The following is a 57,671-nucleotide window of genomic DNA, read 5'->3' on the forward strand; positions in this document are numbered from 1 at the left end:
GGCCCCTTAAGGGCCGAAGCGGGGTCTGGGGGCGCAGCCCCCAGCACTCACGCCCCCGCCCCCCCCCCCCCCCCCCCACCCACCCCCCCCCCCCCCCCCCCCCCCCCCCCCCCCCCCCCCCCAAAACCGAAGGGAGGGGTGGCCGCGGGGGGGCCCCCCCCCCGGCGGGGGCGCCCCGGCCCCCCCCGCCCCCCCGGGCGGGGGCGCCCCCTGAGGAAAAGGGGCCGCCCGCGCCCGTCCGTGCTCAGTAGCCGACGTAGAAGGTCGCGTCCTGCTGCTCGGTGCTGGTGGAGATCGGGTCGATGCGCAGGACGTAGTTCGAGTGGCGGATGTACCGCGTCGGATAGTTGTACGAGCGGAACGAAGCCCACGAGGAGTCCGCCAGGCCCGCGGTCCTGTAGAAGGTCGCGTCGCCGGCGAACGTCGACGTGCCGTCGTTCACGTCGAGCTGGAGCGCGTAGTTGTAGTGCCGCAGATACCGGGTCGGGTAGTTGACCGACTGGAAGGACACCCCGCCGCTGTCCGCGAGCCCCGGCACCAGCTTCCACAGCGAGTCGGTGTACGGGTCGAAGGCGTACTCGTCGATCCGGCCCACGAAGTTGCTGTGCCGGACGTAACGCGCCGGGTAGTTGTAGGACTTGAGCCGGTTCCAGGCGGGCGTGCCCCACTTGGCGACCAGGTTGTTGTACTCGGTGGACGTGATCGGCTGGATGCCGCAGTGCTTGGAGTTGAGCGGCTGGGTGTACGTCTTCTGGTCGAGGGCCGTCCAGGTGCCGGCCGCGAGGCTGCTGGTCTGCCAGGCGTAGAAGACGCCGTTCGGTGACCAGGTGTCGCCCCAGAGGTACCAGGTCGAGCTCGACGCAAGCGACTTGACCAGCGTCGGCGCCTCGGTGCCGTTGTGCGAGACGGCGGTGCTGAACTCGGTGAAGCTGCCCGGGTCCAGTGAGGTGGACTTGGCGCCGACCAGGGTCGAGTTCTTCTTGAAGTACAGGTAGTTGACCCCGTTCACGCCGACGGCGAGGTCGCCGTCGATGACGTCGTAGCCGGGGTCGAAGAAGACCTGCGGGTCGGAGGCGGTCACGAAGTCGCCGGTGTAGTTCACCATGATCACGTTGTGGCCGCTGGAGTTCACGGCCGAGTAGATCACGCCGTACTGCCCGCGGCCCGCGTCCCAGTACGCCTCGGGCGCCCAGGCATGGGTGTCCATGCTGTGCACCTTCATCCGCCGGTAGCCGGTGAAGCTGCGCAGGTCGGTGGAGTCCCAGACGTGGATGTACTGGCTGACGTACGTCCAGTCGGTGCCCTTGAGGTCGGTGGCGAGCACCACGAACGTGCCGTCCTGCTTGCGCAGGATGAAGGGGTCGCGCAGGCCCAGGGAGCCCTCGGTCGGGGTGGCGACCGGGTCGTTCTGGTTGAGCGGGGTCCACTGCAGACCGTCGGTGCTGACGGCCAGGTGCAGGCCGTAGTTGGCGGCGAGCATGTCCGGCGACTCGGTGAAGTAGCACATGACGTACGCCGAGTTGGTGGCGGCCCTGGCCGCTCCGGCGCCGAGCGCCAGCGCGCCGGTGGCGGCCAGCGGGACGGTCGCGGCCATGCCGAGGAAGGAGCGGCGGGAGGTGCGGGGGAGGGGGTGGTCCGATCTGGCGTTCATGTGCTCTCCAGGGGCGTGCGGGGGATGCCCGATGACCGATATTTCGAACGAAGTTCGGTAAGTCGATCAGAAGGTAGAGATGTGACGGGTGTGCGTCAATCACACGGTCGCGCTTGGCTGGTTCTCGTCGTTCACCTTGCCGTCACCTTTGGCGCCCCTGTGTGGATCAAGCTCCGCCCGCACCCGGGCCGCCGCTCCCACCGCCACCGCGTCCCCGCCGAGCCCGGCAGGCAGCACCCGCAACGGGCGTCCGCTCACCGGCGGTTCGGCGGCCAGCGCCCGCCGGATCGCCGGCTCGATCAGCGCCCAGGACCGGCTGACGCCCCCGCCGACCACGAACGTCGTGACGTCCAGCAGCCCCGCCGTGACCAGGATCGCCCGGGCCACTCCGGCGCCCGCCGCCTCGCACACGGCGACCGCGTCCGTATCCCCCCGGCCGGCCGCCTCGGCGACCTCCCGCGCGGTGACCGTCCGGCCGGTCCGCTCGCCGTAACGGGCGGCGAGCGCACGGCCGGAGGCCAGCGTCTCCAGATGCCCGCGCCCGCCGCAGGTGCACGGCAGCTCACCGAAGCCCGGCACATGCCCGATCTCGCCCGCAGCGCCGTGCGGCCCGTCGTAAAGGGCGCCTTTCAGCCACAGCGCCCCGCCGACCCCCGTGCCCAGCGTCATCCCGAACACATCCGGCTCGCCCGCCACCGCACCGGCCAACGCCTCACCGCGCACGAACGCGTTGACGTCGTTGTCCAGGAACGCCGGTACGCCCAGCGCCCGTTCCACCTCCGCCGTCACCTCGAATCCGGCCCACCCCCGGAACGAGTCGCTCGCCACCAGCACCCGCCCGGCCCCCGCGTCCACCACCCCGGCCGCCCCGACCCCGACCCCGAGCAGCCGCCCGGGCGTACGGTCCAGCAGCAGTCGTACGGCGTCCAGCGCGGCCCCGACCATCGCCGCCCCGCCCTCGGCCGCCGGGGTCGGCACCTCCAGCCGGTCGGTGACCGTCAAGTCGACCGCGCACAGCACCACTTGGGTGGTCGTGCCGCCGATGTCGACGCCCGCGACGAGGGCCGTCATACGGTGACCCCGGCACGCCGCCGCCGCTGCACCACCGGATCCGGCACCGGCACGGCCGCGATGAGCCGCCGGGTGTACTCGCTCTCCGGACGCAGCAGGGTGGACATGGTCGGGCCCTGCTCCTCGACGCGCCCGGCCCGCATGACGACGACCCGGTGCGCGAACTGCTGCACCACGGCCAGGTCGTGGGAGACGAACAGACAGCCGAAGCCCAGTTCGCGCTGCAACTCGGCGATCACCTCCAGGACCGTGCGCTGCACACTGACGTCCAGCGCGCTCGTCGGCTCGTCCGCGACCAGCAGCCGCGGTTCGAGGACCAGGGCGCGGGCGAGACTCACCCGCTGCCGCTGACCGCCGGACAGTTCACGAGGGCCGCGCCCCATCAACTCCTTGGGCAGCCGCACCAGTTCGAGCACCTCGGCGACCCTGGCCCGCCGCTCGGCGGCCGACATTCCGCGCCGGTGCATCCGCAGCGGCTCGGCGACACACTCGGCCACGCTCATGCGCGCGTCGAGCGAGGCGACCGGGTCCTGGAGCACCACACCCACACCCGACAGCAGGGCGCGCCGCTTCCGGCCCCGGGAACGCCCCAGGTCGGTGCCGAAGAGCGACACCGTTCCGGAGTCCGGCGGGATCAGGCCCAGGGCGACCCGGGCCGCCGTCGACTTGCCGGAACCGGACTCGCCCACGAGGCCCACGGTCTCGCCGGGGCGCACATCGAGACTCACCCCGTCGAGAGCCCGTACGGCCCGCGGCCCCCGCCCGAACCGCACGCGCACATCGCGGAGTTCCACCACCGGAGCGTCCTCCTTCGGGGCCGGATCCTCGCCCTGGAACACCAGCCGCGGCACCGCCGCCAGCAGCTTCCGCGTGTACTCGTGCCGGGGCCGCAGCAGCACCTCCTCGACCGGCCCGGTCTCCACGATCTCGCCGTTCAGCATCACGGCCACCCGGTCGGCGAAGTCGGCGACCACGCCCATGTTGTGGGTGACGAGCAGTACGCCGGTGCCCGAGTCGGAGGCCAACTCCCTTAGCAGATCCAGGATTTCGGCCTGGACGGTCACGTCGAGGGCGGTCGTCGGCTCGTCCGCGATCAGCAGCGCCGGCGAGTTGGCGATCGCCATCGCGATGACGACACGCTGCCGCTGCCCGCCGGAGAGCTGGAAGGGGAAGGCCCTGGCCCGCTGCTCGGGCTCGGGGATGCCGACGCGGCGCAGCAGCTCGACCGCCTCGCGGGCGGCCTCGGCCCGGCCGACCGGGCGGTGGTTGCGTATGACCTCGGCGATCTGTGCGCCGACCCGGGTGAGCGGGTCGAGCGCGGTGGCCGGTTCCTGGAACACCATCGAGGCGGTACGGCCGCGCAGGCGCGCGAGTTCGACCTCGCCGGCGCCGACGACCTGGGTGCCGTCGACGGTGACGCTGCCCGTCGCGCGGGCGTTGCCGGGGAGCAGACCCATGGCGGCCAGGGCGACGGTGGACTTGCCGGAGCCGGACTCGCCCACCAGGGCGAGGGTCTCACCTGGATGCACGTGCAGTGATATGTCACATACCGCAGGCACCTCCCCGGTGTCCGTCGCGAAGTCCACCCGCAGATTCCCGATCTCCAGCACACTCTCCGCGGAACTCACCCGCGCCCCCTCACATCAAAGGCGTCCCGCAACCCGTCCCCGATCGCGTTGAACGCGCACACCACCAGGATGATCGCCAGACCCGGCGGAACGATCAGCCACCACCGCCCGGAGTACGCAGCCGTCAGACCGGCCGACAGCATCCCGCCCCAGTCGGTCTTCGGCGGCTGCACGCCCAGGCCCAGATACGACACGTACGCCACGAGCAGGATCGCGTCGGCGACTTGGAACGTGGCCGCGACGACGATCGTGGACACCGAGTTGGGCAGGATGTGCCGGGTGACCGCCCGCGTGTGCGTGCCGCCGGTCGCGCGCAGGGTCAGCACGTAGTCGCGGCTCTTCAGCGTCAGCGTCTCGGCCCGCACCAGTCGTGACGGCACGAGCCACGACACGAGCCCGAGCACCAGGATCAGCCCGGCCGTGTCCGGGGTCGTGATCGCGGACACGACCAGCAGGATGAACAGCGCGGGGATGGCGATCCCGGCGTCCACGACCCGCATCATCACCGCGTCGACCCAGCCGCCCGCGTACCCGGCGGCCGCACCCCACAGCGTCCCGATGACCGTCGCGAGGATCCCGGCCGCGAGCCCGACGAGCAGCGAGACCTTCCCGCCGTACATGAGCCGCCCGAGCTCGTCGTGCCCCACGGCGTCGGTGCCGAGCCAATGGGAGCCGCCGGGGGCGAGGTTGACCTGGCCGAGGTCGGTGTGGGTCTGGTCGGTGGAGTGGAGAAGCGGCCCGACGAAGCAGAACAGAAGGAACAGGAGGACCACCGCGAGACCGGCGACCGCCAGCTTGTTGCGGGTGAACTTCCGCAGGGACACCCGGTAGTTGGGGACGGGCTCGACGGGCGCCGTCTGCAGTACGGCAGTCATGCGTGCCCCGCCTTCACCCGAGGATCGACGATCCGCTGGACGACGTCGGCGAGCAGCGTGCCCACGACCGTCGCGACGGAGATGACCAGCACGCAGCCCAGCAGCACCGGATAGTCGGACGACTGCGCGGCGCTCCAGAACAGCAGCCCCATCCCCGGGTAGTTGAAGAGCTGCTCGACGACCAGCGCGCCTCCGAACAGCACCGGCACGTAGTAGCCGAGCATCGCGATCACCGGCGTCAGCGAGTTCCGGAAGACGTGCCGGAAGAGGATCGCCCCCTGCCGCGAGCCGCCCGCCCGAGCGGTACGGACGTAGTCCTCGGAGAGGTTCTCCAGGGTCGCGGCCCGCATGTACCGGCTGAACACGGCGACCATGGAGGCCGCCCCCGTGACGACCGGCAGGACCAGCGCCACCGGATCCGCGAACACCTGGGCCAGCGTGTCCCCTTGGGGCGCCTGCGAGGGGAACCAGTTCAGCTTCTGCGTGAAGACCAGCACCAGGACCAGCCCCAGGAAGTACACCGGCGTCGAGTACGCGACGAAGCTCAGCGTGGTGATCACGTAGTCCGCGGGCTTGTTGCGCCGCACCGCCTGCCACATCCCCAGCGGAACGGCCAGCAGCAGCCCGACGACGGCGGACAGGACCGTCAGCACCAGGGTCTTCGGCAGCCGTTGCCCGATGAGCTGCGAGACCGCCTCGTTCAGGGTGTACGACGTCCCGAGGTCACCGTGGAGCAGGGTGCGCAGGTAGTAGACGTACTGGACGGGCAACGGCCGGTCCAGCCCCTGGTCGTGGTTGAAGGCGGCGATCTGCTGGGCCGTCGCCTGCGGGCCGAGGATCCCGCGCGCGGGACCCCCGGGCAGCGCGTGCAGCAGGCAGAAGACCACGACCGTGACGATGAGGATCACCACGAGCGCCTGGGCCGTCCGCCGGGCGAGGTAGGCGAGAGTCTCCATGCCTCAGCTGGTCCACTTCCACTGCGCGGGATGGAAGTTGGCGAGCGAGTCCTGGGAGAAGCCGCCCAGGCCCTTCTTCATCACGGAGATCTGGTAGTCGGGCTCCGGCAGCCAGATCACCGGCAGGTCCTTGGCGAGGGCCGCGCTGTACTCCTGGACCGCCTGGTTCGAACTCGACGTCGTGGACGCGGTGATGAGCTTGTCGACGGCCGTGTTCGAGTAGTTGCCGAAGTTGGAGCCGCCCTTGGTCTGGAAGAGCGAGTCGCCGGTCGGGAAGGCGTTGAAGTACCAGCTGCCCGCCGTGCCGAAGAAGGACAGCTGCCACTTGCAGATCGACTGGCCCGCCGTGCACTGCGGGGTCTGCGAGAGCACCGAGTTGACCGGTGCCGTCTTGATGGAGAACTTGATGCCCGTCTTCGCGAGCGAGGACTGGATCGCGCTCATCATGTTGTCGGTCACGGTCGAACCGGACTGCGACAGCACGGTCATCTCGAACTTCGTCCCCTTGGCGACACCCTCACCGCACTTCGCGGAGTCCGTGCACGTCATCACCCCGCCCTGCTCGGCCCAACCATGGCTCGTCAGCAGGGACTTGGCGGCCGAGGTCGAGAAGGGATACGGGTTGTCCTTCTGCGTCGGCGAGACGAAGTCGGAGGTCTGCGCCTGCGGGATCGGACCGTAGCCGGGCACCGCCGTCCCGTTGAAGACGGCCTTCGCGAGAGTCGTCTGGTCGATCGACCGCTGCACCGCCTGCCGGGCGTACAGCTGCTTGAACACCGCGCCCATCGCCGGGTTGTTGAAGTTGTACGGCATGTAGGTGATCGCCCAGCCCGACCACGGCTTCACCTCGTAGCCGCGTGCGGTGAAGCTGTCCTTCTGGTCGAGGTCGGTCGCCTCGATGTAGCCGTAGTCGACCGTGCCCGAACGCAGCGCGTTCTTCTCCGCGTCCGCCGTCGTGAAGGGGAGGAGGTTCACCGTGGGGATGCCCGGCTTCTCGCCGCCGTCGTACTTCTTGTTGGCGGTCAGGACGACCTTGCCGGCGGTGGAGAAGGACTTCACCTGGTACGGGCCGCTGATGGTCTTCCAGAGGGGGTTGGTGGCGTAACCCCCGATGTTCTTGGCCGCGTTGTTGAGGTACGTCCAGGTCGCCTTCGGGCTGCCCTTGTCCCAGACGTGCTGGGGGAGCGGGTTGATGGAGTTCAGTTCGTTGGCCAGCATCCACTGCGGGTTGTAGGCCTTGTCGAAGGTGATCGTGAAGTGGGTGTCGTCCTCGGCCTTGAAGGACGTCCAGTTGTCCGGCGCCTTGCCCGGGTTGTAGCCCGCCCACTGCGCCTTGTTCGCCTTGATGAGGTCGAACCAGAACTCGACGTCCTTCGAGGTGATCGGCTTCCCGTCGCTCCAGTGCCGGTCGCCGAGGGTGATCTTCACGCTCTTGTTGTCGGCGGCGAAGTCAGCGGCCGTCGCGATCGAACCGGCCTTGTTCCAGGCGATCTTGCCGGTCGAGCCGTCGTACGCGATGAGCGGCTCCCACAGCGTGTTCGCGATGGAGATGTTGTTGGTGTTCAGGTGCGCGGCCGTGCCGATCGGCAGGATCCAGTTCGGCGTGAAGTTCGCGGGCAGCGCGTAGTTGATCGAGTCCTTCGACGCGGACGACGTACCGCTCGACCCGGAGCAGCCGGCGAGCAGCAGCGTGCCCGCACAGACGACGGCGCCGGCGAGAAGTCTCGTGCGGGCAGGGGACATGGCTCACCTCGAAGAAAGGGGGAGTGGAAGCGGGGTGAGGACAGTCAACGACCCGATTGTTCGAAGAAACAGACGCGCTGCTGTAAAAAGCCTGTTTCTGCTGATCTGAAAAAAGCGCACAGGTGGCCTATGGGTCGTACGCTCATCGTCCCGAACGCCGCCGACGGAAGTTACTTCGTCCATGACTGAAAAAAGTCCGCCGCGCCGGAAGAACGGCGCGGCCGTCTCCTCGCTGGCCGAGCGTGTCCTCGAACTCCTCGCCTCCGGGCAGGCCACGACGCGCACGGAGATCGCCGGGCTGCTCGGTGCGGCGCCCTCGACGATCTCGTTCACCGTGAGCCAGCTGCTGGAGCACGGACTGGTCGCGGAGGAGGGCACGGTGTCCTCCGCGGGCGGACGCCCGCGGAAGGTGCTGCGCCTCGGTGGCAGCGACGGCTTCGCGGTCGCGGCGGAACTCGGCGGCCGGCACGCCCACGTCGGTGTCGTACTCCCCGGGGGCGGACTCACCGACGTCTCCACGGTCCCGTTCCCGACCGCCGACGGCCCCGAGGCGGCACTGCCCGGACTGGCCGAGACCCTCGCGGACCTGGCCGAACGGCACGGCCGACCGCTGCTGCGCGGAGTGGGCCTGTGCCTGCCGGGACCGGTCGACGTGGCCCCCGGCCTGGTGACGCTCCCCGCCCGCATGCCGGGCTGGAACAGATTCCCCGTACGGGCCTGGATGGAGGAGCGTTTCGCGGTCCCCGTGGCCATCGAGAACGACGCCAACTGCATGGCCGTCGGCGAGCACAGCGTCCGCCCCGCCGAGCAGCGCCAGTCCATCATGGTGAAGGCCGGCTCCGGCATCGGCGCCGGCGTCATCGCGGACGGCCGCCTCTACCGCGGCGGCACCGGAGCCGCCGGCGAGATCACCCACGTCCGGGTCGAGGCCGGCCACGACACGCCCTGCTCCTGCGGCAACACGGGCTGTCTGGAGACGGTCGCCTCGGGCGCGGCCCTGGTCCGCATCCTGCGCGAGCGCGGCCTGGAGGTGACGTCCACGGAGGACGTCGTACGCCTCGCCACGGACGCGGACCCCGAGGCCACCCGGGCCGTCCGCCAGGCGGGCCGCTACCTCGGCCAGGTCCTGGCAGCCAACGTCAACTTCTTCAACCCCGACGCCGTGTACCTGGGCGGCATCCTCTCCACCCTCGAACCCTTCGTAGCCGCGGTACGCAGCCAGCTGTACGAGGGCTGCCATCCCCTGGTCACCAAGCATTTGGTGATCGAGCGGGCGAGCCTGGGCGCCGACGCCGGCTTGGTCGGAGCAGGCCAGTTCGCACTGCAGCAGGCGCTCACACACGCACTGAAGAAGGTCACTGACCAATCGGCGACGCGATGACCCACCCAGGGGCGCGGGGAACTGCGCGACCAGCCACAACGAACCCGCGGCCGACGAACAACCCGGAGCCCCCCATGTCCTCCCCGAAACGCCCCGTAATCGCCATCGCAGGCCTCGGCATAGAGTCCTCCACCTTCTCTCCGGCCCGCACCGAAGCCCCCGCCTTCCACCCCCTCCGCGGCGACGAGACCCTGACCCGCTACCCGTTCCTCGCCCCCGGCACCGAACTGCACGACTCGGCCCACTGGCGCGGAGCACTCGTCGGCAAGGCCCTCCCCGGCGGCACGGTCACCGCGGCCGCGTACGCCGAACTCACCGCCGAACTCCTCGACAGACTCGGCCGGTTGGGCCGTATCGACGGACTCTGGTACGACATCCACGGCGCGATGACGGTAGAGGGCCTGGACGACGCCGAGGCCCAACTCCTCGCCCGCATAAGGGAAGTGATCGGCCCGGACCCCTTCGTGTCCACGTCCATGGACCTGCACGGCAACGTCTCCCGCGACCTCGTCCACATGAGCGACCTGATCACCTGCTACCGCATGGCCCCGCACGAGGACGCCATGGACACCAAGGAGCGCGCCGCCCGCAACCTCGTCGATCTCCTCGCCACCGGCGGACCCTGCCCGGTCAAGGCCTGGATCCCCGTACCGGTGCTGCTGGCCGGAGAGCAGACCTCGACCCGCATCGAGCCGGCGAAGAGCGTGTACGCCGCGGTGGACGACGTGGAGGCCACCGAGGGCGTGACCGACGCGGCGATCTGGGTCGGCTACGCGTGGGCCGACGAGCCGCGCAACCGGGCGGCGGTCGTCGTGACGGGACCTGATGAGGAGGCCGTGACCTCAGGCGCTGAAAGCCTCGCGAACCGCTTCTGGGCGGCCCGCCACGACTTCGCCTTCGTCGCCCCGACCGGCACTCTCGACGACTGCCTCGACGAGGCCCTCGCCTCCACCGCCCGCCCCTACTTCGTCAGCGACACCGGCGACAACCCGACCGCGGGCGGCGCCGGAGACGTCACCTGGGGCCTCCAACACGTCCTGGCCCGCCCGGAGTTCAAGGACGAGGACGGCCCCACCGTCATCTACGCCTCCCTGCCCGGCCCGGCGGCCGTCGACACCGCCGTCGCGGCCGGCGTCGGCGCGACCGTCACCGTCACCGCGGGCGCCGAGGTGGACGACCGGCACGCCGGCCCCCTCACCCTCACCGGCACCGTCCACGCGATCCGGCACGGCGACCGCGACGCCGGCACCGAGGTGGTCCTCCGGGTCGGCTCCGTGCACGTGATCCTGACCCGGCTGAGGAAGCCGTACCACCATGAACACGACTTCACCGACCTCGACCTGAGCCCCCGTCAGGCAGACGTCGTGATCGTCAAGATCGGCTATCTCGAACCCGAGCTCTTCGCGATGGCCGCCGACTGGAAGATGGCGCTCACCCCGGGCGGTGTCGACCAGGACCTGACCAGGCTCGGCCACCACCGCATCCGCCGCCCCATGTTCCCGTTCGACCCGGACCTGCCGGACCCGGACCTGACGGCGCGGATCGTCGCGCCGTCGGACCGGCCCCTCACGGGCCCCCGGGAGTGAGCTGCCCGCCTCCGTCGGACTGCACGGCGGAGGCGATCAACTGGTCGAGCAGCGCGATGAGTACGTCCCGGCACGAGCCGCGTTCGCGGGCGTCGCACAACAGGACCTGCACGTGCGCCGGGAGGGCCAGCGCGTCGCGGATCTCCTCGGGCGGGTAGGGGTGTTCGCCGTAGAAGCCGTTGACGGCGACGACGAACGGGATACCCCTGCGCTCGAAGAAGTCGATCGCCGCGAAGCTGGTCTCCGGGCGGCGGACGTCGATGAGGACGACCGCGCCCAGGGCGCCCAGGGCGAGGTCGTTCCACATGAACCAGAACCGCTGCTGGCCCGGGGTGCCGAAGAGATACAGCACCAGGTCCTGGCCGATGGTGATCCGGCCGAAGTCCAGGGCCACCGTGGTGGCCTTCTTCTCCTCGATGCCCTCCAGGTCGTCGACGCCGAGGCCGGCCGAGGTGAGCCGTTCCTCGGTGCGCAGCGGCGCGATCTCGCTCACCGAGCCGACCATGGTCGTCTTGCCCACGCCGAAACCGCCGGCGATGAGGATCTTGACCGTGTCGGGCGCCGACCGGGTGATGGTGTCAGAGTCGGCCAAGACCGTCCCTCACTTTCTGCAACAGGTCCTTGTCCTGGTTCCGGGACACCGGGTGGGGCGGACGGAGCGTGATCCGGCCCGCTTCCAGCAGGTCGCAGAGCATGATCACGACCACGCTCACCGGCAGGTCGAGCAGTGCGGCGAGTTCCGCGACGGCGATCGGCTCGGCACACCGGCGCAGGATGCGCTGGTGCTCCGGCTGAGGTCGGGTGGCCCAGGTCGGCGGCGGGTCCACCGCGGTAACCGTCGTGATGAGCGTGAAGTCGGCGCGGCTCGGCCGGGTCCGTCCGCCGGTCAGTGCGAACGGCCGTACGAGACGGCCTGCCGTGTCGCCTCCGCCCACCTCACGCGCCGGAATCGACGGTGGGGCCGATGCCGGCCCGCGGCGCCGCGCTCAGGTGCTCACCGATCTTCTTCACCAGCATGTTCATCTGGTACGCCACCACACCCACGTCGGCACCCTGGCTGGTCAGCACCACCAGATGGGCACCAGGACCGGCCGAGGTGAGGATCAGGTAGCTGTGGGCCATCTCGATCAGCGCCTGGCGCACCGGACCACCGCGGAAGTCCATGCTCACGCCCTTGCTGAGGCTCATCAGCCCGGACGCGGTGGCGGCCAGCCGCTCCGCGTCGTCGCGCAGGAACCCGGTGGACTTGCTCACGACCAGGCCGTCCTCCGAGAGCACCACGGCGTGGTTCACCTCGGCGACCCGGTCCACAAGTCCGGTCAGCAGCTGATCCAGCTGGGTATGGGTGGCTGGGATGGGGCGTGTCATGGCGGTGTCCTTCGTCAGCGATCGGCGGGCGGGGGCGAGGGGACTGCGGTGCCTGCGGCGGGGACGTCCGTGCCCGGGGCGGGATACCGGGCGCCCGGGTCGTCGGGTGCGGATGCTTCCTCCTGGTCGTACTGCTGTCTGGCCTCCTCGTCACGCGCCCGGAGCGTGCCGCGCTGGAACCCGCCCAGCGAGGAGGCGGCGCGCTCGGCGGTGAAACCTTCGTCGTAACCGTTCTGCCCGCTCCCCGGCGGGCCTTCGAGGAGTTCGGCGGCGAGGCTCGACTGGGGAACCCGGCGGGGCAGCGGGGCGAGTCCCCGCGTGCGCCCGCCCGCCGCGTGCCGGCCCGTCCGCCCGGGTTCCCCCGCGCGGGCGTGCCCGCCCTCGTCGAGCGACTCCCGCAGCCGGGCCGCGAGCGCCGAGAGCGCGGGCTCGTCGGCCGGCGGCTGCGGGACGGGCTCCTGCGCCGGCACGTCGAGGACCTCGCCGGGCAGGTCCGGCAGATCCCGTACGACGATGTCGTGCGGCAGCAGCACGATCGCCGAGGTTCCGCCGTACGGCGACGGGCGCAGCGTCACCGTGATGCCGTGCCGGGTCGCCAGACGGGCGATGACGAACATGCCGAGCCTGAGGTCGTCGGCGAGCGCGACCACGTCGAACTGCGGCTCCACCGCCAACTGGGCGTTGAAGGCCGCGTAGTCCTCCTCCGTCATGCCGAGCCCGCGGTCCTCGACCTCCACGGCCAGGCCCCGGGCGACCATCGCCGCCCGTACCGAGACCGGGGCCGGCGAGGGCGAGTACGCGGTCGCGTTGTCGATCAGCTCGGCCAGCAGATGGATCACGTCGGCCACGGCGGGCGGCGCCAGGTACACGTCCTCGTGGGTGTTCACCTCCACGCGCTTGTACTCGGCGACCTCGCCGACCGCGCTGCGCAGGATGTCGATCAGCGCGACCGGCTCCTGCCAGCTGCGCCGCGGCTGCTCACCGGAGATGATGACCAGGTTCTCCTCGTACCGGCGCAACTGGCTGGCCGTGGAGTCCAGTTCGTACAGGCCCTTGAGGACGTCCGGGTCGGTGTGCTCGCGCTCCAGCGCGTCCAGCTTGGTGAGCTGGAGGTTGACCAGGTTCTGGCTCTGCCGGGCGATGCCGAGGATGACCTTCTGGAAACCCCGCCGGGTGTCGGCGAGTTCGATCGCGGTGTGCACGGCGGTGCGCTGCGCCTTGTTGAACGCCCTTGCCACCTGGCCGAGTTCGTCACGGCCGTAGTCGAGGGGCGGGGTCGCGAGGTCCGCGTCCACCTTCTCGCCGCGGTCGAGGCGGGCGACCACGTCCGGCAGCCGTTCCTCGGCCAGGCTGAGCGTCGCCTCGCGCAGCCCGCGCAGCCGGCGGGACAGCGAGCGGGTGATCCGCCAGGACATGCCCACGCACAGCAGCAGCGCGACCAGCCCGCCCGCGCTCAGCGAGGCCGCGGTGATCAGCAGGCTGTGCGCCTTGTCGGCGCTGCGGTCGAGCAGACCCGAGGTCTGGTCCTGGATCATCTGCCCGTACTCGTCGCCGACCTGCGCGAAGGCGGTCGCCCACTGCTTGCTCAGGTCCGGCAGTACGACCTTGCCGTCGGTGCCGGACGGCCGGGCCGCCAGCACCCGGTCCTCGATGTCCTGGACGCTCTGCCACTCGGGGCTCTGCAGGATCCGCTCGGTCTGCGTCTTGGCGCTGCCCTGCAGCGAGGGCACGATCTGGTCCTCGACCAGCCAGCGCCGGGTGGCGACCAGCTGGGAGAACGCCGTCCAGTCCTTCGCGCTCAACTGCCCCGCCGGCCACGCCAGGGTGAGCTGCGCGTCCTCCTGTGCGACCAGCTCGGCCGCGTGCTCCAGGGCGACCAGCGGGCCGGCCTGCGAGGTGAGGTCGCCGTCGTCGACCTGGGACAGCTCCTCGAAGGCGTGGATCTGGTCGTCGATGATCGAGCCGTACTGGCCGAGCGCCTGCGCCGCGCTGATGTTCGTCGGGTCGTCGACCTGGCCGCGGTAGTACTCCAGGCTGCCGACCGAGCCGAGCACCGAGTACAGCCGGTCCGAGATGCGCGAGGGCGCCTTGTCGATCGCGTCGGACTGCCCGACCAGCTTGGCGACCGCCTTGTCCGTCTCCTTGCGCTGCGCCTCCAGCGCGGCCCTGGAGCCCCGCTGGTCGTGGGCCAGCCAGGCCGCGGACAGACTGCGCTCCCGCTGCAGCGCGAGCGTGGCGTCCGTGCCCATCGCACCGGTCGACCGGCTCAGTTCGGTCTGCGAGCGCAGCCGCAGCCCCTCGGTGAAGATCTGCGTCGTCGTCACGCCCCACATGGCGGCGAGGGTGACGCTGGGAACCAGTGCCAGCAGGATCAGTGAGAGACGTATGGAGCCGAGACGGCGCCGGGCACGTGTCCGTGGAGACATCGTCGTCCTAGTAGGCGATCAGCTAAGCGGAGAGGGGAAACGGGGGTGGCCGTGATCGGGGAGAGAAGGGGTGCACAGGATGCTATCCGTACAAGTGACCGCACGTGCCACGGGTCATCGAATCTTTCGCGACAGTGATGGACGAACTGTCGCCCGGCGCGCGCTCAGCGGGTACCGCCCGCAGCGAACTTCGCCACCGCGGCCACATTGGTCTTCGTCACGAAGGCCGGCCCGGTGAGCACGGGAGACACACCGCCGCCGCTGATGTTGCCGTTCGTCCGGTACAGCCACAGCCCGTCCACCGCCAGATAGCCCTGGAGATACGGCTGTTGATCGACGGCGAACTGCACCGAGCCGCTCTGCACCGCCTTGACCAGGTCCTTGTTGAGGTCGAAGGTCGCGACCTCGGCGCTGCTGCCGGACGCCTTCACCGACTTGACCGCGATCAGCGCGAACTGTGCGCCGTTGGTGACCACTTCGTCGATCGTCGGGTCCTGTCGCAGCCTGGCCGTGATCGCGGCGGAGGTCGCGTCCGCGTCGGTGCCCTCCACGTACAGGTTCTCGGTCTGCCCGCCGAAGGTCTTCTTCACGCCCGCGCAGCGCGCCTCCAGGGCGATGTTGCCGCGCTCGTGGATCACGCACACGGCGTGCTTGGCCTTGAGGTCGTCCAGTTTGTCGCCGACCGCCTGCCCGGCGACGCTCTCGTCCTGACCGAAGTACTCCAGCAGCCCCTCGGGCTGCCAGGACTCGATCCCGGAGTTGAGCCCCACCACGGGTATGCCGGCCGCCTTCGCCTGCGCGATCGGCCCCTGCATGGCCTGCGGTTTCGCGAGGGTGACCGCGATCCCGTCGACCTTGTCGCGTACGGCGTCCCGCACCAGCTCCGCCTGACCCGCCCCGTCCGGGTCGCTGGCGTACGTCAGTGTCACGCCGTCCTTGGCGGCGGCCGCCTCAGCGCCCTTGCGCACCAAATCCCAGAAGGCGTCGCCCTTCGCGCCGTGCGTGACCAGCGTGATCCGGTACCGGGCCCCGCTCGCCTTGCCGACGGAGTCCGTGGTGGTGTCCGAACGCTCGCCGGACGCGGAACAGGCCGCCGCGAGCAGCACGCCGGCCACGGCGAGGGCCGCGACACGAACCGGTCTGCGGGGGGCGGCGGGTGGGGGAGGAGTGTTCATGAGGGTGCGGCACCTCGCTGTGCGGCCGAGCTGGCGGAACGACGCGGCTGAGCCCTCCGTACGCCGTCCGACGCACCGTACGCCGTCCGGGTGACTCTCGCTGGCCGGAGCCAATCGCGTGTGACCGCCGGTAGTCAAGTGAGCAGCCACTTTAAGTGAGTTACTGCTCCCGCATCGTGATGATTCCGATCAGCGGGACGCCGACGAAGTCGACAAGAAGACTCAGGGCTTCGGGCTCGCTTCACGGCTTCCGCGCCACGGCCCCGTACATGGCGATGTCCTCGTCGCGAACGGCTTCCGTCCCGCTGTCGTCCGGATGCCACTTGTGGACCTGCACGATGCCGGGCTCGACGAGGTCGAGGCCCGTGAAGAACTCCTCCGCCTCCGCGAAGGTGCGCAGCCGCATCGGCATGTCGCGGGCCGCGTACTCGCGGGCGACCCGGCCGACCTCCTCCGGCGCGAACTCGGCCGTACCGATGGACATCGCCAGGTAGCTGCCCGACGGGAGCGGTTCGAGCAGCCGGCGGACGATGCCGACGGCGTCGTGCTCGTCGAGGAGGAAGTGGACGATCGCGATGACGGTCAGCGCGACCGGTTCGCCGAGGTCGAGGGTGTCGCGGAAGGCGGGGGAGCCCAGGATGGCGGCCGGATCGCGCATGTCGGCCTCGGCGTACGCCGTCCTGCCCTCCGGCGTGCTGTTCAGCAGCCCCTCGGAGAGCGTGAGGACGAGCGGGTCGTTGTCGACGTACACCACCCGCGACGCGGGGGCCGCCGACTGGGCTATCTCGTGGATGTTCGGCGAGGTCGGGATGCCGGAGCCGATGTCGAGGAACTGCCGTATCCCGGCCTCCTCTGCGAGCCAGCGCACGGCACGGTTCATCCAGTCGCGGTTGGCCCGCATGTGCACGGGCAGCGCGGGCCACTCACGGCACATCGCGTCGCCCGCCTCCCGATCGGCGGGGTAGTGGTCCTTGCCGCCGAGGATGTAGTCGTAGATCCGCGCGGCGTGCGCCGTACCGGTGTCGGTGTCTCTCTCCATGCACCTCCCATCCCATCCTCAACTCCCTTCTAATCAGGGAGAGTTGAAAGCGGCCTAGCGCGGTGTCGGATTCCTTCGGATCACCCGCCTCCCATGGCGGAAACCCTCGATCGGGCGGTTCTGGCTGGAGCGAATTCCCTTCCTTCTCGGACGCTGTCGGCACGTCGGGAGAGTCGGAGAGAGGGAAGGGGAAACCATGACCACCGAGCGAGTCGTGTCGCCGCCGGGCCGGGCCGCGTTCCCGGGGCGGTGGGTCGCGCTGGTCGCGCTGTTGCTCGCGGAGGCGATGAATCTGCTGGACGCGACCGTCGTACAGGTCGCCGCGCCCGCGATCCACGCGGACCTGGGCGGGGCGGTGTCGGACGTGCAGTGGTTCGGCGCCGCGTACACGCTGCCCTTCGCGGTGCTGCTGGTGACCGGCGGGCGGCTGGGGGACATCGCGGGGCGGCGCCGGGTGTTCGTGTGCGGGGTCCTGGGCTTCGCGGCCGCGTCCGTGGCCTGCGCGCTGGCGCCCGCGCCCGGGGTGCTGATCGGTTTCCGGGCGGTGCAGGGAGCCGCCGCGGCCGTGGTGATCCCGCAGACGATCGGCCTGATCAAGGCGATGTTCGACGGTACGGAACTGTCGCGGGCGCTCGGCAGCATCGGACCCGTGATGGGACTCGCCGCCGTCTGCGGGCCGGTGCTCGGCGGGGTGCTGACCCATGCCGACCTGTTCGGTTCGTCATGGCGCGCGGTGTTCCTGGTGAACGTCCCCGTCGCCTGCGCGGTCCTCGCCCTGGCGGCACGGCTGCCGGAGAACCGGGCCCCGCACCGGCCGACCCTCGACCCGACCGGCACGGTGCTCGTGTCGGCCGGCACCGGGCTCGTCGTCCTCCCGCTGATCGGCGCCGACCTGACGGCGATGCCGGCCCGCGACTGGGCGACCATGGCGGCCGGGCTCGCGGTGCTGGCCGTCTTCGCGGTCCACCAGCGCCGGGTGGCCGCCGCGGGGCGCAGCCCGCTGGTGGAGCCGGGCCTGTTGCGGCGGACCGGCTTCACGGCCGCGCTGGTGACGTCGACGGCCTTCTTCGCCACGACGACCGGACTGACCACTGTGGTCGTCCTCCAGCTCCAACTCGGCGCCGACACGGCCGTGTTGGCGGCCGGACTGAGCCTGGTCCCGTGGTCGGTGGGGCTGGCCGCCGGGTCGTGGGTGGCGGGCGCGCATCTGGTACGGCGGTACGGGCGCCGCCTGATGTACGCGGGGCTCGGCGTGCTGCTGGCCGGAATCGGGGGCGGCGTGGCGGCGTACGCCGCTGCGGGACCCGGCGCGTATCCACGGGCACTGCTGCCGGCGCTCGCGGTGATCGGCCTGGGCGCCGGCTTGTTCAGCCCCTCCTTCTTCACCCTCGCACTGGCCCCGCTCGGCCCTCGGGAGATCGGCTCCGCGGCCGGACTGCTCAACGCGGTCCAGCAACTCGGGGCAACGCTGGGGGTGGCGATTCTCGGAAGCGTCTATCTGCACGACGCGGGGAGCGCGGAAGGGGCGTTCTGGGTCGGGGCGGGCCTGGTGGGGGTTGCGGGGGCGGGTGCTCGGGCGATGGGGAGGGAGACGGGCTGAGGCTTCACGACCGGGTGCCGGGCGCGCCGCGGTCCCCTGCCTCACCCGCGCGAAGACGCCCGACGGCTCCCCTCCCCGCAGAGCCGCTCCCTTCTCCCACCCCCTCTAGACTGGTGCGGCCCTTACGACGGCGCGCACCGACCGCGCGAGGGGGCGGCTCGGACAAGGAGGACAACAACCGTGGCGGCAGCCGGCAGTGGCTTCGAGGACCCCTCCGCCGACGTGCTCGACCGCGCGGCCGCGGCCTTCGGACTGCTCGCCTCGCCCGCCCGGCTGCACATCGTCTGGGCACTGGCCCAGGGCGAGAGCGACGTCACCGGCCTCGCCGAGCGCGTCGGCGGTGCGCTGCCCGCCGTCAGCCAGCACCTCACCAAGCTGAAGCTGGCCGGCCTGGTCCGCGCCCGCCGCGAGGGCCGCCGGCAGGTGTACTTCGTCGACCCCGACGACCAGGCGGCCGTCGTGGACGTCGTACGGCTCATGGTGGGCCGGCTCTCCGACCATGCCGACGCCATCCCCTCGCCGCGCCTCCGTGGCCTCTGAGCCCGGCTCCGGCACCCATCTGCAGGTGCTGCGCCGGCTCGACACGGGCCTGCGCGGGCTGACCGACGCCGAGGCCGCGGCCCGGCTCGCGGAGCTCGGCGAGAACGTCCTCCCCGAGCAGCGCACGCCCTCCTGGACCCGCCGCAGCGTCCGCGGACTGCGCGACCCCTTCACCGCCGTGCTGTTCTGCCTCGGCCTGGTCTCCGCCGCCGTCGCCTCCTGGGGCACCGCCGCGGTGATCCTCGCGCTGGTCGCGGTCAGTTGTGTGCTGCGGGCGAGCGGGGAGCACCGGGCCGACCGTTCCATGGCGGCACTGCGTGGCCTCGTCGCCGGCACGGCCACCGTGCTGCGGCGCGGGGAGACCGGACAGACGCCCCGCGAGATCCCGGTCGCCGAACTGGTGCCGGGCGACGTGATCAGGCTCGGGCCGGGAGACCTGGTCCCCGCGGACGTACGGCTGCTGCGCGCCCGCGGCCTCACCGTCCACCAGGCCGCACTGACCGGGGAGACGGCACCGGTCCCCAAGACCGCCACCGACACCCCCGACTCCTCGGCCGAGGGCCCCTTCACCGAGCCCCACCTGTGCTTCCAGGGCAGCGGCGTGGCAACCGGCAGCGCCACCGCGGTCGTACTGGAAACAGGTGCGCGGACGCGACTGGCGGCGCCGTACGCACGGCCCGGACCGTCGAGGGGCCGCCGGGGCGGACAGCGCGTGGGGGTCGCCTCGCCCCGTTCGCAGGCCAGCGCCTTCGACGATTCCGTGCACGGGATCTCCTGGGTGCTGATCCGGTTCATGCTGCTGACTCCGCCGCTGGTGCTGATGGCCGGTGCGGCGTTGCGCGGGCGGGGGCTGGAGACGCTGCCGTTCGCGGTGGCGGTGGCCGTCGGGCTGACGCCCGAGATGCTGCCGGTCATCGTCACCAGCTGTCTGGCCCGCGGCGCCACGCGGCTCGCCCGCGGGCACGACGTGATCGTCAAACGGCTGCCCGCCCTGCACGACCTCGGCGCGGTCGACGTCCTGTGCGTGGACAAGACCGGCACCCTCACCGAGGACCGGCCGGTGGTCGTACGTTCCCTCGACGGCACGGGGCAAGACGACCCGGACGTGCTGCGCTGGGCCGCCGTCGGCGCCTGGTGGACCCTCCAACTCGCCGAACTGCCCGCTCCGGACGCGCTCGACGAGGCGCTGCTGGAGGCGGCGGGAGCGGTCGGGGAGGAGTACGACGGGGTGGGCGCCGCGCCCTTCGACCCGGTACGGCGCCTCGCCACGGCGGTGGTCCGGGGCCCCGGCCTGGGCTCGCACACGGTGATCGTCAAGGGCGCCGTGGAGGACGTACTGGAACGGTGCGAGCTGGAGCCGACGGAACGGGACCGCCTGCTCGCCCTGGCCGCGCAAGAGGCCGAATCGGGCGTACGACTCCTCGCCCTCGCCACGGCCGAACGCCCCGCCCGCCCCCGCGACCACGCCCCCACCGACGAATCCGGCCTCACCTTCCGAGGCCTGATCACCTTCCACGACGCCCCCGCCCCCACAGCCACGGAGGCCCTCCGCACCCTCGCCGCACTCGGCATCACAGTGAAGATCCTGACGGGCGACCACCCCGCCACGGCGGCCCGGGCCTGCCGTGAGCTGGGGGTGGAGCCGGGGGAGGTGCGGACGGCGGCGGATGTCTTTGCGGGGGCTGCGGGGGAGGGCGGAGCGGGGGCGAACGGGGGTGGGCGTGCGGAGGTGGGCCTGGGCTGCGGTGCGGAAGCTTGTCGGGGTGAGCACGCGGGAGGCGCCGAGGGCTGGGGTGTGGGAGCTGGTGCGGGCCGTGGCGCAGAGGCCGACGAGAGCTGTCGCGCGGGGGTCGGTGCGGGCCGTCGCGTGGGGGTCGGTGCCGGGCGGGGTGCGGTGGGTTTGGACGAGACCGTCGTCGTCGCCCGATGCACCCCCGAGGACAAGGCCCGCCTCGTCGCCGGGTTGCGGGCCGCCGGGCGCACCGTCGGGTTTCTCGGGGACGGGGTCAACGACGTGCCCGCGCTGCGGGCCGCCGACGTGGGGATCGCGCCGCGCGGGGCCGTGGACGCCGCCCGGGAGAGCGCCGACGTCGTGCTCGCCGCCAAGGACCTCACCGCCATCGGGCACGCCGTCACCGCCGGCCGTCACAGCAGCGGCAACATCGCCTCGTATCTGCGCGTGACCCTGTCCTCCAACCTCGGCAACGTCCTCGCCATGCTCCTGGCCGGCCTGCTGCTGCCCTTCCTGCCCATGCTCCCGGCCCAGGTGCTCGTGCAGAACCTGTGCTTCGACGCGGCCCAGCTCGCCTTCGCCTACGACCACCCGGGCCCCGCCGCACTGCGCCGCCCCGCCGGGCTGCGACCCCGGGCGTTCCTCAGGTTCATCACCGGCTTCGGCGTGCTCAACGCGATCGCCGACCTCGCCACCTTCGGCGTCCTCGCGCTCTCGCTACGCGGCTCGGACGCCCTGGACGACCAGTCCGTCTTCCACTCCGCCTGGTTCACCGAGAACCTGCTCACCCAGGCCCTGGTGATGCTGCTCCTGCGCACCGGCCGCAGCCTCGCCGAGGGCCGTGCACCGGGCCCGCTCGGCTGGGCGGCCGCCGCCCTCGCCACCGTCGGGCTGCTGCTCCCGCCGACCCCGCTGGGCGCGGCCCTGGGCATGACGACCCTGCCTGCCGCGTACCACCTCCTGCTCACCGTCGTCCTCGGCCTGTACGCCCTCGCCCTGCTCGCGGCCAGGGCGTGGTACGAGCGACGACGGCCATGACTAACGGGCGTACGCGTAACGGGCGTGCACGTAACTGGCGTACGGCACAACGACGTTCGGCCGACCCGCCGGATCCGCGGCCCGCACAAGGCGGCACACGAACCCGACGGACCGGCCCGAAGAACACAGCGCGTCCGGCCGAAGCGGCAGAACCAGCCGAACCAGCCCAACCGGCCTACAGCTGAACGGCCTCCGCCGTCCCCGCCGCAGCCCCGTCGGAACCAGCGGCCTCCGCTGTCTCCGCCGCCTCCATCCGCGCCGCCTTCTTCCGCTGCCTCTGGCTCACACGCGGCCCCTGGTCCGGAAGCCAGCCGAAGATCATGCAGCTGCCGACCGCTCCTAGGAGCAGGCCGATGAAGAAGCCGCCGAGGTTGGAGGTGAGCCAGGTGCCGAGGGAGGCGCAGATGCCGATGATCGAGTAGAAGAGCCGCTGCCCGGGGCTGAACAGTGTCAGCAGCCCGCACAGCACCATCACTCCCGGCAGCAGATAGCCCGCCAGGCCCTGCATACCGATGTGCATGACGACCTTCAGCGAGGCCTTCTCGGTGAACAGGATCTCCGCCCCGCCGAGGGTGAGCAGCAGCCCGCCCCAGAACGGCCGAGCGGCCCGCCAGTCGTGGAAGGCGGGCCGCACGCCTTGCTTCGGGGTGCCCGACATCAGCAACCCGAGTCGCTGAAGCTGAGCTTCAGGCCCGGAAGCTTGAACACCCCAGCGGTCGTCGCGTAGTTGGTCTGCCGCAGGTTGTCGATGTGCACCGTGTCGGCCTGCTGGCTGAAGACACCCTTCGGACCCTTGACGCCCGCCTTGGTGAGCGTGCTCGCGTCGTTGCCGATCTCGATGTTGTTGAACGAGGCGTCACCGGACAGCTCGGTCGAGTCGGTGGTCAGATCGGTCGCCTGCACCTTCGACGAGCCGCTGCCCGCCTTGATGAGCAGGTTGGTGCCGCCGAGGTCCACGCTCTGGCAGAGGCTGTCCAGCGTGGCGCTCTTGATGGCGGAGGTGACGATCAGCACCTGGCCACCCGTGTCACCCGCGTTCGGGCTGTTGTCGATCATGCTGTCGAGCCCGCCGAACTGCTCGAATCCGGTGCCGTCGAGCGATTTCGCGGTGACCGTGAACGGCATTCCGGAGATCGAGAAGGAGACGCCCAGCGCTCCCTCGGCGGTCATGATCGCGAGGCCGGCGGCGACGGCGACGGCGGGCACCGCCATCACCGCGGCACGGCGAAGCCGGACCCGCCCGCCTCTGGCGGGGTCGGCTGAGGAACCGCTTTCTGGGTTCCCTTGGGTCTGGTCGGCGGACGAGGCCATTTCTGCTCCCATGTGCATAGTCAGTGCGGGTTGGGCATCAGCGGCACGTTGTCCTGGCGCGGACAGCGGAACTGCGGTGGGCACGGACACCTCACGACTCCCGGCGGACGCAAGGGCTTTCTCCGTACTCAGCAGTAGCCGTGGGGGAAGTTACCCGTGGTTACTTTTATGGGTCAAGGGAGTTGTGAAAAAAGGATGTTGATTGTGTGTCAGCTGTGGCGGGAACGCTGCGGTCAAGGCGGGCGCGACTCTTGAACGATCGTCAACTCCCTTTCGACACCTTGACGTTGACGGACACTCAGGTCTAGAACTGCCCCTGGCTTCCCCCCGATCCGTGGCGCCGGATCAAGCCACGCGGCACTGCCCGCGTCTCCCGGACCCCTGTAGTCCAACGCGGGCGCTTCAGCCGCTCGTCACACACCCTCCACGGCCCGGCACGGGCACTTCCCCCCTGGTCCGCGCCGGGCCGCCTGCCCCGCCCGGCCTGCCGACGGCTCCCCCCACGGGTCTGCGGCCGGTCACCGGCGGGTCGTCGTCGCCGGCCCGTGGCGCACGGAGAAGGCGTCACGGGCCGGCAACGGCGGACGCCCCGCGGCGTCCACGCGCCCTCTGCGGCCCCCTCGTTCCATCAACCCTCGGCCCCCCACTTCGAAAGAGGTACTCACGCATGCGCACTCGCACCCTCCTCACCCTTGTCGGCGCCGTAGCCGCCCTCTCCATCCCCGCCGCCGTCCCCGCCTCGGCGGCCGACACCCCGGTCCTGACCACCGGTTCGGTCGGCGGAACGGCGGTCGCGGTCGGCGACGTCCTGACCGCCCCGCTGGCCAGCGGCACCAGCGCCACCCTCTACTCCAGCGCGACCGGCACCAGTGGCGTGAAGTGCACGTCCTCGACGTTCACCGCGACCGTCACCGACAACCCCACGGCGCCGGGCACCGCCACCGAGTCGGTCGGCGCGCAGACCTTCGACAGCAGCAGCTGCACCAGCAACGTCGTCGGTGTCCTCGGCGTCAGCAGCATCACGGTCGACAACCTGCCGTACACCACCACCGTGGCCTCCGACGGCACCCTCACGGTCACCCCGGCGAGCGGTTCCACCATCCAGACCACGGTCAAGCTGACCACCCTGCTGGGCAGCATCACCTGCGTCTACCAGGCCGCCAGCCTGGCCGGCACGGCCAGCAACGACGACGCCAGCATCAACTTCACCAACCAGGCGTTCACCAAGACGTCCGGCTCGTCGCTGTGCTTCAGCGCCGGCTACTTCACCGCCAAGTACGCCCCGGTGACCGACAACGGCGCGACGGTCTACGTCAACTGACCTTCGTAGAGCCGTAGTTCGGCGTCGACCCGGTCAGTGTCGACGCAGTCGCAGAGCCAGGGCGGCGCCGCCGGTGAGCACCAGCACGGCGGCGGCGCCGCCCGCCAGCAACGGCGCCGACGGACCCGACTCGGCGCTCTCGGTGGAGGCGACCGGAGTGCTGTCGGGGTTCGACGGCGCCGCGGTCGCCTCCGCCGACTTCTGCTGTGCTGGCGAGGCCGGGGTACGGGTCTTCTCGGCCGTCGGGGAGGGTGTGCTGCTCGCGGTCTTCTCCTTGCCGGCCGCGGTCGTCGCGGACGGCTCGGCGGCACTGCTCCTGCCGCCCGGGAACACCACGTCCGAGCAGGAGTAGTACGTGTCCGGCGTGCTGCTGGTCTGCCAGACCGTGTAGAGCACCTGGCGTCCTGTCCGGTCCGACGGGAGCTTCGCGGTGATCCGGTACGCGCCGTTCGTCAGCGCCGGGTCCTTGACCGAGGCGAAGGGCTGCGTGGGCAGTTCGGACCAGGTCAGCGGCTTCGTCGGGTCGTAGCCGGGCTTGGTCAGATACAGCTTGAACGTGCCGGTGTGCGGGATCGTCGAGGCGTACTTCATGGTCAGCGTCGCGCCCGGGGTCAGGTTCGTCGCCGGCCAGTCGGCGCGGGCGAGGTCGAGGCCCTTGTAGGCGGGCAGCCCGCCGCTGCACAGCTTCCCGTCCGGAATCGTCTGCCGGTCCCGGCCGTTCACGTCCGCCACCCGGATGTTGTCCCAGAAGGTGAAGGGCTGTCCGTTGGCGGCGACCGCAGCCTTGCAGGCCGCCGTCTTCGCGTCGGCCCCGCCGTCGGGGGAGCAGGCGTACGCCCGGCTGACCGGGTCCGTCGGCGCGCCGTGCGCCTGCGCGATGCCCGCCGCCCACAACGGCAGCAGGAACGGGGTGACGAGGGCGGCCGCCAGGGCGGTGCGGTGTGCGGTCTTCCGGGACATCCGGAGGCCTCCTCGGCCGACGGGGGTACGGGGTGCTCCCGAGGAGTACGGAGCACGGACCCGGCGCGTTCACCGCGTGACACTCGGCGTGAAGCGGGGCATACGAGGTCAACCGAGCGGCGGGGAGGGGGAGTTTCCGGCCGGATCTAGGGTTTCCCCTGTATTCGCATGACCGTCTCTTTGCCTATCGTTCCAGCACAGCTGACCCACAGGTAACCCCGAACGGGTCCGGCTCGCGCCTGGCCGGCCGACGCGCCGCGTTCCGCACCCCCCGCCGCTTCGACGACGAAGCGATTCCCGCCGCTCCGCGCTGCCCGGAGCCGGCCACGAAAGGCACGCCCGTGCGTACACCCCCCAGCGGACGGAAGCTGATATCCGTCGCCGCGGCCTCGGCCGCCCTCATCACCGCGGCCACGGCCTCGGTCGCCGTCGCCCAGGAAACCGCGACCCGGCAGGCCGCCGTCCCGGCCGCCCTCACAGAGGCCGCCCCCGGCACCCCGGCCGAGCGCCTCATCGTCGGCTACAAGTCCGGTGCCGCCGAGGCGAAGTCGGACAAGGCCGCCGCGGCCGACGCCGCCGCCAAGGGCGGGGACGTCGACTTCCGGCGCCGCCTCGGCACCGGCGCCGCCCTCGTCGACCTGGGCGAGAAGGCCACCCGCGCCCAAGTCGCCGACGTCGTCGCCGAGTTCAGAGCCGATCCGCAGGTCGCCTACGTCGTACCGGACCGCCTCAACACCCCGCAGGCCGACCCGAACGACACCGAATACGCCAAGCAGTGGGACCTCTACGAGTCCACGGCCGGCATGAACGTGCCCGGCGCCTGGCCGACCTCCACCGGCACCGGCGTGACGGTCGCCGTCATCGACACCGGTTACGTCACCCACTCCGACCTCGCCGCGAACATCGTCGGCGGCTACGACTTCATCGCCGACACCGCCGTCTCCGTGGATGGCGACGGCCGCGACAGCAACCCCGCCGACCCCGGCGACTACTACGCCGCCAACGAGTGCGGCTCCGGCATCCCGGCCTCCAACTCCTCCTGGCACGGCACCCATGTGGCCGGCACCATCGCCGCCGTCACGAACAACAACAAGGGCGTCGCGGGCATCGCGTACGGCGCGAAGATCTCCCCGGTGCGGGTGCTCGGCAAGTGCGGCGGCTACGACTCCGACATCATCGACGCCATCACCTGGGCGTCCGGCGGCAGCGTCTCCGGCGTGCCCGCCAACTCCAATGTCGCCAAGGTCATCAACATGAGCCTGGGCGGCGACGGGGCGTGCACCACGGCGACGCAGAGCGCCATCAACGCCGCCGTCGGGCGCGGTACGACGGTCGTCGTGGCCGCGGGCAACGACAACGACAACGTCGCGAACCACTCGCCGGGCAACTGCAACAACGTGATCTCGGTGGCGGCCACCAACCGCACCGGCGCGAAGGCCTCGTACTCCAACTACGGTTCCCTGGTGGACATCTCGGCGCCGGGCGGCCAGACCAGCACCGGTACCGCGAACGGCATCCTGTCCACGCTGAACTCCGGCACCAAGACGCCGTCCTCGGAGTCGTACGCCTACTACCAGGGCACCAGCATGGCCACCCCGCACATCGCGGGCCTGGTCGCGCTGATGAAGTCGGCGAACTCCTCGCTCACCCCGGCCCAGATCGAGACCGCCATCAAGAACAACGCCCGTGCGCTGCCCGGCAGTTGCTCGGGCGGCTGCGGTGCGGGTCTGGCCGACGCGGCGAAGACCGTGGCGGCCGTGGCCTCCTCCGGTGGCACGACCGGCGGCACCACCTTCTCCAGCACCACCGCCGTGGCCGTCCCGGACAACGGCTCCGCGATCGAGTCGCCCATCACCGTCAGCGGCCGCAGCGGCAACGCGCCCTCGACCCTGCAGGTCGGCGTCGACATCACCCACACCTACCGCGGTGACCTGGTGATCGACCTGGTCGCCCCGGACGGCACGGCCTACCGCCTGAAGTCGGCCAGCTCCTCGGACTCGGCCGACGACGTCAGCACCACCTACACGGTGGACGCGTCCAGCGAGACGGCCAACGGAACCTGGAAGCTGCGGGTCCAGGACACCGCCGCGCAGGACACCGGCACACTGAACAGCTGGCGGCTGACCTTCTGACACCGGCCCTCCCGCCCCGCCGCTGTCACCCACGTCGCATTGAAAGCCAACCGGTTGCCTCGTACGCTAAAGCACACGGGTACGGATCAACGCTGCTGACTGGTCTGTCAATTGCGCTGCGGGGCGGAGGGAGGGTTACACGTGTCCTCGGTCACCGTGGGTCCTGTTTCCCTCCCTCACCGGCCGAGCGGCGCTCTTGACGACGACGCCCAAGCCCCTTGTTTCCCAAGGGACTTGGGCGTTTTCGGTGGTCGCCCTCGAAGTCGCCGGACGGTGAGATATCGTGTACGGGGAGTGAGAAGTCGGCGGCATCGGTCGTTCTTTCCAGTCCAGGGGGGTTCAATTCCTTCCTACGAGTGTTCGGTTCCGGTCCCAGGAGAGTCCAGTCGATGGCGAGGCAGTTACGGGCCGAGCAGACCCGCGCGACGATCATCACAGCCGCAGCAGACCTGTTCGACCGTCACGGCTACGAATCGACCAGCCTGAGCGACATCGTCGAGCACGCCCAGGTCACCAAGGGTGCGCTGTACTTCCACTTCGCGGCCAAGGAGGACCTGGCGCACGCCATCATGGAGCTCCAGTCCCGCGCCTCGCGCGAGGTGGCGAGCGAGCTGGACGCCCGCGGCTACTCCTCGCTCGAAACGCTGATGCGGCTCACCTTCGGCATCTCCCGGCTCTCCGTCGAGGGCCCGATCCAGCGCGCCGGACTCCGCCTCGCCACCGGCCCGGTGGAGGTGCGGCCCCCGCTCGCCCACCCCTTCACCGAGTGGCGGGACATTGCCATCCGCAAACTGCACGGCGCCGTCAAGGAATCCGACGTCCACCCGGACATCGACATAGAGGCCACCGCGCACGCCCTCGTCAGCTGGTTCGTCGGCACCCGCGTCGTCGGCCGCACCCTGGAGCCCGTCGCCCGCCAGCCCCGCCGGGTCGCCGAGATGTGGCACGTCATGATCCGAGGCCTGGTCCCGGTAACCCGCCGCGCCCGCTACCTCAACCTCGCGGCCCACCTGGAGCGGGAGATCAGAGCGGTCTGAGGCGGGCCGTGGGGCGGTGGGGCCGTCCGGGGTCTGCGATGGGGCGGAGATCGAGGTCGGCCGGGGTCCGTGGTGCGCCGGAGGCCGGGGTCGGTCGGGGTCCGTGGTGCGCCGGAGGCCGGGGTCGGCCGGGGTCTGTGATGGGCCGGAGTCCGGGGTCGGCGGACGCCCGCGATGCGCCGGAGATCGGGGTCGGCCGGGACCCGTGATACGCCTGGAGATCGGAATCGGTCGGCGCCTGCGATGCGCCGGAGACCGGGCCCGACCAACCCCCGCGATACCGTGAGCCCCATGCCCCACACCCCGACCGCGCCCGTGATCCTCGGCAACGAACCGGGTTCCTTCCCGCACAGCGTCCTCGCCGAGCGGCACCCCGCGATCATCCGGCAGGTACGGGAGGCTTTCCCGTACGGCCCCACGCAGCACCGCGCGCTCGACGCCCTGCTCGCCAACTGCACCAAGGGCACGATCGAACCGCTCCCCGCCGACGCGCACGACTTGGACCACTGGGCCGAGTGGGGCCTCGCCGAGTACACCGGCCGCTCCTGGTACGACATCCCGTGGCTCTGGTCGGAGAGCTGGTTCTACCGCCAACTCCTCGACGCCGTCGGCTACTTCACCCCCGGCCCCTGGCAGGGCATCGACCCGTTCCGCCCCTTCAAGCTCGCCGAACTGGACGCCCCCGAGACCGACGAGGAACTCGCCGCCCTCGACGACCTCACCGATCTGCCCGCCGCCGACCGGGCCCGCGCCCTGCTGCACGGCTCCCTGTGGGGCAACCGCGCCGACCTCGGCTTCCGCCTCTCCGACGCGAGCGCCGACAGCAAGGAGGCCGCCCCCGGCCTGGTCGCCGACGACAGCGACGCCCTCTGGTCCCTCCTCCCGCCCTCCCGCACCGGCGCCGGCACCCTCCACCTCGTCGCCGACAACGCGGGCCGCGAACTCGTCCCCGACCTGCTCCTCATCGCCCACCTCCTCGCCCACGGGCACGTCGAACGAGCCGTCCTGCACGTCAAGCCGTACCCCTACTACGTCTCCGACGCCACTACCGCCGACGTGATCGACGCCCTGCGCCGGCTCGCCGAAGCCCCGGGTGCCGCAGCCGCGTACGGCCGCACCCTCTGGTCGGCGGCGACCGACGGACGCCTCACGATCCGCGCCCACCCCTTCACCGCCGCACCCCTGCCCTTCGCGGACCTCCCGCCTGACCTGCGCGAGGAACTCGCCACGGCCACGCTCACCATCGTCAAGGGCGACCTCAACTACCGCCGCCTGGTGGGCGATCGCCTGTGGCCCCCGACCACCCCTTTCGCGGACGTCACCGCCCACTTCCCCGGCCCGGTGGCCGCCCTGCGCACGCTGAAGTCCGACGTGATCACGGGCCTGGACGCGGAGACGGAGGCCGCGCTGGTGGTGGCCGAGGGGCAGCGCTGGCGTACCGGCGGCACGCACGCGCTGATCCAGGTACGACCGTAGCCCTCTGCCTCAACTCACCCGCACCGGCAGGGACTTGATCCCGTTGATGAAGTTCGACACGAGCCGCCCGGCCGGTCCCGCCGTCCGCAGCTCCGGGAACGCCCGAAGCACCTCCGCGTACAACACCCGCAACTGCAACCGTGCGAAGTGCGCGCCCAGGCAGACATGTGGTCCGTCCCCGAAGGAGATGTGCGGGTTGGGCGTACGGGAGAGGTCCAGGCGATCCGGTTCGGCGAAGGCGCGTTCGTCACGGTTGGCGGAGGCGTGGAAGACAACCACCTTGTCCCCGGCCCGGATACGCCGGCCGGCGAGCTCGGTGTCCTGGGCGGCGGTACGCCGGAAGCTGAGGACGGGCGGGTGCCAGCGGAGCAACTCGTCGACGGCGGACGGGAGTTCGGCCTTCCCGGTACGCAGCAGCTCGTACGCCTGCGGATGCTCGGCCAGAGCGAGCAGCCCGCCCGGCGCGGCACTGCGCACGGTGTCGTTGCCCGCGACGGTGAGCAGGAAGAAGAACATCTCCAGCTCCGTGTCGGCGAGTTCGGGGTCCTGGGCCAGGGTGGTCATCACGTCGTCGGCAGGGTGGCGGCGCTTGCGGGCGGCCAGTTGCTGCGCGTACGTGAACATGTCCCGCAGGGCGGCCGGGGAGCGCGGGTTGACCGGTTTCCCCGCCGCGTCGAGCACGCTCGGACCGGCCTCGTCCGGGTCCTGGTAGCCGATGACCCGCTGGGTCCACTGCAGCAGCAGGCCGCGGTCGCCGTCCGGTACGCCCAACAGGTCGGCGAGGTTGAGCAGGGCGTAGTCGTCGGTGACGGCGGCGACGAGATCGACGGTGCCGTCACCGGCGCTGGCCGCCCGCAGGGCTTCGGCGAGCAGTGTCCGGGCCCGCTCCTGGGCGAGCGCCGTGAACCGGTCGATGCGCCCGGGAGTGAAGGCCCGGCTGACCAGCCGCCTCAACCGACCCTGCCCCGGCGGATCCTGATTGAGCATCATGCGCCGGATGAACGGCAGATCGTCGGGATCGGGATCGCGGATCTGGGTCGCGCCGAGATGCGAGGAGTACGTCGCCGAGTCCTTCAGCACCCGTACGACGTCCGCGTGCCGGGTCACCGCCCAGAACCCGGGCCCGGCCGGCCAGCCCAGCACCTCCGGCTCCTCCTGCCAGGCCACCGGATGGTGGTCGCGCAGGACGCGGTACGAGTCGTGCGGCACCCCGGCCGCGTACCGCCGCGGATCGAAGACGTCCGGGACGGGCGGAGCCTCGCGTACGTTCATGCGACCACGGTGACCCGGCGGCCCCGGGCCGGACAAGGGAACGCGCGGGGGCGGGCGAGCGTTGGCCTGCGTGTCGGATCGGCACCGCCGGACGAAGGGAACCGTACGACATGCTGCGCATCGGAGTGGCACCGCACCGCCTGTGGCCCGCCCGCGAGGACGAGGTCGACGGCATCCTGGAAACCGCCCGCACCGCCGAGGCGCTGGGCTTCGACCACGTCTTCATGAGCGGCCACGCGGTGGCGGGCGACACGGGCGTGACCCCGGACCCGCTGGTGACGCTGGCCGCCGTGGCCGGCGCGACCGAGCGCATCGGGCTGCTGACCAGCGTGCTAGTGCTGCCGCTGTACAACCCCCTGCTCGTCGCCCACCAGGCCGCCACCCTCGACCGCCTCTCCGGAGGCCGCTTCACGCTCGGCATCGGCACCGGGTGGGACCGGGCGGAGTTCGAGGCCGTCGGGGTCCCGTTCGCGGGGCGCGGTCGCAGGCTCGACGAACAGCTCGCCGCCGTACGGGAGTTGTGGCGGGACGAAGGAGCGGTACGGCTCGGGGTGCGGCCGCGCACCGAGGGCGGGCCGCCGCTGTGGATCGGTGGGCAGAGCGACGCGGCCCTGCGCCGGGCCCTGCGGTACGGCGACGCCTGGCACGGCTCCGCGCTCGACGCCGCCGGGCTGACGGCCGTACGGGAACGGCTCGTTGCGCTCGGGGAGGAGGCGGGCCGCGATCCGGGCACGCTGAAGCTGACGGCGGGCGCCTTCCTCGTACCGCCGGGCTTCGAAGCCGCCGTACAGGGGCCGGGGCGGCCGCTCGGCGGGCCGGGGGCGAGCGCCGAGAGCGTACGGGACGAGCTCGGTGCGCTGGCCGAAGCGGGGCTGTCGGCGTGCTCGCTGTGGCTGCCGCTCGCCGCGGAGGCGGTCGCGGACGGGATCGCGTGGGCGGCGGAGGAACTCCTTTCGTATTTCTCCAAAGAGTGAGACCTCGACCGATGGACCTGTGGTGATCATGACAAAAGCCTGGTAGTCATGCCTGCATGGCGTTACGTCGATTGCGGCCGGGAATCGGAAAACCGGCGGTCGTCCTGGCCGCCCTGACACTGCTCCTCGCCGCGTGCGGCGAGGACGGCGGGGGCTCCTCCAACTCCAATGGCAACGGGCAGACGAAGCTCAAGGTGGCCGCCCTGCCGCTGACGGACTCCGCGGCGCTGTACATCGCACGGGACCGCGGGCTGTTCAAGAAGGAGGGGCTGGACGTCACCGTCGAGCCCGTCCAGCAGAGCATCCAGGCGCTGCCGGCCTTGGCCAAGGGCCAGGTCGACGTGATCGCGAGCGCGAACTACGTGACCTTCCTGCAGGCCGACGAGAAGGGCACGCTCGACCTGCGCATCCTCGCCGAGGGGGTGCGCACGGCGCCGCACATGATGGACGTACTGGTCCCCAAGGACTCGAAGATCAAGACGGTCGCCGATCTCGCGGGCAAGCAGGTGGCCGTCAACATCCTCAACAACATCCAGTCCCTCACGCTCAACGCGATCCTCGACAAGCAGGGCGTAGGCCGGCCCGTCTACCGGCAGATCGCCTTCCCGCAGATGGGGCCCGCGCTGGAGCGGGGACAGGTGGACGCGGTGCACGCGGTGGAGCCGTTCGACAGCGCGATCCAGGGGGAGCTGAAGGCGAAGGTCCTGCTGGACGGGGGATCGGCGCCGGTCCAGTCCCTGCCGATCAGCGGGTACGTCACCACGAAGAAGTTCGCCGCGGACCATCCGGAGGCGGCGGCAGCGTTCCGGCGTGCCATCGAGGCGGCGTCGAAGATCGCGGCCTCGGACCCGACGGCCGTACGGGACGAACTCCCCAAGTACACCAAGGTGACGGCGGACCAGGCGAAGACGATCGGGCTGCCGGCCTACCCGACGACGACGGACGCGGCGCGGCTGCGACGGCTGACGCAACTCATGGAGAAACAGGGGCTGTTGAAGTCGTCGATCGATCCGGCGACCTTGTTGGCCAAGTGAAGGGGTGGGCCGGCCGGCGGAGGACGAGCGCGCGGAGTCGCCGGAGGCCCGGAGGACGGACGGCCCGGCTGACGCGACGACGGGAGTTCGGGCTGGGTGTCCTCGGCGTGCTGCTGGCGTTCGGGGTCTGTGAGGTCGTCGGGCGGGCGGGGCTCGTCCGACGCGCTTACCTGCCGCCCGCCTCCGAAGTCCTCGCTCGCGCCGTGGAGTTGGCGGGCGACCGGTCCTTCCTGGACGGGATCGGGGCCACCATGCGCGCCTGGGCGCTGGGCCTGGGGCTCGCCGTGGCCATCGCCGTGCCCGTCGGTCTGCTCCTCGGCAGCGTGCCGGTCGTCGACTCCGCCGTACGCGTGATCGTCGAGTTCCTGCGGCCGCTGCCCTCCGTCGCGCTGATCCCCCTCGTCTCCCTGCTCCTGGGCACCGGCACCGAGACCAAGGTCGCGCTGATCACGTACGCCTCCGTGTGGCCCGTCCTCTTCAACACGGTCTACGGCCTCGGCGAGACGGACCCCCTGGCCAAGGACACCCTGCGCGCCTTCGGCTTCGGCCGCCTCTCCGTCCTCCTCCGCGTCGAACTCCCCGCCACGGCCCCCTTCATCGCCGCCGGCATCCGCATCTCCGCCGCGATCGCCCTCATCCTCGCGGTGGCCACGGAACTCCTCTCCGGCTTCGGCGAGGGCCTCGGCATCTTCATGGCCCAGGCAAGCCTGGCGACCGACGGCACCCGCGACGTCCTGGCGGGCGTGGTGTGGGCGGGCGCGCTGGGGCTGGTCATCAACGGCGTACTGGTGTGGGGCGAACGGCGGTTGTTCCCTTGGGTGCCGGAGCGGCGGGGGAGCGGGGCGTGAGCGAGGGCCGGAAGGACAGCAGGGCACCGGACGATGACGAGCGTTCGGCGTCGCCACCGGAAGCCTCTGACGGACCCGGCTCGCTCGCCCACCCCTCCCGTCCGCCTCAGCGCCACCCCCTCACCCCGGCATCCGGAAGGCCGGCCCTCTCGTCCCGCCGCCCCATCCGATCCACCCCGTCGGCAACCTCCGCCCGCAGCGCGTCCCCGTCCCACCTCCTCCTCCGCCTTCTGGTCCTCCTCCTCGCCCTCGCCGTATGGCAGTTGGCGGCCCGTGCCCACGGCAGCGTCTACTTCCCGCCCCCGAGCCGTATAGCCCACCGCGCCTACGAGCTGTGGTTCTCCGGTCCCGTCCGGCATCTGTTCCTCACCTCGGCCGCCTTCGGGGACGTACTGCCGAGCCTCGGGCGGATGGCGGCCGGGTTCGGGATCGCCGCCGTCGGCGGGATCGCGGCCGGTGTGGTCGTCGGGCGGTCGCGGTGGGCGTACGCCGTGTGCAACCCGGTGCTGCAGTTCGCCCGCGCCGTACCGCCCCCGGCACTCGTACCCGTGTTCGTCGTCGTCCTCGACTTCGGTACGCCCATGCAGATCGCGTCGATCGCCTTCAGCGCCGTATGGCCGGTGCTCATCAACACCGCGGAAGGCGTACGCAACACCGACCCCCTCCGCATCGACGTCGCCGCCGTCCTGCGCCTGAACCCCCTCGAACGGCTTCGCTTCCTGCTGCTTCCCTCCGCCCTGCCCCGCATCTTCGCCGGCCTCCGGTTGAGCCTGTCGCTCTCCCTCATCCTCATGGTCTTCTCGGAACTCCTGCCCGGCACCGCCGACGGCATCGGCTTCACCCTCACCGACGCCCAGTCCCGCTCCGACCTGCTCACCGTCTGGGCCGCCCTGCTCCTGCTCGGCGTCCTCGGCTATCTGCTCAACACCGCACTCCTGGCGGTCGAAAGACGCCTGACCGGACGGGGAAGGACGACACCGTGACCCTCCGCCTCGACGCCCTCGGCCAGCGCTACGGCGACCACCCCGTCCTGCACGACATCACTCTCACCGTCCCCGACGGCCAACTCCTGTGCGTCGTCGGCCCGTCCGGCTGCGGCAAGTCCACGCTCCTGCGCACCGTCGCCGGACTCCAGCCCGCTAGCGAGGGCACGGTCACCGTCGACGGCACCCCGGTCACCGGCGTACCCGAGCAACTCGCCGTCGTCTTCCAGGACTACGGTCGCTCCCTCTTCCCCTGGCTCACCGTCCGCGACAACGTCGCCCTGCCCCTGCGCCGCCGCGGCCTCGTGAGGGCCGAGCGGCGCGCCGAGGCCGAGCGCATCCTGGAGCGCGTCGGTCTCGACGGCGCGGGCCGCCGCCACCCCTGGCAGCTGTCCGGCGGCATGCAGCAACGCGTCGCCATCGCCCGCGCCCTGGTCTGCCGCCCTTCGCTGCTGCTGATGGACGAACCCTTCGGCTCCCTGGACGCCCAGACCCGCGAGGACCTGGAGGACCTCCTCCTGGAGGTCCACCGCACCGACGGCGCCACCATCGTCTTCGTCACCCACGACATCGACGAGAGCGTGTACGTCGGCGACCGCGTCGTCGTCCTCTCCCCGGGCCCGGGCTCCCGCGTCGTCCTCGACCTGCCCGTCGAACTACCGGGAAAGCGGGACCAGATCAGCACCCGGGGGCTTCCGGAGTTCGTCGAGCTCAGGGCGGAGGTGGGGCGGGCGGTGCGAGGGGCCTAGTGGCCGGGGACGGATCGCGGGCGGCCCGGCGGCGCGGGTCCGCGCACGCACGCGTGCCGTGCCGGTCAACCCACCCGTATGTCCTGCCACACCATCCGGTGGTCCGAGGTCACCACGGTCCTGCCGTCGCCCACGAGGCGGTACAGCGGGTCGTCGGACGTCGGCCAGAAGACCCCGTTCGCCCCGGGGACCAGGCCCTTGGACGGGATGATGTGGTCGACGCGGAGGTTGCCCGGCGCGATGTCGCTGAAGTCGCCCGTGTCGTAGGCGGGGTCGCCCTTCTGGCCGATGTTCGCGCCGCCCTGCAGCCGCGCCGCCTCCACGCCGCCCGCGCTGGCCGGCGGGGTGGCCGGCAGGCGCACCGCGGGGTGCTCGAGGAGCTGCAGGATGGCGTGGTCGTAGCTGTCGCCGTCCAGCGGGTCCGCGTTCTGGTCGCCCGCGATCACGAACCGCTCGCCGGGGTGGAGCCCACCCCGCACGCCCTTGTCGTCGTACAGGTAGCCGCTGCGGTGCCGGCCTCCGATGTAGTCGGCCCAGAGGCGGATCTCGTCGTGGTTGCGCCGGCCGTTGCGGTCCTCGGTGCCGTCGAAGGTGGGCGGCGTCGGGTGCGACACCAGGAAGTGCACGGTCTCGCGGCCGATGCGCACCGGCACGTCCCAGTGGCTCTTGGAGGAGAGGCGGAAGACCGCGAGTGCCGCGTCGCTGTAGTAGCCGGGCGGGATCACGTTCCCCGGCATGTCCTTCCACAGGAAGTTCTGGAACGTGCGCACCGCGCGCGTGTCGAGCGGGAACTTGGAGAGCACCACCAGGCCGTACTGCCCGGGGAAGAAGCCGTAGCCGAAGCAGTCCTGCGCGTACGCGTCCGAACCGGGCGTCGTCACGACGCCGTTCTTGCCGTCGAAGTCCACGCCCGAGGGCACCCCGGTGTTCACCGGTGCCGTGAAGTGGTGCGGGAAGTGGATCGGACGGGCGCCGCTCTGGCCGACGGCGAGGTAGTTCTTCAGGAACAGGCGGACCGCGGCGCCCTGGTCGTCGTAGTCGAACTCGTTGATCAGCAGCACGTCCGGGTCGACCCGCTGGATGGTCTCCGCGACGTTCTTCGCCTGCTGGTTGTCCGGCGTGGACAGGTCCGTGATCAGCGCGCCCTGGGTCGAACGGTTCAGCGAGGCGTTGAAGGTCGCGAAACGGACCGTACGGCCGTGCCGTTCGGCCGCCGCGGCGGGCAGGGCCGCGGTGCCGGCCAGCGCCGCCCCGGCGAGCGAGGCGAGTGCGGTACGGCGGGAGAGGCTTCTGGTGTGGTGGTTCATCGGGGCTCCGGTTCCTGCGAGACGGGCGAGATATCCGAGGACTGGGGGACACGTGAACTCCCGTAGTCTGCGCGCGTAGAGATGAACGCCACAAGGCCCCGTCAGAACTCCCGGATTCACCCTCGATTCACGCGATGGTGTGATCATGTCCCGGCTCGCGGATGCCCTTCCGGGGCCCTGGGTAGGGCCCGGGCCATGACGCAGCAGCCCTTCGAACTCCCGCACTTCTACATGCCGTACCCCGCGCGGCTGAACCCGCACCTCGACGAGGCCCGCGCCCACTCGACCGCGTGGGCGCGCGAGATGGGCATGCTGGAGGGATCCGGGATCTGGGAGCAGTCCGACCTGGACGCGCACGACTACGGACTGCTCTGCGCCTACACCCACCCCGACTGCGACGGCCCCGCGCTCTCGCTGATCACCGACTGGTACGTGTGGGTCTTCTTCTTCGACTACCACTTCCTGGAGACGTTCAAGCGCAGCCAGGACCGCGCCGGCGGCAAGGCCTATCTGGACCGGCTGCCCCTGTTCATGCCGCTGGACCTGTCGACCCCGATGCCCGAGCCCGAGAACCCCGTCGAGGCCGGACTCGCCGACCTGTGGACGCGCACCGTGCCGTCCATGTCCGCCGACTGGCGCCGCCGCTTCGCCGTGGCGACCGAGCACCTGCTCAACGAGTCCCTGTGGGAGCTGTCCAACATCAACGAGGGGCGCATCGCCAACCCCGTCGAGTACATCGAGATGCGCCGCAAGGTCGGCGGCGCGCCCTGGTCGGCGGGGCTCGTGGAGTACGCGACCGCCGAAGTCCCCGCGTCCGTCGCGGAGTCGAGGCCGCTGAGGGTGCTGATGGAGACCTTCTCGGACGCCGTCCACCTGCGCAACGACCTGTTCTCCTACCAGCGCGAGGTCGAGGACGAGGGCGAGAACAGCAACGGCGTGCTCGTCCTGGAGACCTTCTTCGACTGCACCACGCAGGAGGCCGCCGACACCGTCAACGACATCCTGACCTCACGCCTGCACCAGTTCGAGCACACCGCGCTCACCGAAGTGCCCGCGCTCGCCCTGGAGAAAGGTCTCACCCCGCCCGAAGCCGCAGCCGTCGCCAAGTACACCCAGGGCTTGCAGGACTGGCAGTCCGGCGGCCACGAATGGCACATGCGCTCCAGCCGGTACATGAACGCACGCGCGCGTACGACGAATCCGTGGCACGGCCTGACCGGCCCCGGCACCTCAGCCGCCGACATCGGCGCACTGCTCGCGGCGGCCGGCGCCGAGCGCCTGCGCGCGTACACGCACGTGCCGTTCCAGAAGGTCGGCCCGTCCCTGCTGCCCGACTTCCACATGCCCTTCGAGGTGGAGCTGAGCCCCCATCTGGAGGCCGCGCGGCCCCGGCTCACCGCCTGGATGCACGCCATGGGCATGCTCCAGGAGGGCGTCTGGGACGAGGACAAGCTCGCCGCCTGCGACCTGGCGCTCTGCTCGGCCGGACTCGACCCGGACGCCACCCCAGAGGCCCTCGACCTCAGCGCCCACTGGCTCGCCTGGGGCACCTACGGCGACGACTACTACCCCCTCGTCTTCGGCAACCGCCGCGACCTGGCCGCCGCCCGCCTGACCACCCAGCGCCTCGCCGACTGCATGCCCGTCGACGGCGAGGGGACCGTCGTACCGGCCAACGGCATGGAGCGCGGCCTGATCGACCTGTGGGCGCGGACCACGGCAGGGATGAGCCCGGACGAACGGCGCGTCCTCAAGGACTCGGTGAACGTGATGACCGAGAGCTGGGTGTGGGAGCTCTCCAACCAGCTGCAGAACCGCATCCCCGACCCCGTCGACTACCTGGAGATGCGCCGCGCCACCTTCGGCTCCGACCTCACCCTCAGCCTGTGCCGCATGGGCCACGGCCCCGCCGTACCGCCCGAGGTCTACCGCAGCGGCCCGGTCCGCTCCCTGGAGAACGCCGCGATCGACTACGGCTGCCTGATCAACGACGTCTTCTCGTACCAGAAGGAGATCGAGTACGAGGGCGAGATCCACAACGCGATCCTCGTCGTGCAGAACTTCTTCGGCGTCGACTACCCGACCGCCCTCTCGGTCGTCCACGACCTCATGACCCAGCGCATGCGGCAGTTCCAGCACGTCGCCGAGAACGAACTGCCCATCGTCTACGACGACTTCGACCTCTCGGGCGAGGCGCGCGAGATCATGCGGAACCATGTCAAGGACCTCCAGAACTGGATGGCGGGCATCCTCAACTGGCACCGGACGGTCGACCGATACAAGTCGGACTACCTGTCCCGCCGCACCCACGCCTTCCTCCCCGATCAGCCGCCCGCGGTACCCGTTCTGTGATGTCCGGAATCTTTCACCCTTTTGGGTGGAAGGGGGCATTCCCGGAACTCCGGCGTTGTGCCACGAGTCTTGCGAGGTGAGGGAACAAGACCACAGAACACACGGGGGTGTTCGATCTTGACCGACATCATCGAGAGGATCACCGAGGGCGGTACGGGGGACGCGGCACCGGCTCCGGACGAACTGGCGCCGTACGTGGCGCGGTTGCCCGTCCCGCCGGTGCTCCGGCCCGGCTCCGGGGACGTCCTGCGCGAGACGGAGATCGCCCTGCGCCCGACCTGGATCCGGCTGCACCCGCAGCTCCCGCCGACCCTGATGTGGGGTTACGACGGCCAGGTGCCGGGCCCGACCATCGAGGTGCGCCGCGGGCAGCGCGTCCGGATCGCCTGGACCAACAGGATCCCCAAGGGCAGCGAATATCCGGTCACTTCGGTGGAGGTGCCGCTCGGCACGCCCGGCTCCGCACCGCCCGGCACCGAGCCCGGCCGCGGCGGCGCCGAGCCGAACAAGGACGTCGCCGCCCTGCCCGCCTGGTCGGTGACCCACCTGCACGGCGCCCAGACGGGCGGCGGCAACGACGGCTGGGCGGACAACGCCGTCGGCTTCGGCGACGCCCAGCTCTCGGAGTACCCGAACGAGCACCAGGCGGTCCAGTGGTGGTACCACGACCACGCCATGAACATCACGCGGTGGAACGTGCACACGGGCCTGTACGGCACCTACCTCGTCCGTGACGACGAGGAGGACGCCCTCGGGCTCCCCTGCGGGGAGCGGGAGATCCCGCTGCTGCTCGCCGACCGCAACCTGGACACCGACGAGGACGGCCGCCTCAACGGCCGGCTGCTGCACAAGACGGTGATCGTCCAGCAGCAGAACCCGGAGACGGGCAAGCCGGTCACCCTCCCGTTCACGGGCCCGTACACCACGGTCAACGGCCGCATCTGGCCGTACGCCGAGGTGGACGCGGCCTGGTACCGCTTCCGGCTGGTCAACGCGTCGAACGCGCGCATCTACAACCTCGTCCTGGTCGACGAGGACGGCAAGCCGGTGCCGGGCGTCGTCCACCAGATCGGCAGCGACGGCGGGCTGCTGCCCCGCCCGGTCCCGGTCGACTTCGACGGCGCGCTGCCGACGCTGACCGCGGCCCCGGCCGAGCGCTTCGACCTGCTCGTCGACTTCCGGAATCTCGCGGGCAGGAAGCTCCGCCTGGTCAACAAGGGCCGCAACCAGCCGGCGGGCGTGCCCGACCCGGCGGGTGACGTGCGCTATCCGGCCGTCCTGGAGTTCCGCGTCGGCGCCTGCGGGCAGGCGGACACCTTCGAGCTGCCCGAGGTGCTCTCCGGTTCGTTCCGCCGCCTCACGCACGACATCGAGCACGGCCACCGTCTGATCGCGCTCACCCCGCCCGCCACCAAGGGCGCCGGCGGGCACCCGGAGATCTGGGAGATGACCGAGGTCACCGACCCCGGCGACATCCAGGTCCCCGCCGACGGCGTCATCCAGCTCAAGGGAGCCGACGGCACGACGAAGACGTACCGGCGCACCTCGCGGACGTTCAACGACGGCCTGGGCTTCACCATCGCCGAGGGCTCCTACGAGCAGTGGAGCTTCCTCAACCTCGCGCCGATCGTCCACCCGATGCACATCCACCTGGCCGACTTCCAGCTGCTGGGCCGGGACGCCTACGACGTCTCGGGCTTCGACCCGGCGCTCGGCGGCACCCGTACGCCGATCGCGTTCGACGCGGGCACACAGCTCCCGCTCGCGCCCAACGAGCTCGGCCACAAGGACGTGTTCCGGGTGCCCGGCGGTCAGATCCTGCGCGTCATGGGCAAGTTCGACGGCGCGTACGGCCGGTTCATGTACCACTGCCACCTCCTCGAACACGAGGACATGGGCATGATGCGGCCCTTCGTCGTCATGCCCGAGGAGGCGATGAGGTTCGACCACGGCGCCGGACACGGCGGCCACGGGGAGGGTCACACGGGCTGAGACTCCGCACGCGCCGCGTGCTCCACGGCGGCTCGCGCCAGCGCCCGGACCATCGGGTGCGGGCGTGAGCCGTCGCCGGCCAGCTCCGGCTGGAAGAGGGAGGCCAGGAAGAAGGGGTGGCCGGGGAGTTCGGCCATGCGGACGTTGCCGTCGTCGTCGAGGCCGGTGAAGCGCATCCCGTGCGCGCGCAGCGTGTCGAGATGGCGGGAGGGGCCGTACTTGCAGAAGTAGCGCTCGACCGTGCGCTCCGAGCCGATCACGGACTGGGCGAGGGAGTCCGCCTCGAGCGCGACCACGCCCTCGTGGCCGACGAGCGAGCAGGCCAGCGGGCCGATCAGCAGGTCCTCGGCGTCCGGGTCGCTCTCCGCGTGCGCCACCCGGGTCAGCCCGCACACGTTGTGGGCGAACTCCAGCATGGCGTACTGGAACCCGCCGCAGGTGCCGAGGAACGGGATGCCGTCCTCGCGTGCCGTGCGGATGGCCGACAGCACGCCCGCCTGGCTGCGGTACGGGCTTCCGGGGACCACCCACACCGCGTCGAACCCGCGCACGGCACCCACCTCCTCCGCGTCCTCGGACGGGATCCAGTAGGAGTCGAGGACCAGCCGCTCGCGTTCGGCGAGGGCGTCGAGCAGAAGCGGGATGCGCGTGTGCGCGACGACGTTGGGGGAGCGGTCCCCGACCAGGGCGATCTTCGCGATACGGGCTGCGTTGTTCGGCATGACCTCATCCTGGGCGCTGCTTCCGGATCGCGTCCAACGATGATTTCTGCACCCTCGATAAGCCCGCCTAATGGCACCCTGGTGGGCATGGACCCGCACCTCCTGCGCACCTACGTCACGGTCGCCCGCCTCGCCTCCTTCTCCGAGGCCGCCCGCGAGCTCGGCTACACCCAGTCGGCGGTGTCCCAGCACATCGCGACCCTGGAACAGGACCTGGGCGCACCCCTCCTCAGCCGCCGCCCGGTCGCCCCGACCGCGGCCGGTGAGCGACTGCTCGAACACGCGGGCCCGCTGCTGCTGCGCCTCGACGCGGCCCGCGCGGACGTCGTACGGATGGCCTCCGCCCCCGAACACGGCCTGACGCTCGCCGCCGCCCCCACCGCGCTCACCCCGGAGGCCGTCGCCGCGCTCCCGGCGGCCGGAGTCACCCTCCGCGTCCTGCCCCGCGACGGGATCCCGGCCGCCGTCGCCACCGGCACGGCGGACCTCGGCCTGGTCGACGGCCTGGCCGCCCCCAGCGACCCGCTGCGCCTGCCCGACGTGGCCCCGCTGACCACGCACGGCGTGGGGGAGGAGCCGGTGTGTGTGCTCCTGCCCGCGTCCCACCCGCTGGCACGGCGCCCGGGTCTGCGCCTCGGCGACCTCGCCGACGCCCGCTGGCTCGACGCCCCCGACGCGGGACTCCCGCTGCCCCAGCTGCGCGCCGCGAACGGCGGCCACGGCTTCCGCCCCGCCCTGCGGTACGAGGGCACCGACGTCCGCACCCTCACCGCACTGGCCGCCGCGGGCCGTGGGCTCGCCCTGCTGCCGCGGTCCGCGGCCACCGGAGTGCCGGGCACGGTCGCCGTCCCGCTCACGCACCCACGGGTCGTACACCGCACGGAACTGGTGTGCACCGGCTCACTCCGCGGAGCGCCCGCGGCGCTGGCGAAGGCGCTCGGCGCACACGCGTGACCTCGCGCCCCGCCGTGGGAAACGCAGGACTTCCGCTTTTGACCGCCGGTCAGTCTCACTCGTTCGTGGCTCGTCGTGCGCCGGCGCCCCGGGTAGCGATCCAGCCGGAGGCGATCCATGGAACAGACAGCGTTGCGTCCCAAGCCGATGCCCGGCCAGGACCCCGGCCGCGGCAAACCCGGCGCTCCGGCCCGGCGCCCGCATGCCGCGCGACGGCGGGCCCGACGGCTGCGGGCCGCGCTCTTCGGCCTGTTCGTCGGGACGGTCCTGGTGCTGTCCGGGGTCGGCATCGGCACGGTCGGCGCCACGGTCATCGGCATGAGCAAACTGGCCGACCTGCAACGCCAGGCCCGGGCCCACCCCACTCCTTCGGCGCCGCCCTCGACCGCGGCACCGTCCCCGTCCTCGTCCCCGGCACCCCCCACGGCGACCCTCGGCCTGGAGGCCGTCGACGCGGAGAAGGCCGGCGCCCTGATCGTCGGCGTGCACGTCCCGGGCCCGGGCTACACGGCCGGCCTGGTCCGCGGCGACGTACTCCTGGCCTTCGACCGGACCCGTATCGACTCGGCCGCGGACCTCGCCCGAGCCGTCGCCGACACCCGCCCCGGCACCGAGATTACCCTGACGGTCCGTCACCGCAGCGGCGGTTACCAGCAGTTGACGGTCGTGCCCGGAATCGTCACCTGAGCAACCACGTCCGTCCGTGAAAACCACTGGTCCGGCTCCGCCGTACCGGCCACGATGAGCCCATGCTGAGCACCCTTCTCGCCTTCCTCGGCGCCTGCACGCTGATCGCCGCCTCGCCCGGGCCCAGCACCGTGCTGATCATCAAGCAGTCGCTGCACAGCAGGCGCTCCGGATTCCTCACCGTGCTCGGCAACGAGACCGGCGTGTTCGTCTGGGGAGTCGTCGCCGCCCTCGGCCTGACCGCGCTGCTCGCGGCCTCCGAGGTGGCGTACGACGTGATGCGGATCGGCGGCGCGGTCGTCCTCGTCGGCTTCGGCGTCCAGGCGCTGCGCCAGGCCCGGCGCGGCAAGGAGGCCGCGGACGGCTGGGAGGCCGGCGGGAAGAGCGGCTGGGCCGCCTACCGCGGCGGGCTGCTGCTCAACCTCGCCAACCCCAAGGCGGCGGTCTTCGCGATGTCCTTCCTGCCGCAGTTCGTGCCCGAGGGCGCCCCGCACCTGCCGGCCATGGTCGGTCTCGCCGCGCTCTGGGCGGTCTACGAGGTCGGCTACTACGGCCTCTATGTCTGGTTCGTCGGCCGGATGCGGGCCGTGCTGTCCCGCGCCGGGGTACGCCGACGCCTGGAACAGGTCTCCGGAGGCGTACTGCTCCTGCTCGGGGTGCGCCTGGCCCTGGAGAGCTGAGACCTGGAGAGCTGACGCCGATGACCGCCGCAGCACCGCCAAGACGCGCAGACCGGTCGCGCGGCCCCCGCTGTCCGGGCAGGATGCTGCCCGTAGTCCCTTGTGGTCCTTTCACCCGCTCAGGGAGGCCCGGATGACCGGCAGCACGCTCGCGCCCTTCACCGCCGACGACTACCGGGCCCGTATGGACCGTGCGGCGCGGGCCGCCGCCGACGCGGGGCTCGCCGGGCTCCTCGTGGCACCCGGTCCGGACCTGGTGTGGCTGACCGGCTACGCGCCCACCGCGGCCACCGAACGGCTCACCCTGCTGGTCCTGGCCCAGGGACGCGCCCCCGTCCTCGTCGTCCCCACCCTGGAGGCCCCGGACGCGGCCAGGGCGGTCGGCGCGTCCGCGCTGAACCTGCGCGACTGGACCGACGGCAAGGACCCCTACGCCGCCACCGCCGCCCTCCTCGACGTCAGCGGCCGCTTCGGCATCAGCGACAACGCCTGGGCGATGCACCTCCTGGGCCTTCAGCGGGCGCTGCCCGGCACCTCGTACGCCTCGCTCACCGAGGCCCTGCCGATGCTGCGCGCCGTCAAGGACGCGGCGGAACTCGACCTCATGGCGGCCGCGGGAGCGGCCGCTGACGCAACGTTCGAGGAGATCCGGAAAGTTCCCTTCGCCGGCCGCGAGGAGTCCGCCGTCGGTGCCGACCTCGCCGAGCTGCTGCGGCAGTTCGGGCACTCCCAGGTCGACTTCACCATCGTCGCCTCCGGCCCGAACGGCGCCAACCCGCACCACGAGGTCGGCGACCGCGTCATCGAGCGCGGCGACATGGTCGTCCTCGACTTCGGCGGACTCAAGGACGGCTACGGCTCCGACACCTCCCGGACCGTCCACGTCGGCGAACCCACCGACGAGGAACGCCGGGTGCACGACCTGGTGCGAGAGGCCCAGGAGGCCGGCTTCCGGGCGGTGCGGCCCGGCGTCGCCTGCCAGGAGGTGGACCGGGCCGCACGCGCGGTCATCGAGGACGCCGGGTACGGCGAGTACTTCATCCACCGCACCGGGCACGGCATCGGCGTCACCACGCACGAACCGCCGTACATGATCGAGGGCGAACAGCAGCCCCTCGTGCCCGGTATGTGCTTCTCCGTGGAGCCCGGTGTCTATCTGCCCGGGCGGTTCGGCGTGCGCATCGAGGACATCGTCACCGTCACCGAGGACGGCGGGCGCAGGCTCAACAACACCGACCGCGAGATGGTCATAGTGGACTGAAGCTGCCATCAGGAGCCCCAACACCCCCGAGTGACGACGGCGCGACCATGACCCAGGCACCGACACCCACCGCGGACACCGTCCGCCGGCTGGTCAGCTCCCTGCTCAAGGACGGCGCGGGCGGCGCCGCCGGGCCCGAGGTGCGGCCCGTCGCCGAGGGCGGCGAGCACTCCACCTGGTGGGTGGGCGCCCGCCATGTGCTGCGTCTCGCCCCCGACCGCGAGGCCGCGTTGCGTCAGCGCCGCGAACTGCGTCTGCGCGACCTGGTGCGCCCGCACCTCCCGGTCGCCGTGCCGGCGAGCGTGGCACACGGCGAGTGGGCGCCCGGGCTGACGTACACGCTCGACACCAGGGTGCCGGGCGGCTCGGCGGAGGACCACGACGTGTCCGCGGTCGGCGAGGCCGACCTCGCCGGGCTGCTCACGGGGCTGCGCGAGGTGCCCGCCCGGCAGGCCGAGACGCTCGGCGTGCCGCGCACCGCCCCGCGCTCCCTGGAGGCGCTGCGCCGGGCCGCGGAACACGCCGCCGGGCGCCTGGCCGCGGCCGACGAGTTCGACGCGACCCGCCTCCAGCAGCTCACCCTGCCCGCCGCCGTCCAGCTCGCGGCGCAGCCCGGCACGGCCGTCCTGGTCCACCACGACCTCAAGGGCGAGCACCTCGTCGTCAGCGCCGACGGGCGGGTGCGCGGCGTCCTCGACTGGACCGACGCGGCCGTCGGCGACCCCGCCGAGGACATCGCGGGCCTCGCGATCGCCGTCGGCTCCCCGGCGGCCGTCCGAGCCGCCACCCTCGCCGGCTACGGCGCCCGCCCCTGCCTGCGCGGCCTGTGGCTGTCCCGCTGCGACACCCTGATCCGCCTGGCGGCCGGCCTGGAGGGCAGGAACACCGACCCGCTGCCTCTCCTGAGGCTGCAACTCCGCCGCGCCTGGGAGGCGATCCTGCTGGAGAGGGTGACGGAACTGCGGGAGGAGGAAGCGGACGAGGAACTGTAGGGGCGGCGCCCCCGCCCCGCCCCCGTCGCACTCACCCCTGCAACAGCACCACCGCCGACTCCCCAGGCACATGCAGCACCCCGTCCGCCCCCGGTGCCTCCACCGGCTCCCACGCGGCCAGTACGCGCGCGTGGCGCGGCCCCAGGGGGATCGCCGCCGAGGCCTTCGCGAGGTTCGCGGCGACTCGGACGTCGCCGCGGCGGAAGGCCAGCCAGCGTTCCTGCTCGTCGTAGGCCACCTTCGTGTCGGCGAGGTCGGGATCCGTGAGGTCGGCCTGTTCGTGGCGCAGGGCGATCAGGCGGCGGTACCAGGCGAGCACGCGCGCGTGGGGCTCGTTCTCCGGCTCGGTCCAGTCGAGGCAGGAGCGGTCGCGGGTCGCCGGGTCCTGCGGGTCGGGCACGTCCTCCTCGGCCCACCCGTGCGCCGCGAACTCCCGTCGCCTGCCCCGTCGTACGGCCTCGGCGAGCTCCGGATCGGTGTGGTCGGTGAAGAACTGCCAGGGCGTGCCCGCCGCCCATTCCTCGCCCATGAACAGCATCGGCGTGAAGGGCGCCGTTAGGGTCAGCGCGGCCGCGCAGGCGAGCAGGCCGGGGGAGAGGGTCGCCGAGAGCCGGTCGCCCTGGGCGCGGTTGCCGATCTGGTCGTGGGTCTGGCTGTAGCCGAGCAGCCGGTGCGCGGCCACGCGCGTGCTGTCCAGGCGGCGCCCGTGGTGGCGGCCGCGGAAGCTGGAGTACGTACCGTCGTGGAAGTATCCGCGGGTGAGCGTCTTGGCGACCGCGGCCATCGGAGCGCGCCCGAAGTCGGCGTAGTAGCCCTGCGACTCGCCGGTCAGCGCGGTGTGCAGCGCGTGGTGGAAGTCGTCGTTCCACTGCGCGTGCAGCCCGAGCCCGCCCTCCTCGCGGGGCGTGATCAGCCGCGGGTCGTTCAGGTCGGACTCGGCGACCAGGAACAGCGGCCGGCCCACCTCCGCCGCGAGGCCGTCCACGGCCGTCGACAGCTCCTCCAGGAAGTGGCACGCGCGCGTGTCCGCGAGCGCGTGCACCGCGTCCAGCCGCAGCCCGTCGACCCGGTAGTCCCGCAGCCAGGCGAGCGCGCTCCCGAGCAGATAGGCCCGCACCTCGTCCGACCCCGGCGCGTCCAGGTTCACCGCGGAACCCCACGGCGTGTGGTGCGTGTCCGTGAAGTACGGCCCGAACGCGGGCAGGTAGTTCCCCGACGGCCCCAGATGGTTGTGTACGACGTCCAGGACCACGCCGAGCCCGAGTTCGTGCGCCCGGTCGACGAACCGTTTCAGCCCCTCGGGTCCGCCGTACGGCTCGTGCACGGCCCACAGCGAGACGCCCTCGTATCCCCAGCCGTGCCGCCCGGGGAACGGGCACAGCGGCATCAACTCGACGTGGGTGACACCCAGTTCGACGAGATGCCCGAGCCGCTCGGCGGCCGCGTCCAGGGTGCCCTCACTCGTGTACGTGCCCACGTGCAGCTCGTACAGCACCGCGCCCGGCAGCGCCCGTCCGGCCCACTCGGCGCGCCACGCGTACCGGCCGTGGTCGACGACCGCGCTCAGCCCGTCCGGGCCGTCCGGCTGGCGGCGCGAGCGCGGATCGGGCAGCACCGGCCCGTCGTCCACCGCGAACCCGTACCGCGAGCCGTCCCGTGCCTCGGCCTCCGCCCGCCACCATCCCTCCCGCTCCGGATCGCGTTCCAACGCGCGCGTGGTGCCGTCGCACTGCAACGTCACCCGGCCGGCCTGCGGTGCCCACACCTCGAACTGCACGGACGGTCCCCTTCGTCTGCTCACCGTGATGTAGCCCGTCCATCGTCCTCGAAACGAGATCAATCCGCCTTTGAATCACCCCGTTTGCGGCCGGTGTCGTCAGGCACGCGTGCGTGGCGGGCGTTTTCTCGTTTTCTGGACACCCGGGGTTCACTGACCGACAATCACCAACGTGACGTCGTCCTTCGAGTTCAACACGTACCCCGCGCGGCTGTCCGACGTGGAGCGCGACAAGGCGCTGAAGGTGCTCCGTGACGGCGTCGCCATGGGAAGGCTCTCGCACGACACGTTCATCCGCCGGATGGAACTGGCCCTCGCCGCCCGCCGCTCCGACGAACTCGCCGCGCTCACCGCCGACCTGCCCCAGGAGAGCCGTTTCGCGCGCGCGGTCTTCGGCACCGTGGAGGCGGTCTCCGGCTTCACGGTACGGCTGCGCCGGGCCTGGCAGGCCGAGCGCCTCCCCAAGCTGCTGCTGCCGCATCCGGCGGGCGGCCACGCCTTGCGCATCGGGCGCGATCCGGCCAACGGCCTGCGCCTCACGCACGAGACCGTGTCCCGGGTGCACGCCGAACTGAGCCGCCAGGGCGGCATGTGGGTGCTGCGCGACCTGGGTTCGACCAACGGCACGACGGTGAACGGACGGCGGGTGATCGGCGCCGCCGTGGTGCGCGAGGGCGACCAGGTCGGCTTCGGGCGGATGTCCTTCCGGCTCGCCGCCGACTGAGTCACGACTAAGCTTTGGCCCGAGCATGACAGGGCGTTGACCTGGTGCGATGGCTCAAATCCCTTTCTCTTCCGCGGTGTTGACGTACCACGCAAGTCGTGACTGACTGTGCGTACGCCATGTACGTCAGGTGAACCGACGGCACCGCATTGTGGAGGTGTGCCCTGCCGCCCCTCCTGCGCTACCCGACCGTCGACGAACTCGGCGCACGGGCGGCAGCACTCGTCGCACGGCGTCCCGGGGACGCCCGTCTGCGCCGCGTGGGCACCTCCCGCGGCGGAACTCCCCTGTGGCTGCTTTCCGTCGGTCACGGCAGCCGCCAGGCCCTCGTCGTCGCCGGCCCGCACGCCAACGAACCCGCCGGCGGCGCCACCGTGCTGCGCCTGGCCGAACGCGCCCTGGCCGACCCGCGGTTCACCGAGGGCGCCGACGCCACCTGGAACCTGCTGCTCTCCCTCGACCCCGACGGGCTGCGCCGCAACGAGGGCTGGCTGCACGGCCCGTACACCCTCGGCCGGTACTTCCGGAACTTCTTCCGCCCCGGCTTCCTGGAACAGCCCGAGTGGCTGCCCGACGGTGCCGACCGTGCCGTGCTCCCCGAGACCCGCACCCTGCTGGAGCTCCAGGACGAGCTGCGGCCCTTCCTGCAGTGCTCGCTGCACGGCGTCGACGTCGGCGGCGGCTTCGTCGAGCTCACCCACGACCTGCCCGGCCTCGCCCAGCGCGTCGCCCACACCGCGGCCCGCCTCGGCATACCGCGCGAACTCGGCCCGTACGACACCCTGTACTGGCCCAGCCTCGGGCCCGCCGTCTACCGCATCCCGCCGCCCCGCCTCGGCGACCTGGCCGCGGCCATCACCGAGGCCGCCGTCGAGTCGACCTGGTACCACCCGCACCGGTACGGCACGGTGACCGCGGTGGTGGAGGCGCCCATGTGGGGCGTGGCCGCCGTGGCCGACGGCTCCCCGCCCGCCGACGCGGCCGGCGTGCTGCGCACCGTCAGCCACACCCTGCGCCGCGACGCGCGCCTCCTGGAGGTGCTGCTGGCGCGGATCCGGCCGCATGTCGCGGGTGTTCCGGACGCGGAGCGCCTGCTCGCCCCGGTGGACGACTATTTACTGGTCTGTCCCGGGCTCGCCGACGCATGGGACCCCGACGTCGCCGACGGGGCCCGCCCGCTGCCGCCGATGAGCACCGCCCACCTCGCCGCCCTGCGCATCGCCGGACGGCGCCTCGCCCTGCGCACGGCCGGACTGCTGCACCAGCTCGTCACGGCCGCGGACCGCGACCCGGCCGGCGTCCTGCCGGACCTGGACCGGCTCGTCGAGCTGTGGTGCGCCGACTACCGCGACGGCTGCGGGGCCCGCTGGATCCCGGTCGCGCGCCAGGTGGAGTACCAGTCGCGGGTGGTGCTGTCCGCCTTCGAACTCGCCGCACGGCACGCGCCCGCGTGCTCTCGTTCGGGTGAGTCGGGGTGGGGTTCGCAGGCCGCCGTGCCGATGCATCTGGAATGACGATCAGCACCACGGCGAAAGCGGTACGGGGCGGCCTGCTCGCCGCCGCCGTCCTCCTGGCCGGCGCCGCACCGGCGCACGCGACGGCCCGCGACCATCTCCCCGGCAACTGGCTCTACCTCACCGTCACCAAGGGCGACGCCCGCTCCAGCGACACCCGCGGCACCCTGCTGCTGTGCGACCCGCCCCAGGGCCACGCGCACGCGGCCGAAGCGTGTGCCGAGCTGGCGGCGGTGGACGGCGACATCGACGCGCTCCCGCCGAGGAGCGGCTTCTGCCCGATGATCTACGCCCCGGTGACCGTCCACGCGCGCGGGGAGTGGAGCGGCCGGAAGGTCGACTACGGCCAGACCTACTCCAACGCCTGCGTCCTGGCGGCACGTACCGGATCGGTGTTCGCGCTCGACGGCTGACGCGACGAGGGGACGGCGGCGGCTCAGGCCGCCCGGCCGCGCGCGTGCCGTGCCGCCAGGACGACGGTACGGGACTGATGTTCGACCTGGTGCTCCAGTGGCACCCAGCGCGCCCGGAAGCGCTCCGCGAAGGCGTTGCTCCAGGCCGCCACCAGCCGCTCCAGACGCGGCGCAGCGCGGTCGTCGGTCTCCTGCAGGACCCGCAGCAGCATCGCCGCCGCCCGCAGCGGCAGCCGCCGCCCGAACGCGTCCACGCTGCCGACGTACGCCATCGTGTTGTCGGCCGGCGGCGTGTGCATCCAGTCCGCCGCGAGCCCCGGGACCAGGTCCAGGGCCCACTTCGCGGCCCGCAGCAGCGGCCCCTCGACGCCCTCCAGGCTCGGCTGGGCGTCGCGCAGCACCCGCTCGACCTCGAGCCCGTCCCGCAGCAGCCTCCGCGCCAGCCGCCGGATCGCCGCGGCGGGCGCGGGGTGCGGCGCCGGGTCGTCCACCAGGTCGCTCGCCCACATCGGCACCTCCACCACCGCGGTCAGCCCGCCGTAGAGGTGGGTGCGGTACCAGGTGCTCTGCCGGGCGTCGTCCGGCATGCTCGGGTACGCGGCGCCCGCGCCGGGCGAGGGCATCACATGGACGCCGGGCCCGGACGCCGACCAGCCCGCCGCGTCCGAGGCGCCCGTCTCCACCGGGATGTGCAGCTCCGCCGCGGACTTGGCGAACGGCTCGGCCAGCCCCGGTATGTCCTTGGTCAACTGCACCCAGCTGCCGCCCAGATCGGTCCCGTGCAGGGTCACCTGCAGGTAGGGGCGCAGCTCGTCGATGACCCTGGTCAGCGCCAGGGTCTCGGGCGGCAGCCGGTCGGGCGGCAGCACTGACGGCGACCACTCCGGCTGCTCCTCGGCGGCCGGCCGGAAGAAGCCCAGGTGGTAGTCGAGCAGCGAGCGCGGCGCCGGGGTGACGTGCAGGCTCGCCCCGTCCGGGTCCGCGCACAGCAGGAAGTGCCACGACGTGTCGCTGCGCAACTCCCTTTCGTGCAGCACCCGTTCGGCCAGCGCGAGGAGGGTGGGACCGCCGGTGGGCTCGTTGGCGTGGGCGCCCGCGACGACGAGGACGGCGCGCCGGGCATGGCCCACGGACAGCAGGTGCAGCGGTCTGCCGGCGCGGGAGACGCCCACTTGCCGCAGCGTGCACAGGGCGGGCCGGTGGGCGGCCAACGACCTTGCCGATGCGACGAGTTGGCTCACGGTGGGGTAGCGCAGCTGCGGCAGGAGACTCACCCCCGTCACGTCCGCCCGGCTTCGCAATCCGCAGTACCCCACGGTCTCCGGTGACTGTCAAGGTCACCATGGGGGAGCCTCCAGGGGGCGCCCAGATGCATTTACCGCCAGCCGGAACGGCGATTGCGGCCAGCGGGGGTGCGGGGTCCGCTGGGCCGGGGGCGCGGGCCCCGGCTCACTGCTGGTGCAGTCCGCGCCCCGCGAGCGTCAGGAAGGCCTCGCCGACGGCCTCCGAGAGCGTGGGATGCGGGTGGACGTGCCGGGCCACGTCCGTGGCGTGGGCGTCCCAGCCGACGATCAGCTGGCTCTCGGCGATCATCTCGGACACGTGCGGGCCCACCAGATGCACACCGAGCACCTGCCCGCCCCCGGCCTCCGCGACGACCTTCACCATCCCGCCCTGCCCGTGCACCATCCCCTTCGCGACGGCAGTCAACGGCATGGTGTTGACGTCCACTTCGTGCCCACGCGCGCGTGCCTCAGCCTCGCTCAGCCCCACGGCCGCGGTCTGCGGCGACGAGTAGGTGACGCGGGGTACGGCCGCGTAGTCCACCGGCACGGACGGCACGCCCGCCAGCACCTCCGCGACCAGCAGGCCTTCCGCGAACGACGCGTGCGCGAGGCCCAGCGACGGCGGCGGCAGCAGGTCCCCCACGACATGGATGCCGGGCACCGCCGTCTCCAACCGCGCCCAGTCCGCCGGTACGACGAACCCGCGCGCATCCGTCGCCAGGCCCGCGGCGGCCAGGCCGAGGCCGTCGGTGACCGGGGCCCGCCCGACCGCCACCAGGAGCCGCTCCACCTCGACGGTACGGGTCTCGCCGCGAGCGGTGCGCACGCGCGCGCGTACGCCGTCGTCGAGCACCTCGGTGTCCAGCAGCCGGGCGCCCGCCTGCACGTCGACACCGCGCTTCTTGAGCCCGCGCGTCAGGTGCCGGCTCACATCGGCGTCCTCCAGCGGCACGATCCGCTCGGCCGCCTCCACGAGTGTGGCCTCCGCGCCCATGGACCGGTGGAACGACGCGTACTCCACGCCGATCGCACCCCCGCCGAGCACCAGCACGGACGCCGGGAGCGCGTCCGCGAAGAGTGCGTCGTCGCTCGTCACGACGCGCCGGCCGTCCGGTTCGAGCCCGGGGAGCGTGCGCGGGCGTGAGCCGGTGGCGAGGACGAGGCCGCGGCGCGCGGTGAGGTGGTGCGAGCGGGGCGTGTATTCATCGCGGGTGCCGGGCGTGACGTTGTGCGCGCCGGAGGCTTGCGCGCCTCTCGCGCTCGGCGCGTGATCGTGCGCTGGGCGCGTGTGCTGATTGCTCACACCCGGCGCGGAGTCCTCATGCGCGCCCTCGACTTGCACCGTGCGCCTGCCCGTCAGCCGAGCGCTCCCCCGCACCACCCGCACGCCGGCGTGCGCGAGATGCGCCTCCACGCCCCGGTGGTTGCGGGTCACGATGTCGTCGCGGGTGGCGACCAGGGCCGGCCAGTCGACGCCGTCCAGGTTGGCCTTCACGCCCCAGCGTTCGCGTGCCTCGGCGATGCCGTCGACGAGTTCGGCGGCGTGCAGCATCGCCTTGCTCGGGATGCAGCCGCGGTGCAGACAGGTCCCGCCGACCTTGTCGCGCTCGACCAGCACGACGTCGAGGCCGAGCGCGGCGGCGCGCAGGGCGGTGCTGTAGCCGCCGGTACCGCCCCCGATGACGATGACATCCGCGGTGCTCAAGTCCTTTGTGCCGTCCATGACTCCACCCTCCGGCCACCCTTGCCATGAGTCCAAGGCAATGTTCTTGTGGAACCGATGCAGGGTGTTTATGGGTCGGGGTGTTCACGAGCGGGGGCGGCGATGAGTCTGCGGCAGATGGAGTACTTCCTGGCGGTCGTCGACGAGGCGTCCTTCACGCGCGCGGCGGAGGCCCTGCACGTCACCCAGCCCGCTCTCTCGCACCAGATCAAGGCCCTCGAGCGCTCGGTGGGCGGCGCACTCCTGGAGCGCATGCCGCGCGGTGTACGCCTGACGCCGATGGGCCGCGCCTTCCGTCCGCACGCCGAACGCGCCGTCCGCAGCGCCGCCCAGGCCCGCCGCGCGGCCCGCGCCGCCGCCGGTGCCGAGGGCGGCGAACTGCACGTGGCCGCCGTGCACTCCGTCGCCGTCGGCGTGCTTCCCGACGTCTTCGCCCGCTGGCGCGCGGCCCACCCCCAAGTGCTGCTGCACCTGCACGAGTACGCGACGACCCAGACCCTGGAGGAGGAGGTCGAGCGCGGCACCGCCGACCTCGCCGTCGGCCCCCCCCCCCGCCGACCGGCCCGGCACCGTCGTCCCCGTCGGCGAGGAGGAGGCGGTCCTGGTGGTGCCCTTCGACGACCGCTTCGCGGGCCGTACGACGGTGACCCTGCCCGAACTCGCGGACCGCCCCTGGATCCGCTGCGCCATGGAACCCGTCGTCCACGGCGAACGCTTCCTCGACTGGGCCTGCGGACGCGCCGGCTTCCAGCCCCGCACCGCCGTGTGGACCGAGCACACCTCGACGGCCGTACGCATGGCCGCCGCCGGGGTCGGCGTGTGCGTCGCGCCCTCGCACATCGTGCGCGGAGCGGTCGGCGAGGACTGCGCGGTCCTCTCCCACGAGCCGTCCTGGACGCGTGAGATGACCGTCTTCGCGCGCGTACCGCCGACCGGCGCCGCGGAGGCCTTCGTGGAGCTGCTACGGGAGGTGTGGCCGAAGCCGGGCACGCCCGTGACAGCAGTCAGTGGCTGAAGCCCCCTGCCCCCCTCAGCCTGCGTCAACCCGCTCCAGCAGCGCCACCGGCAGCCGCTCGAAAAGCTCCTCCACGCGTGCGTGCCCCGTGAACTCCCGCTCCGGGGCGAGCACATCGGCCCACCGCCCCGGCGGCAGCGGCAGCCGTGTGTCCCGCCAGCCGCCCGCCTCAGCCAGCCGCAGCGACAGCCGCGTCACCGCCGTGACGACCTCGCCGGAGCGTGCGAACGCCAAACAGTGCGCCGCCGCCGGGCCCTCGGCGGCCAGGGGCGCGTACGTCGCCGCGTCACCGAAAACGTCGGGCCGCCGGGCGCGCAGCCGCAGCGCCGCCGCCGTGAGGGCGCCCTTGTCGCCGGGGTCCTCGGGCGGGAACGGCACCGGGCGCCGGTTGTCCGGGTCGACGAGGGCCAGGTACTCGGCCTCCGTGCCCTGGTAGACGTCCGGCACGCCCGGCATCGCCAGATGGACCAGGGCCGTACCGAGCACATTGGCCCGGACGTGCGGCTCCAGCGCCCTCCGCAGGGCGACGACGTGCTCACCCAGGGCCCCGCACGGCCCCGCCGCCACGAACGCGGCGACCGCCTCCTCGTAGGCGGGCTCCTGCTCGGTCCAGCTGGTGAACAGCCCCGCCTCGCGCACATGCTTCAGCAGGGCGCCCTGCACGCGTTCCGCGTCCGCCGCACCGAGCCCGAACACCGTCTGCCAGGCCGCCCACGCGAGCTGCGCGTCCGGCACACCGTCGCCGTCGCGGGTCACATCGGCCAGGACGTCCGCCCACCGCCCCGGGCATTCGGTGAGCACGGCCAGCGCCGCCCGTACGTCGGCGCTGCGCTTGGTGTCGTGCGTCGACACGACCGTCCCGGTCGCCGGCCAGTCGCGCTGCACGCGCGCGCAGTAGGCGTGGAAGTCCTCCGGGGAGACGGCCGGGCTTCCCGGGTTGCCACCCACCTCGGTCGCCGACAGCAGCGGCACATAGCGGTAGAACGCCGTGTCCTCCACGGACTTGGCGCGCAGCGCGGACGAGGTCTGCGCGAACCTCGTCCGGAACTCCCGGTGCTCGGGCCCGTCGCCGGCCCGCCCCAGCACGAGGTTCCGTACCACGTCGACCGCGCCGGCCTCCTCCGGGACGACGAACGCGAGGCGGGCCTCGGCCGCGGCCTCCTCGGTCACCACGGCAGAGGCGTCACCGGAGGCGTAGGGCCGGTAGACCTCCATGCGGACCAGCAGCTCCTGAAGCGCCGTGCGCAGCGCCCAGGGCGCGCGGTCGCGCAGCGCGGGGTCCGGCGCCGTCGTGCACAGCCTGCTCGCCACCCGGGTCAGCCGGTCCACCTCGGCCGCCAGCTCGTGCGTGAGCACCTTGTACGCCGCCCGCCGGACCGTCGCCGCCCAGTCGCCGCCCCGGTCCGTCTGCGGGGCCGCGAACCGCCGGTACCGGCCGAGGAGTTCCCCGAACCCCGCCGGATCCGTGAAGAGCCCGTCCACCTGCCGCAGGGCGTCGTAGCCGGTGGTGCCCGCGACCGGCCAGGACGCCGGCAGGGGCTCGCCGTCCGCAAGGATCTTCTCCACGACCGTCCAGCGGCCGCCGGTCGCCTCGTGCAGCCGCCGCAGATAGCCGTCGGGGTCGGCGAGCCCGTCGGGATGGTCGACGCGCAGGCCGTCGACCACGCCCTCGTGCAGCAGCCGCAGGATCTTCGCGTGGGTGGCCTCGAACACCTCCGGGTCCTCGACCCGCACCCCGATGAGCTCCGAAATGCTGAAGAAACGCCGGTAGTTGAGCTCGGTGCGGGCCAGCCGCCACCACACCGGGCGATACCACTGCGCGTCCAGGAGCTGCGGCAGCGGCAGCTCCTCGGTGCCCTCGCGCAGCGGGAAGGCGTGGTCGAAGTAACGCAGTACGCCACTGTCGACCCGGAGGTCCCCGACGACCGAGCCGAGGGGCCCGCCGAGCACCGGCAGCAGCACCTGGCCGCCCTGCGCCTCCCAGTCGATGTCGAACCAGCGCGCGTACGGCGACTTCGGGCCCTCCCGCAGCACCTCCCACAGGGCGCGGTTGTGACGCGGGGACATGGCCATGTGGTTCGGCACGATGTCGAGCACGAGGCCCAGACCGTGCTCGCGCGCGGTGACCGCCAGCGCGCGCAGCCCCTCCTCGCCGCCCAGCTCCTCGCGCACGCGCGCGTGGTCCACGACGTCGTAGCCGTGCGCCGAACCGGGCACGGACTCCAGGACGGGGGACAGGTGCAGGTGCGAGACGCCGAGCGAGGCCAGGTACGGCACGGCGGCCGCGGCGCCGGCGAAGGGGAACTCGGGCTGCAGCTGCAACCGGTACGTGGCCGTGGGCACCACGGGCTCGGATCGCTCAGGTG

46 protein-coding genes and 1 pseudogene (1 of these 47 running past the window's edge) are annotated in these 57,671 nt (G+C 72.0%); 25 read left to right on the forward strand and 22 right to left on the reverse strand.

The annotated features are described in order from the left end of the window. Window positions 1-244: 244 nt before the first annotated feature. The 6 genes from ABZ848_RS43335 to ABZ848_RS43360 all read right to left on the reverse strand — a co-directional run bounded on the left by ABZ848_RS43335 (window position 245) and on the right by ABZ848_RS43360 (window position 7,924). Window positions 245-1,651 (reverse strand): glycoside hydrolase family 43 protein, encoded by a 1,407-nt coding sequence (locus tag ABZ848_RS43335; protein WP_360841037.1) that lies wholly within the window; start codon window positions 1,649-1,651, stop codon window positions 245-247. Between the two features lie 99 nt (window positions 1,652-1,750). Further along, complete coding sequence (locus tag ABZ848_RS43340; RefSeq protein WP_360841039.1) at window positions 1,751-2,722, reverse strand: ROK family protein; 972 nt, start codon at window positions 2,720-2,722, stop codon at window positions 1,751-1,753. Then, a complete protein-coding gene (locus ABZ848_RS43345) occupies window positions 2,719-4,350 on the reverse strand; it encodes an ABC transporter ATP-binding protein (protein ID WP_360841040.1) in 1,632 nt (543 codons plus the stop codon). The genes ABZ848_RS43340 and ABZ848_RS43345 overlap by 4 nt, the downstream gene beginning before the upstream one ends. Further along, entirely contained in the window at window positions 4,347-5,225 is an 879-nt protein-coding gene (locus ABZ848_RS43350; RefSeq protein ID WP_360841042.1) for an ABC transporter permease, read from the reverse strand. The genes ABZ848_RS43345 and ABZ848_RS43350 overlap by 4 nt, the downstream gene beginning before the upstream one ends. Beyond that, window positions 5,222-6,181, reverse strand: coding sequence for an ABC transporter permease (locus ABZ848_RS43355; protein WP_360841044.1), 960 nt, complete (start codon window positions 6,179-6,181; stop codon window positions 5,222-5,224). Before ABZ848_RS43355 ends, ABZ848_RS43350 begins: the two co-directional genes overlap by 4 nt. A gap of 3 nt (window positions 6,182-6,184) precedes the next feature. Beyond that, on the reverse strand, window positions 6,185-7,924 hold the full coding sequence (locus ABZ848_RS43360; protein ID WP_360841046.1) for a peptide ABC transporter substrate-binding protein: 1,740 nt from the start codon (window positions 7,922-7,924) through the stop codon (window positions 6,185-6,187). Window positions 7,925-8,105: 181 nt separating this feature from the next. Between ABZ848_RS43360 and ABZ848_RS43365 the strand changes: the two genes are divergently transcribed. Both ABZ848_RS43365 and ABZ848_RS43370 read left to right on the forward strand, forming a co-directional pair. Further along, window positions 8,106-9,305, forward strand: coding sequence for an ROK family transcriptional regulator (locus ABZ848_RS43365; protein ID WP_360841047.1), 1,200 nt, complete (start codon window positions 8,106-8,108; stop codon window positions 9,303-9,305). Window positions 9,306-9,379: 74 nt separating this feature from the next. Next, entirely contained in the window at window positions 9,380-10,891 is a 1,512-nt protein-coding gene (locus tag ABZ848_RS43370) for a M81 family metallopeptidase (protein ID WP_360841048.1), read from the forward strand. Here ABZ848_RS43370 and ABZ848_RS43375 read toward each other — a convergent pair. The 6 genes from ABZ848_RS43375 to ABZ848_RS43400 all read right to left on the reverse strand — a co-directional run bounded on the left by ABZ848_RS43375 (window position 10,872) and on the right by ABZ848_RS43400 (window position 16,899). After that, a complete protein-coding gene (locus ABZ848_RS43375) occupies window positions 10,872-11,483 on the reverse strand; it encodes an ATP/GTP-binding protein (RefSeq protein ID WP_360841050.1) in 612 nt (203 codons plus the stop codon). The genes ABZ848_RS43370 and ABZ848_RS43375 overlap by 20 nt on opposite strands. Next, window positions 11,470-11,826, reverse strand: coding sequence for a DUF742 domain-containing protein (locus ABZ848_RS43380; RefSeq protein ID WP_360841052.1), 357 nt, complete (start codon window positions 11,824-11,826; stop codon window positions 11,470-11,472). The genes ABZ848_RS43375 and ABZ848_RS43380 overlap by 14 nt, the downstream gene beginning before the upstream one ends. 1 nt (window position 11,827) lies before the next feature. Continuing rightward, window positions 11,828-12,259, reverse strand: a complete 432-nt coding sequence (locus ABZ848_RS43385) for a roadblock/LC7 domain-containing protein (RefSeq protein WP_360841054.1) — start codon at window positions 12,257-12,259, stop codon at window positions 11,828-11,830. A 14-nt stretch (window positions 12,260-12,273) separates the two neighbouring features. Then, window positions 12,274-14,685 (reverse strand): nitrate- and nitrite sensing domain-containing protein, encoded by a 2,412-nt coding sequence (locus ABZ848_RS43390; protein WP_360841056.1) that lies wholly within the window; start codon window positions 14,683-14,685, stop codon window positions 12,274-12,276. Window positions 14,686-14,849: 164 nt separating this feature from the next. After that, entirely contained in the window at window positions 14,850-15,860 is a 1,011-nt protein-coding gene (locus tag ABZ848_RS43395; RefSeq protein WP_360841057.1) for a substrate-binding domain-containing protein, read from the reverse strand. Window positions 15,861-16,101: 241 nt separating this feature from the next. Further along, entirely contained in the window at window positions 16,102-16,899 is a 798-nt protein-coding gene (locus ABZ848_RS43400; RefSeq protein ID WP_360841059.1) for an SAM-dependent methyltransferase, read from the reverse strand. Window positions 16,900-17,095: 196 nt separating this feature from the next. Here ABZ848_RS43400 and ABZ848_RS43405 point away from each other — a divergent pair, with 196 nt between their 5' ends. The 3 genes from ABZ848_RS43405 to ABZ848_RS43415 all read left to right on the forward strand — a co-directional run bounded on the left by ABZ848_RS43405 (window position 17,096) and on the right by ABZ848_RS43415 (window position 21,809). Beyond that, a complete protein-coding gene (locus ABZ848_RS43405) occupies window positions 17,096-18,499 on the forward strand; it encodes an MFS transporter (protein ID WP_360841061.1) in 1,404 nt (467 codons plus the stop codon). Between the two features lie 180 nt (window positions 18,500-18,679). After that, on the forward strand, window positions 18,680-19,039 hold the full coding sequence (locus tag ABZ848_RS43410) for a metalloregulator ArsR/SmtB family transcription factor (protein WP_242764369.1): 360 nt from the start codon (window positions 18,680-18,682) through the stop codon (window positions 19,037-19,039). Further along, window positions 18,999-21,809, forward strand: a complete 2,811-nt coding sequence (locus tag ABZ848_RS43415; RefSeq protein ID WP_360841063.1) for an HAD-IC family P-type ATPase — start codon at window positions 18,999-19,001, stop codon at window positions 21,807-21,809. The genes ABZ848_RS43410 and ABZ848_RS43415 overlap by 41 nt, the downstream gene beginning before the upstream one ends. A gap of 175 nt (window positions 21,810-21,984) precedes the next feature. Here the strand turns inward: ABZ848_RS43415 and ABZ848_RS43420 are convergent, their stop codons facing one another. Further along, window positions 21,985-22,467 (reverse strand): DUF6114 domain-containing protein, encoded by a 483-nt coding sequence (locus ABZ848_RS43420; RefSeq protein ID WP_360841065.1) that lies wholly within the window; start codon window positions 22,465-22,467, stop codon window positions 21,985-21,987. Beyond that, entirely contained in the window at window positions 22,467-23,138 is a 672-nt protein-coding gene (locus ABZ848_RS43425; RefSeq protein ID WP_360841066.1) for a DUF6230 family protein, read from the reverse strand. The genes ABZ848_RS43420 and ABZ848_RS43425 overlap by 1 nt, the downstream gene beginning before the upstream one ends. A 649-nt stretch (window positions 23,139-23,787) precedes the next feature. Here ABZ848_RS43425 and ABZ848_RS43430 point away from each other — a divergent pair. Next, window positions 23,788-24,441: a Tat pathway signal sequence domain protein gene (locus ABZ848_RS43430; protein WP_360841067.1), complete on the forward strand. Its 654-nt coding sequence runs from the start codon at window positions 23,788-23,790 to the stop codon at window positions 24,439-24,441. Between the two features lie 33 nt (window positions 24,442-24,474). On the opposite strand, the gene ABZ848_RS43435 is transcribed toward ABZ848_RS43430, so the two are convergent. Next, a complete protein-coding gene (locus ABZ848_RS43435; protein ID WP_360841069.1) occupies window positions 24,475-25,401 on the reverse strand; it encodes a lytic polysaccharide monooxygenase in 927 nt (308 codons plus the stop codon). A gap of 341 nt (window positions 25,402-25,742) precedes the next feature. Between ABZ848_RS43435 and ABZ848_RS43440 the strand changes: the two genes are divergently transcribed. From ABZ848_RS43440 to ABZ848_RS43450, 3 genes are all read left to right on the forward strand, one after another. Continuing rightward, window positions 25,743-27,533, forward strand: a complete 1,791-nt coding sequence (locus tag ABZ848_RS43440) for a S8 family serine peptidase (RefSeq protein WP_360841071.1) — start codon at window positions 25,743-25,745, stop codon at window positions 27,531-27,533. A 389-nt stretch (window positions 27,534-27,922) separates the two neighbouring features. After that, window positions 27,923-28,570, forward strand: a complete 648-nt coding sequence (locus ABZ848_RS43445) for a ScbR family autoregulator-binding transcription factor (RefSeq protein ID WP_360841073.1) — start codon at window positions 27,923-27,925, stop codon at window positions 28,568-28,570. Between the two features lie 291 nt (window positions 28,571-28,861). Continuing rightward, window positions 28,862-30,046 carry a damage-control phosphatase ARMT1 family protein gene (locus ABZ848_RS43450; protein ID WP_360841074.1) on the forward strand — a complete coding sequence of 395 codons (1,185 nt, stop codon included), beginning with the start codon at window positions 28,862-28,864 and terminating at the stop codon, window positions 30,044-30,046. Between the two features lie 9 nt (window positions 30,047-30,055). Here the strand turns inward: ABZ848_RS43450 and ABZ848_RS43455 are convergent, their stop codons facing one another. After that, on the reverse strand, window positions 30,056-31,318 hold the full coding sequence (locus ABZ848_RS43455) for a cytochrome P450 (protein ID WP_360841076.1): 1,263 nt from the start codon (window positions 31,316-31,318) through the stop codon (window positions 30,056-30,058). 110 nt (window positions 31,319-31,428) lie between these two features. Between ABZ848_RS43455 and ABZ848_RS43460 the strand changes: the two genes are divergently transcribed. The 5 genes from ABZ848_RS43460 (at window position 31,429) to ABZ848_RS43480 (ending at window position 35,906) form a co-directional block, all read left to right on the forward strand. After that, the gene (locus tag ABZ848_RS43460) at window positions 31,429-32,292 is read left to right on the forward strand and encodes a TIGR03619 family F420-dependent LLM class oxidoreductase (RefSeq protein WP_360841078.1); all 864 of its coding nucleotides are present in this window, start codon (window positions 31,429-31,431) and stop codon (window positions 32,290-32,292) included. 56 nt (window positions 32,293-32,348) lie between these two features. Beyond that, window positions 32,349-33,326: an ABC transporter substrate-binding protein gene (locus ABZ848_RS43465; RefSeq protein WP_360841079.1), complete on the forward strand. Its 978-nt coding sequence runs from the start codon at window positions 32,349-32,351 to the stop codon at window positions 33,324-33,326. Between the two features lie 107 nt (window positions 33,327-33,433). Continuing rightward, window positions 33,434-34,174 carry an ABC transporter permease subunit gene (locus ABZ848_RS43470; protein ID WP_360841080.1) on the forward strand — a complete coding sequence of 247 codons (741 nt, stop codon included), beginning with the start codon at window positions 33,434-33,436 and terminating at the stop codon, window positions 34,172-34,174. Window positions 34,175-34,338: 164 nt separating this feature from the next. Beyond that, window positions 34,339-35,157, forward strand: coding sequence for an ABC transporter permease (locus ABZ848_RS43475; protein WP_360841147.1), 819 nt, complete (start codon window positions 34,339-34,341; stop codon window positions 35,155-35,157). Then, the gene (locus ABZ848_RS43480) at window positions 35,154-35,906 is read left to right on the forward strand and encodes an ABC transporter ATP-binding protein (protein ID WP_360841082.1); all 753 of its coding nucleotides are present in this window, start codon (window positions 35,154-35,156) and stop codon (window positions 35,904-35,906) included. Before ABZ848_RS43475 ends, ABZ848_RS43480 begins: the two co-directional genes overlap by 4 nt. Window positions 35,907-35,971: 65 nt before the next feature. Here the strand turns inward: ABZ848_RS43480 and ABZ848_RS43485 are convergent, their stop codons facing one another. Further along, on the reverse strand, window positions 35,972-37,213 hold the full coding sequence (locus ABZ848_RS43485; protein WP_360841084.1) for an endonuclease/exonuclease/phosphatase family protein: 1,242 nt from the start codon (window positions 37,211-37,213) through the stop codon (window positions 35,972-35,974). A gap of 195 nt (window positions 37,214-37,408) precedes the next feature. On the opposite strand from ABZ848_RS43485, the gene cyc2 reads away from it, so the two are divergent. Beyond that, a complete protein-coding gene (gene cyc2 / locus ABZ848_RS43490) occupies window positions 37,409-39,565 on the forward strand; it encodes a germacradienol/geosmin synthase Cyc2 (RefSeq protein ID WP_360841085.1) in 2,157 nt (718 codons plus the stop codon). Between the two features lie 126 nt (window positions 39,566-39,691). After that, window positions 39,692-41,557 (forward strand): O-aminophenol oxidase PhsA, encoded by a 1,866-nt coding sequence (gene phsA, locus ABZ848_RS43495; protein WP_360841148.1) that lies wholly within the window; start codon window positions 39,692-39,694, stop codon window positions 41,555-41,557. Here phsA and ABZ848_RS43500 read toward each other — a convergent pair. Beyond that, entirely contained in the window at window positions 41,545-42,279 is a 735-nt protein-coding gene (locus ABZ848_RS43500) for a hypothetical protein (protein WP_360841086.1), read from the reverse strand. The two genes, phsA and ABZ848_RS43500, sit on opposite strands and share 13 nt — an antisense overlap. A gap of 87 nt (window positions 42,280-42,366) precedes the next feature. On the opposite strand from ABZ848_RS43500, the gene ABZ848_RS43505 reads away from it, so the two are divergent. The 5 genes from ABZ848_RS43505 (at window position 42,367) to ABZ848_RS43525 (ending at window position 46,853) form a co-directional block, all read left to right on the forward strand. Then, window positions 42,367-43,233, forward strand: a complete 867-nt coding sequence (locus ABZ848_RS43505) for a LysR family transcriptional regulator (RefSeq protein ID WP_360841087.1) — start codon at window positions 42,367-42,369, stop codon at window positions 43,231-43,233. A gap of 117 nt (window positions 43,234-43,350) precedes the next feature. After that, window positions 43,351-43,920, forward strand: a complete 570-nt coding sequence (locus tag ABZ848_RS43510; RefSeq protein WP_360841089.1) for a PDZ domain-containing protein — start codon at window positions 43,351-43,353, stop codon at window positions 43,918-43,920. A 62-nt stretch (window positions 43,921-43,982) separates the two neighbouring features. Continuing rightward, window positions 43,983-44,600: a LysE family translocator gene (locus ABZ848_RS43515; RefSeq protein ID WP_360841091.1), complete on the forward strand. Its 618-nt coding sequence runs from the start codon at window positions 43,983-43,985 to the stop codon at window positions 44,598-44,600. A gap of 133 nt (window positions 44,601-44,733) precedes the next feature. Next, window positions 44,734-45,861: an aminopeptidase P family protein gene (locus tag ABZ848_RS43520; RefSeq protein WP_360841093.1), complete on the forward strand. Its 1,128-nt coding sequence runs from the start codon at window positions 44,734-44,736 to the stop codon at window positions 45,859-45,861. Between the two features lie 47 nt (window positions 45,862-45,908). Further along, the gene (locus ABZ848_RS43525; protein ID WP_360841095.1) at window positions 45,909-46,853 is read left to right on the forward strand and encodes an aminoglycoside phosphotransferase family protein; all 945 of its coding nucleotides are present in this window, start codon (window positions 45,909-45,911) and stop codon (window positions 46,851-46,853) included. Between the two features lie 31 nt (window positions 46,854-46,884). Here the strand turns inward: ABZ848_RS43525 and treZ are convergent, their stop codons facing one another. Next, window positions 46,885-48,630 (reverse strand): malto-oligosyltrehalose trehalohydrolase, encoded by a 1,746-nt coding sequence (gene treZ / locus ABZ848_RS43530; RefSeq protein ID WP_360841097.1) that lies wholly within the window; start codon window positions 48,628-48,630, stop codon window positions 46,885-46,887. Between the two features lie 172 nt (window positions 48,631-48,802). Between treZ and ABZ848_RS43535 the strand changes: the two genes are divergently transcribed. The 3 genes from ABZ848_RS43535 to ABZ848_RS43545 all read left to right on the forward strand — a co-directional run bounded on the left by ABZ848_RS43535 (window position 48,803) and on the right by ABZ848_RS43545 (window position 51,281). After that, window positions 48,803-49,354 (forward strand): DUF1707 and FHA domain-containing protein, encoded by a 552-nt coding sequence (locus ABZ848_RS43535; RefSeq protein WP_360841099.1) that lies wholly within the window; start codon window positions 48,803-48,805, stop codon window positions 49,352-49,354. 149 nt (window positions 49,355-49,503) lie between these two features. Continuing rightward, window positions 49,504-50,868: a M14 family zinc carboxypeptidase gene (locus tag ABZ848_RS43540; RefSeq protein WP_360841101.1), complete on the forward strand. Its 1,365-nt coding sequence runs from the start codon at window positions 49,504-49,506 to the stop codon at window positions 50,866-50,868. Beyond that, a complete protein-coding gene (locus tag ABZ848_RS43545) occupies window positions 50,865-51,281 on the forward strand; it encodes an SSI family serine proteinase inhibitor (protein WP_360841103.1) in 417 nt (138 codons plus the stop codon). The genes ABZ848_RS43540 and ABZ848_RS43545 overlap by 4 nt, the downstream gene beginning before the upstream one ends. Before the next feature lie 23 nt (window positions 51,282-51,304). On the opposite strand, the gene ABZ848_RS43550 is transcribed toward ABZ848_RS43545, so the two are convergent. Together ABZ848_RS43550 and ABZ848_RS43555 are read right to left on the reverse strand one after the other, a co-directional pair. After that, a complete protein-coding gene (locus ABZ848_RS43550; RefSeq protein ID WP_360841105.1) occupies window positions 51,305-52,555 on the reverse strand; it encodes a M14 family zinc carboxypeptidase in 1,251 nt (416 codons plus the stop codon). A gap of 175 nt (window positions 52,556-52,730) precedes the next feature. Continuing rightward, entirely contained in the window at window positions 52,731-54,290 is a 1,560-nt protein-coding gene (locus tag ABZ848_RS43555; RefSeq protein ID WP_360841107.1) for an FAD-dependent oxidoreductase, read from the reverse strand. A gap of 102 nt (window positions 54,291-54,392) precedes the next feature. On the opposite strand from ABZ848_RS43555, the pseudogene ABZ848_RS43560 reads away from it, so the two are divergent. Continuing rightward, window positions 54,393-55,305: pseudogene (locus ABZ848_RS43560) on the forward strand (LysR family transcriptional regulator). Between the two features lie 15 nt (window positions 55,306-55,320). Here ABZ848_RS43560 and treY read toward each other — a convergent pair. After that, window positions 55,321-57,671, reverse strand: partial view of a malto-oligosyltrehalose synthase gene (gene treY / locus ABZ848_RS43565; protein WP_360841109.1) — the 3' portion only. Its footprint extends 4 nt past the window's final position; 2,351 of the gene's 2,355 nt are visible here — the last part of the coding sequence; the start codon falls outside the window, past its right edge — the gene reads right to left on this strand; it ends in the stop codon at window positions 55,321-55,323.

Origin of the sequence: Streptomyces sp. NPDC047081, assembly GCF_040643775.1 — a bacterium.
Taxonomy (GTDB): Bacteria; Actinomycetota; Actinomycetes; order Streptomycetales; family Streptomycetaceae; genus Streptomyces.

Bases quoted from the DNA above. Each gene is read 5' to 3' on its own strand.
- ABZ848_RS43515 (WP_360841091.1), top strand. From the start codon at position 43,983: ATGCTGAGCACCCTTCTCGCCTTCCTCGGCGCCTGCACGCTGATCGCC.
- ABZ848_RS43465 (WP_360841079.1), top strand. From the start codon at position 32,349: ATGGCGTTACGTCGATTGCGGCCGGGAATCGGAAAACCGGCGGTCGTC.
- ABZ848_RS43460 (WP_360841078.1), top strand. From the start codon at position 31,429: ATGCTGCGCATCGGAGTGGCACCGCACCGCCTGTGGCCCGCCCGCGAG.
- ABZ848_RS43370 (WP_360841048.1), top strand. From the start codon at position 9,380: ATGTCCTCCCCGAAACGCCCCGTAATCGCCATCGCAGGCCTCGGCATA.
- ABZ848_RS43335 (WP_360841037.1), bottom strand. From the start codon at position 1,651: ATGAACGCCAGATCGGACCACCCCCTCCCCCGCACCTCCCGCCGCTCC.
- ABZ848_RS43510 (WP_360841089.1), top strand. From the start codon at position 43,351: ATGGAACAGACAGCGTTGCGTCCCAAGCCGATGCCCGGCCAGGACCCC.
- ABZ848_RS43450 (WP_360841074.1), top strand. From the start codon at position 28,862: ATGCCCCACACCCCGACCGCGCCCGTGATCCTCGGCAACGAACCGGGT.
- ABZ848_RS43360 (WP_360841046.1), bottom strand. From the start codon at position 7,924: ATGTCCCCTGCCCGCACGAGACTTCTCGCCGGCGCCGTCGTCTGTGCG.
- ABZ848_RS43485 (WP_360841084.1), bottom strand. From the start codon at position 37,213: ATGAACCACCACACCAGAAGCCTCTCCCGCCGTACCGCACTCGCCTCG.
- ABZ848_RS43545 (WP_360841103.1), top strand. From the start codon at position 50,865: ATGACGATCAGCACCACGGCGAAAGCGGTACGGGGCGGCCTGCTCGCC.
- ABZ848_RS43355 (WP_360841044.1), bottom strand. From the start codon at position 6,181: ATGGAGACTCTCGCCTACCTCGCCCGGCGGACGGCCCAGGCGCTCGTG.
- ABZ848_RS43520 (WP_360841093.1), top strand. From the start codon at position 44,734: ATGACCGGCAGCACGCTCGCGCCCTTCACCGCCGACGACTACCGGGCC.
- ABZ848_RS43420 (WP_360841065.1), bottom strand. From the start codon at position 22,467: ATGTCGGGCACCCCGAAGCAAGGCGTGCGGCCCGCCTTCCACGACTGG.
- ABZ848_RS43350 (WP_360841042.1), bottom strand. From the start codon at position 5,225: ATGACTGCCGTACTGCAGACGGCGCCCGTCGAGCCCGTCCCCAACTAC.
- ABZ848_RS43430 (WP_360841067.1), top strand. From the start codon at position 23,788: ATGCGCACTCGCACCCTCCTCACCCTTGTCGGCGCCGTAGCCGCCCTC.
- ABZ848_RS43365 (WP_360841047.1), top strand. From the start codon at position 8,106: ATGACTGAAAAAAGTCCGCCGCGCCGGAAGAACGGCGCGGCCGTCTCC.
- ABZ848_RS43445 (WP_360841073.1), top strand. From the start codon at position 27,923: ATGGCGAGGCAGTTACGGGCCGAGCAGACCCGCGCGACGATCATCACA.
- ABZ848_RS43525 (WP_360841095.1), top strand. From the start codon at position 45,909: ATGACCCAGGCACCGACACCCACCGCGGACACCGTCCGCCGGCTGGTC.
- ABZ848_RS43415 (WP_360841063.1), top strand. From the start codon at position 18,999: ATGCCGACGCCATCCCCTCGCCGCGCCTCCGTGGCCTCTGAGCCCGGC.
- ABZ848_RS43555 (WP_360841107.1), bottom strand. From the start codon at position 54,290: ATGGACGGCACAAAGGACTTGAGCACCGCGGATGTCATCGTCATCGGG.
- ABZ848_RS43405 (WP_360841061.1), top strand. From the start codon at position 17,096: ATGACCACCGAGCGAGTCGTGTCGCCGCCGGGCCGGGCCGCGTTCCCG.
- ABZ848_RS43385 (WP_360841054.1), bottom strand. From the start codon at position 12,259: ATGACACGCCCCATCCCAGCCACCCATACCCAGCTGGATCAGCTGCTG.
- ABZ848_RS43505 (WP_360841087.1), top strand. From the start codon at position 42,367: ATGGACCCGCACCTCCTGCGCACCTACGTCACGGTCGCCCGCCTCGCC.
- ABZ848_RS43340 (WP_360841039.1), bottom strand. From the start codon at position 2,722: ATGACGGCCCTCGTCGCGGGCGTCGACATCGGCGGCACGACCACCCAA.
- ABZ848_RS43425 (WP_360841066.1), bottom strand. From the start codon at position 23,138: ATGCACATGGGAGCAGAAATGGCCTCGTCCGCCGACCAGACCCAAGGG.
- ABZ848_RS43435 (WP_360841069.1), bottom strand. From the start codon at position 25,401: ATGTCCCGGAAGACCGCACACCGCACCGCCCTGGCGGCCGCCCTCGTC.
- cyc2 (WP_360841085.1), top strand. From the start codon at position 37,409: ATGACGCAGCAGCCCTTCGAACTCCCGCACTTCTACATGCCGTACCCC.
- ABZ848_RS43395 (WP_360841057.1), bottom strand. From the start codon at position 15,860: ATGAACACTCCTCCCCCACCCGCCGCCCCCCGCAGACCGGTTCGTGTC.
- ABZ848_RS43390 (WP_360841056.1), bottom strand. From the start codon at position 14,685: ATGTCTCCACGGACACGTGCCCGGCGCCGTCTCGGCTCCATACGTCTC.
- ABZ848_RS43500 (WP_360841086.1), bottom strand. From the start codon at position 42,279: ATGCCGAACAACGCAGCCCGTATCGCGAAGATCGCCCTGGTCGGGGAC.
- ABZ848_RS43400 (WP_360841059.1), bottom strand. From the start codon at position 16,899: ATGGAGAGAGACACCGACACCGGTACGGCGCACGCCGCGCGGATCTAC.
- ABZ848_RS43455 (WP_360841076.1), bottom strand. From the start codon at position 31,318: ATGAACGTACGCGAGGCTCCGCCCGTCCCGGACGTCTTCGATCCGCGG.